The organism is Thalassospira profundimaris (genome assembly GCF_003326675.1).
In the GTDB taxonomy this organism is placed as follows: domain Bacteria; phylum Pseudomonadota; class Alphaproteobacteria; order Rhodospirillales; family Thalassospiraceae; genus Thalassospira; species Thalassospira aquimaris.
Map to the genome: position 1 here is coordinate 1 of NZ_JPWF01000021.1, position 57,418 is coordinate 57,418.

Annotated in this window: 55 protein-coding genes and 1 tRNA gene; 32 read left to right on the forward strand and 24 right to left on the reverse strand. The window is 54.7% G+C overall.

Features of this window, described 5'->3' with window-relative positions; translation table 11 throughout:
- Positions 1–80 precede the first annotated feature (80 nt).
- Genes TH19_RS20565 through TH19_RS20590 form a run of 6 tightly spaced genes read right to left on the reverse strand, consistent with a single transcriptional unit; the run spans position 81 to position 6,105 of the window.
- The gene (locus TH19_RS20565) at positions 81–599 is read right to left on the reverse strand and encodes a phosphatase domain-containing protein (protein WP_258548064.1); all 519 of its coding nucleotides are present in this window, start codon (positions 597–599) and stop codon (positions 81–83) included.
- Positions 596–1,186, reverse strand: a complete 591-nt coding sequence (locus TH19_RS20570) for a histidine phosphatase family protein (protein WP_114104240.1) — start codon at positions 1,184–1,186, stop codon at positions 596–598. Before TH19_RS20570 ends, TH19_RS20565 begins: the two co-directional genes overlap by 4 nt.
- Positions 1,187–1,230: 44 nt before the next feature.
- A complete protein-coding gene (locus TH19_RS20575; RefSeq protein ID WP_114104241.1) occupies positions 1,231–2,319 on the reverse strand; it encodes an MBL fold metallo-hydrolase in 1,089 nt (362 codons plus the stop codon).
- Complete coding sequence (locus tag TH19_RS20580; RefSeq protein WP_114104242.1) at positions 2,319–3,404, reverse strand: ABC transporter ATP-binding protein; 1,086 nt, start codon at positions 3,402–3,404, stop codon at positions 2,319–2,321. The genes TH19_RS20575 and TH19_RS20580 overlap by 1 nt, the downstream gene beginning before the upstream one ends.
- On the reverse strand, positions 3,392–5,086 hold the full coding sequence (locus TH19_RS20585; protein ID WP_258548065.1) for an ABC transporter permease: 1,695 nt from the start codon (positions 5,084–5,086) through the stop codon (positions 3,392–3,394). Before TH19_RS20585 ends, TH19_RS20580 begins: the two co-directional genes overlap by 13 nt.
- A gap of 41 nt (positions 5,087–5,127) precedes the next feature.
- Positions 5,128–6,105, reverse strand: a complete 978-nt coding sequence (locus TH19_RS20590) for an ABC transporter substrate-binding protein (protein WP_181846503.1) — start codon at positions 6,103–6,105, stop codon at positions 5,128–5,130.
- A 199-nt stretch (positions 6,106–6,304) separates the two neighbouring features.
- Here TH19_RS20590 and TH19_RS20595 point away from each other — a divergent pair, with 199 nt between their 5' ends.
- Together TH19_RS20595 and TH19_RS20600 are read left to right on the forward strand one after the other, a co-directional pair.
- Positions 6,305–7,087 (forward strand): DeoR/GlpR family DNA-binding transcription regulator, encoded by a 783-nt coding sequence (locus tag TH19_RS20595; protein ID WP_114104244.1) that lies wholly within the window; start codon positions 6,305–6,307, stop codon positions 7,085–7,087.
- A 54-nt stretch (positions 7,088–7,141) separates the two neighbouring features.
- Positions 7,142–7,561 (forward strand): hypothetical protein, encoded by a 420-nt coding sequence (locus TH19_RS20600; protein ID WP_147250804.1) that lies wholly within the window; start codon positions 7,142–7,144, stop codon positions 7,559–7,561.
- On the opposite strand, the gene TH19_RS20605 is transcribed toward TH19_RS20600, so the two are convergent.
- The gene (locus TH19_RS20605) at positions 7,550–8,323 is read right to left on the reverse strand and encodes a class II glutamine amidotransferase (protein ID WP_114104246.1); all 774 of its coding nucleotides are present in this window, start codon (positions 8,321–8,323) and stop codon (positions 7,550–7,552) included. The two genes, TH19_RS20600 and TH19_RS20605, sit on opposite strands and share 12 nt — an antisense overlap.
- A gap of 196 nt (positions 8,324–8,519) precedes the next feature.
- Between TH19_RS20605 and TH19_RS20610 the strand changes: the two genes are divergently transcribed.
- From TH19_RS20610 to TH19_RS23165, 13 genes are all read left to right on the forward strand, one after another.
- Positions 8,520–8,595: transfer RNA gene (locus tag TH19_RS20610), tRNA-Thr, on the forward strand.
- Positions 8,596–8,866: 271 nt separating this feature from the next.
- Positions 8,867–10,516, forward strand: coding sequence for a hypothetical protein (locus tag TH19_RS20615; RefSeq protein ID WP_114104247.1), 1,650 nt, complete (start codon positions 8,867–8,869; stop codon positions 10,514–10,516).
- Entirely contained in the window at positions 10,516–11,025 is a 510-nt protein-coding gene (locus tag TH19_RS20620; protein WP_114104248.1) for a hypothetical protein, read from the forward strand. The genes TH19_RS20615 and TH19_RS20620 overlap by 1 nt, the downstream gene beginning before the upstream one ends.
- 152 nt (positions 11,026–11,177) lie before the next feature.
- Positions 11,178–12,479, forward strand: a complete 1,302-nt coding sequence (locus tag TH19_RS20625) for an RNA polymerase sigma factor (RefSeq protein ID WP_114104249.1) — start codon at positions 11,178–11,180, stop codon at positions 12,477–12,479.
- A gap of 234 nt (positions 12,480–12,713) precedes the next feature.
- Positions 12,714–13,037 (forward strand): RebB family R body protein, encoded by a 324-nt coding sequence (locus TH19_RS20630; protein WP_068518667.1) that lies wholly within the window; start codon positions 12,714–12,716, stop codon positions 13,035–13,037.
- 234 nt (positions 13,038–13,271) lie between these two features.
- Positions 13,272–13,607 carry a RebB family R body protein gene (locus TH19_RS20635; RefSeq protein ID WP_114098412.1) on the forward strand — a complete coding sequence of 112 codons (336 nt, stop codon included), beginning with the start codon at positions 13,272–13,274 and terminating at the stop codon, positions 13,605–13,607.
- A 125-nt stretch (positions 13,608–13,732) separates the two neighbouring features.
- Entirely contained in the window at positions 13,733–14,038 is a 306-nt protein-coding gene (locus TH19_RS20640) for a RebB family R body protein (RefSeq protein WP_114104250.1), read from the forward strand.
- An 11-nt stretch (positions 14,039–14,049) separates the two neighbouring features.
- On the forward strand, positions 14,050–14,349 hold the full coding sequence (locus TH19_RS20645) for a RebB family R body protein (RefSeq protein WP_114104251.1): 300 nt from the start codon (positions 14,050–14,052) through the stop codon (positions 14,347–14,349).
- A gap of 5 nt (positions 14,350–14,354) precedes the next feature.
- Positions 14,355–14,561: a hypothetical protein gene (locus TH19_RS20650; RefSeq protein WP_114104252.1), complete on the forward strand. Its 207-nt coding sequence runs from the start codon at positions 14,355–14,357 to the stop codon at positions 14,559–14,561.
- The gene (locus TH19_RS20655) at positions 14,558–14,782 is read left to right on the forward strand and encodes a RebB family R body protein (RefSeq protein ID WP_114104253.1); all 225 of its coding nucleotides are present in this window, start codon (positions 14,558–14,560) and stop codon (positions 14,780–14,782) included. Before TH19_RS20650 ends, TH19_RS20655 begins: the two co-directional genes overlap by 4 nt.
- Positions 14,783–14,897: 115 nt before the next feature.
- Positions 14,898–15,221, forward strand: a complete 324-nt coding sequence (locus TH19_RS20660; RefSeq protein WP_114104254.1) for a RebB family R body protein — start codon at positions 14,898–14,900, stop codon at positions 15,219–15,221.
- A gap of 60 nt (positions 15,222–15,281) precedes the next feature.
- Complete coding sequence (locus TH19_RS20665; RefSeq protein WP_114104255.1) at positions 15,282–15,548, forward strand: RebB family R body protein; 267 nt, start codon at positions 15,282–15,284, stop codon at positions 15,546–15,548.
- 83 nt (positions 15,549–15,631) lie between these two features.
- Positions 15,632–16,180, forward strand: coding sequence for a hypothetical protein (locus TH19_RS23165; protein ID WP_258548066.1), 549 nt, complete (start codon positions 15,632–15,634; stop codon positions 16,178–16,180).
- 87 nt (positions 16,181–16,267) lie between these two features.
- On the opposite strand, the gene TH19_RS20675 is transcribed toward TH19_RS23165, so the two are convergent.
- The 3 genes from TH19_RS20675 to TH19_RS20685 form a co-directional block, all read right to left on the reverse strand.
- Positions 16,268–17,581, reverse strand: a complete 1,314-nt coding sequence (locus TH19_RS20675; protein WP_114104256.1) for an adenylate/guanylate cyclase domain-containing protein — start codon at positions 17,579–17,581, stop codon at positions 16,268–16,270.
- Positions 17,582–18,043: 462 nt separating this feature from the next.
- Complete coding sequence (locus TH19_RS20680; RefSeq protein ID WP_114104257.1) at positions 18,044–19,660, reverse strand: ATP-binding protein; 1,617 nt, start codon at positions 19,658–19,660, stop codon at positions 18,044–18,046.
- Positions 19,657–20,382: a response regulator gene (locus TH19_RS20685; RefSeq protein ID WP_114104258.1), complete on the reverse strand. Its 726-nt coding sequence runs from the start codon at positions 20,380–20,382 to the stop codon at positions 19,657–19,659. The genes TH19_RS20680 and TH19_RS20685 overlap by 4 nt, the downstream gene beginning before the upstream one ends.
- Before the next feature lie 205 nt (positions 20,383–20,587).
- On the opposite strand from TH19_RS20685, the gene TH19_RS20690 reads away from it, so the two are divergent.
- Positions 20,588–21,253 carry a hypothetical protein gene (locus TH19_RS20690; RefSeq protein WP_114104259.1) on the forward strand — a complete coding sequence of 222 codons (666 nt, stop codon included), beginning with the start codon at positions 20,588–20,590 and terminating at the stop codon, positions 21,251–21,253.
- 220 nt (positions 21,254–21,473) lie between these two features.
- Positions 21,474–21,941, forward strand: coding sequence for a GNAT family acetyltransferase (locus TH19_RS20695; protein WP_114104290.1), 468 nt, complete (start codon positions 21,474–21,476; stop codon positions 21,939–21,941).
- Positions 21,942–21,960: 19 nt separating this feature from the next.
- Here TH19_RS20695 and TH19_RS20700 read toward each other — a convergent pair whose 3' ends face one another.
- The 3 genes from TH19_RS20700 to asnB form a co-directional block, all read right to left on the reverse strand.
- A complete protein-coding gene (locus TH19_RS20700) occupies positions 21,961–23,754 on the reverse strand; it encodes a Na/Pi cotransporter family protein (RefSeq protein WP_114104260.1) in 1,794 nt (597 codons plus the stop codon).
- A 201-nt stretch (positions 23,755–23,955) separates the two neighbouring features.
- The gene (glpD, locus tag TH19_RS20705) at positions 23,956–25,500 is read right to left on the reverse strand and encodes a glycerol-3-phosphate dehydrogenase (RefSeq protein WP_114104261.1); all 1,545 of its coding nucleotides are present in this window, start codon (positions 25,498–25,500) and stop codon (positions 23,956–23,958) included.
- A 256-nt stretch (positions 25,501–25,756) separates the two neighbouring features.
- A complete protein-coding gene (gene asnB, locus TH19_RS20710) occupies positions 25,757–27,697 on the reverse strand; it encodes an asparagine synthase (glutamine-hydrolyzing) (RefSeq protein ID WP_114104262.1) in 1,941 nt (646 codons plus the stop codon).
- 301 nt (positions 27,698–27,998) lie between these two features.
- On the opposite strand from asnB, the gene TH19_RS20715 reads away from it, so the two are divergent.
- The gene (locus TH19_RS20715; RefSeq protein ID WP_114104263.1) at positions 27,999–29,702 is read left to right on the forward strand and encodes a methyl-accepting chemotaxis protein; all 1,704 of its coding nucleotides are present in this window, start codon (positions 27,999–28,001) and stop codon (positions 29,700–29,702) included.
- Positions 29,703–29,749: 47 nt separating this feature from the next.
- Here TH19_RS20715 and TH19_RS20720 read toward each other — a convergent pair whose 3' ends face one another.
- A complete protein-coding gene (locus TH19_RS20720) occupies positions 29,750–31,660 on the reverse strand; it encodes a sigma-54-dependent Fis family transcriptional regulator (protein ID WP_114104264.1) in 1,911 nt (636 codons plus the stop codon).
- A 364-nt stretch (positions 31,661–32,024) separates the two neighbouring features.
- Here TH19_RS20720 and adh point away from each other — a divergent pair, with 364 nt between their 5' ends.
- On the forward strand, positions 32,025–33,545 hold the full coding sequence (gene adh, locus TH19_RS20725) for an aldehyde dehydrogenase (RefSeq protein WP_114104265.1): 1,521 nt from the start codon (positions 32,025–32,027) through the stop codon (positions 33,543–33,545).
- A 77-nt stretch (positions 33,546–33,622) separates the two neighbouring features.
- Entirely contained in the window at positions 33,623–34,036 is a 414-nt protein-coding gene (locus TH19_RS20730) for a DUF779 domain-containing protein (protein WP_114104266.1), read from the forward strand.
- Between the two features lie 147 nt (positions 34,037–34,183).
- Here the strand turns inward: TH19_RS20730 and TH19_RS20735 are convergent, their stop codons facing one another.
- Positions 34,184–35,194: a YeiH family protein gene (locus TH19_RS20735; protein ID WP_114104267.1), complete on the reverse strand. Its 1,011-nt coding sequence runs from the start codon at positions 35,192–35,194 to the stop codon at positions 34,184–34,186.
- A 109-nt stretch (positions 35,195–35,303) separates the two neighbouring features.
- On the opposite strand from TH19_RS20735, the gene TH19_RS20740 reads away from it, so the two are divergent.
- From TH19_RS20740 to TH19_RS22960, 4 genes are all read left to right on the forward strand, one after another.
- Positions 35,304–36,197: a LysR family transcriptional regulator gene (locus TH19_RS20740; RefSeq protein ID WP_309471256.1), complete on the forward strand. Its 894-nt coding sequence runs from the start codon at positions 35,304–35,306 to the stop codon at positions 36,195–36,197.
- A 209-nt stretch (positions 36,198–36,406) separates the two neighbouring features.
- Positions 36,407–37,792 carry a cytochrome ubiquinol oxidase subunit I gene (locus tag TH19_RS20745; RefSeq protein WP_114104268.1) on the forward strand — a complete coding sequence of 462 codons (1,386 nt, stop codon included), beginning with the start codon at positions 36,407–36,409 and terminating at the stop codon, positions 37,790–37,792.
- Positions 37,793–37,794: 2 nt separating this feature from the next.
- Positions 37,795–38,787: a cytochrome d ubiquinol oxidase subunit II gene (gene cydB / locus TH19_RS20750; RefSeq protein ID WP_437128972.1), complete on the forward strand. Its 993-nt coding sequence runs from the start codon at positions 37,795–37,797 to the stop codon at positions 38,785–38,787.
- Positions 38,787–38,909 carry a DUF2474 domain-containing protein gene (locus TH19_RS22960; protein ID WP_220151780.1) on the forward strand — a complete coding sequence of 41 codons (123 nt, stop codon included), beginning with the start codon at positions 38,787–38,789 and terminating at the stop codon, positions 38,907–38,909. The genes cydB and TH19_RS22960 overlap by 1 nt, the downstream gene beginning before the upstream one ends.
- Before the next feature lie 94 nt (positions 38,910–39,003).
- Here the strand turns inward: TH19_RS22960 and TH19_RS20755 are convergent, their stop codons facing one another.
- The 3 genes from TH19_RS20755 to TH19_RS20765 form a co-directional block, all read right to left on the reverse strand.
- The gene (locus tag TH19_RS20755) at positions 39,004–40,221 is read right to left on the reverse strand and encodes an aminotransferase-like domain-containing protein (protein WP_114104270.1); all 1,218 of its coding nucleotides are present in this window, start codon (positions 40,219–40,221) and stop codon (positions 39,004–39,006) included.
- 158 nt (positions 40,222–40,379) lie between these two features.
- The gene (locus TH19_RS20760; protein WP_114104271.1) at positions 40,380–41,195 is read right to left on the reverse strand and encodes a hypothetical protein; all 816 of its coding nucleotides are present in this window, start codon (positions 41,193–41,195) and stop codon (positions 40,380–40,382) included.
- 77 nt (positions 41,196–41,272) lie between these two features.
- Complete coding sequence (locus TH19_RS20765; protein WP_220151781.1) at positions 41,273–42,490, reverse strand: MFS transporter; 1,218 nt, start codon at positions 42,488–42,490, stop codon at positions 41,273–41,275.
- Between the two features lie 400 nt (positions 42,491–42,890).
- Between TH19_RS20765 and cysD the strand changes: the two genes are divergently transcribed.
- The 7 genes from cysD to TH19_RS20800 all read left to right on the forward strand — a co-directional run bounded on the left by cysD (position 42,891) and on the right by TH19_RS20800 (position 50,342).
- Entirely contained in the window at positions 42,891–43,784 is an 894-nt protein-coding gene (cysD, locus tag TH19_RS20770) for a sulfate adenylyltransferase subunit CysD (RefSeq protein WP_258548068.1), read from the forward strand.
- Complete coding sequence (gene cysN, locus TH19_RS20775; RefSeq protein ID WP_114104274.1) at positions 43,784–45,703, forward strand: sulfate adenylyltransferase subunit CysN; 1,920 nt, start codon at positions 43,784–43,786, stop codon at positions 45,701–45,703. The genes cysD and cysN overlap by 1 nt, the downstream gene beginning before the upstream one ends.
- 229 nt (positions 45,704–45,932) lie before the next feature.
- On the forward strand, positions 45,933–46,442 hold the full coding sequence (locus tag TH19_RS20780) for a DUF4405 domain-containing protein (RefSeq protein ID WP_114104292.1): 510 nt from the start codon (positions 45,933–45,935) through the stop codon (positions 46,440–46,442).
- Positions 46,443–46,609: 167 nt separating this feature from the next.
- On the forward strand, positions 46,610–47,320 hold the full coding sequence (locus TH19_RS20785; RefSeq protein WP_114104275.1) for a GNAT family N-acetyltransferase: 711 nt from the start codon (positions 46,610–46,612) through the stop codon (positions 47,318–47,320).
- A 139-nt stretch (positions 47,321–47,459) separates the two neighbouring features.
- Positions 47,460–48,395, forward strand: coding sequence for a glucosaminidase domain-containing protein (locus tag TH19_RS20790; protein WP_114104276.1), 936 nt, complete (start codon positions 47,460–47,462; stop codon positions 48,393–48,395).
- A 103-nt stretch (positions 48,396–48,498) separates the two neighbouring features.
- Entirely contained in the window at positions 48,499–49,134 is a 636-nt protein-coding gene (locus TH19_RS20795; RefSeq protein WP_114104277.1) for a CDP-alcohol phosphatidyltransferase family protein, read from the forward strand.
- Between the two features lie 104 nt (positions 49,135–49,238).
- Positions 49,239–50,342, forward strand: coding sequence for an ABC transporter substrate-binding protein (locus TH19_RS20800; RefSeq protein WP_114104278.1), 1,104 nt, complete (start codon positions 49,239–49,241; stop codon positions 50,340–50,342).
- A gap of 87 nt (positions 50,343–50,429) precedes the next feature.
- On the opposite strand, the gene TH19_RS20805 is transcribed toward TH19_RS20800, so the two are convergent.
- The 3 genes from TH19_RS20805 to TH19_RS20815 all read right to left on the reverse strand — a co-directional run bounded on the left by TH19_RS20805 (position 50,430) and on the right by TH19_RS20815 (position 52,098).
- On the reverse strand, positions 50,430–50,777 hold the full coding sequence (locus tag TH19_RS20805) for a hypothetical protein (RefSeq protein WP_114104279.1): 348 nt from the start codon (positions 50,775–50,777) through the stop codon (positions 50,430–50,432).
- 115 nt (positions 50,778–50,892) lie between these two features.
- On the reverse strand, positions 50,893–51,168 hold the full coding sequence (locus tag TH19_RS20810; RefSeq protein ID WP_114104280.1) for a GIY-YIG nuclease family protein: 276 nt from the start codon (positions 51,166–51,168) through the stop codon (positions 50,893–50,895).
- A gap of 150 nt (positions 51,169–51,318) precedes the next feature.
- Entirely contained in the window at positions 51,319–52,098 is a 780-nt protein-coding gene (locus TH19_RS20815) for an SDR family oxidoreductase (RefSeq protein ID WP_114104281.1), read from the reverse strand.
- 317 nt (positions 52,099–52,415) lie between these two features.
- On the opposite strand from TH19_RS20815, the gene TH19_RS20820 reads away from it, so the two are divergent.
- Complete coding sequence (locus TH19_RS20820; RefSeq protein ID WP_114104282.1) at positions 52,416–54,056, forward strand: inverse autotransporter beta domain-containing protein; 1,641 nt, start codon at positions 52,416–52,418, stop codon at positions 54,054–54,056.
- 85 nt (positions 54,057–54,141) lie between these two features.
- Here TH19_RS20820 and TH19_RS20825 read toward each other — a convergent pair whose 3' ends face one another.
- The 3 genes from TH19_RS20825 to TH19_RS20835 all read right to left on the reverse strand — a co-directional run bounded on the left by TH19_RS20825 (position 54,142) and on the right by TH19_RS20835 (position 56,972).
- Positions 54,142–54,798 (reverse strand): 2-dehydro-3-deoxy-6-phosphogalactonate aldolase, encoded by a 657-nt coding sequence (locus TH19_RS20825; protein ID WP_181846504.1) that lies wholly within the window; start codon positions 54,796–54,798, stop codon positions 54,142–54,144.
- 4 nt (positions 54,799–54,802) lie between these two features.
- Positions 54,803–55,774, reverse strand: coding sequence for a 2-dehydro-3-deoxygalactonokinase (locus tag TH19_RS20830; protein ID WP_258548067.1), 972 nt, complete (start codon positions 55,772–55,774; stop codon positions 54,803–54,805).
- Between the two features lie 208 nt (positions 55,775–55,982).
- A complete protein-coding gene (locus TH19_RS20835) occupies positions 55,983–56,972 on the reverse strand; it encodes a cation diffusion facilitator family transporter (protein ID WP_114104293.1) in 990 nt (329 codons plus the stop codon).
- Positions 56,973–57,418 lie beyond the last annotated feature (446 nt).

The window sequence follows — 57,418 nt, forward strand, 5'->3', positions numbered from 1 at the left end:
CTTATGGCGAGGACTTTGTCAGCAGTCTGAGACCGGCGCGATGCCGGTCTTTTTATTTGTCCGATGATTACACCCGGCCCTTAAAAGTCACCCGGTGCGCATTGCAAACAGGTCAGGCCCATATCGCGCCATTTATCAACCACGCGCCGACGATCATCGACCACCAGCCACGGGTTAAAACCGTCTGAAATGATTTGTGCCAGAAGGTCTTCCTTGACCTCTTCGTCGGTGCGGTGATCGGCGTCTTCGGGGCGCAGATACATGCCATCAAACGGGATATTATGGGCGCGAAGCCATGCTTCGGATCGGTGTTGCCAACCTGCCGGGCGGCCAGAACAGATCACGATGGCATGACCCGATGCATGAAGAATACGCAACAGCCGTTCGATATTTTCAATCGGTTTGGCCAGGTCCATCGCATCAAAAAACGCATCCCATTGTTTTTCCACGCCGTGAACCAGATGCCCCAATTCATCGGCATCGAAATGCGCAAGTGTTCCATCCATATCAAACACCACCGCATCGCGCGCATTCGTTGCTTTGTTTGCATTATCGGCATTCGGGCGGGTTTGGGGCGCATTGGCAGCAGCGTTATTCACGCGGAGATCTCCTTGATCAGAGTTTCGGTCAGATATTCGTATTCCCATCCAGTTTGCGTCGGACGGAACAGGATCGGGGTGGCGTTGGGCACGCGCGGCCCGTCGGCTTCAAACCCGGTCATGTAAAGAATGCAGCGCGCCACACCGGAATGGGCAACAATCACGGTCAAGTCATCACTGACTTCGGCCAGTGCCTGTTGCATGGCAAATGAAACGCGCTGACACATTGCATCAAACCCCTCGCCATTGGGCGGAGTGTCAAAGCGCGGGCAAAGTTCGGAAATCGGGCGGCCTTCAAGATCACCCCAATGACGTTCACGCAAACCGTCAAGCACCTTGGCCTCGTAATCGGGCAGAACAAGGCTTGCGGTTGTCCGTGCGCGGTCTTGCGGGCTGACATAAACCGCACGCCAGCTTGCCTGTGCCATCAGGGGAGCGATGGCAATTGCCTGATCGCGACCAGTTTCATTTAATGGCGGCTCGTTCGATCCGGCAATGATCCCTGCGCGGTTGGCATCGGTTTCTCCGTGCCGGATGAAAACAAACGGCAATTTCGGAAAATCGAACTTTTCAGCAGCATAAATCATGATCAGGCATCACCCGTTTGAATGTCGAAATGGATCGCAACCCATTACAAATAGAACCGATCAGCAAGCTGTAGCCGCCCGTCGAACCCGTCGACAAGACCAAAATCCTCGGGGCAACTGGTAAACAGTGGCACCACCTGCATGGCATGGCACTGATTGGCCAGCTCGATCACGTGGCTTGCCAGCGGATGCACGTTCCAGCGCCGGAAATGTGCATGGCCTTTTTCAACCATCTTGCGGGCTTCAATCGGCATAAACCCGGTAAAGATCACATGGGCACTTGCGCCCAACCGCCCGGCATCACGCCATTTGTCAATCAGTTCGCGCGCCTTGCCAAAAGTCGCACAGGGCGCATGACACAGAAGCAATCTGGCATCCGGGTTGAAATGCTTTGCCTTGTCCTTAAGTTCGCGCAAACGGCGGATGGCATCGGCATTCACGTAATCCGCACCATGGGCATCAAGCACCTGCTTGACCTGCCCGTAACAACGATCATCCATCGACCAGTCGGTCAGACCGTGGCTTTCAAACAGCAAGGCCATTTCGGCTGCCCGCCCGCTGGGTGGCACCGGAAACAGAATTTGCCCATCGAGCTTGGTCATGGTGGTCAAAAGGCTGTCGATACGGACCTGCTGGGTCAGTTGTTCCATCCCATAGGACGCATCAAGCATCACGGTCGCGGCATCAGGTGGCGTGTCATACAGGAAGTAATCGGATTCATGGCAAAAATCACCCGAATACAGAACCCCGCCGCCCAGTTCGAAATGCAGCCACACCCCGCCAAATGAATGGCCGGTGCGCCCGGTTGTAACAGTTACGCCATCAACCTGAATTTCCCCGTGCGGCGGCAACGGAATGACATTCGCACCCTTTGGCAAGGAACGTGCGGTGACTTCGGTACAATAGATCGGCAATCCGGCCGACACGATTTCCTCGGCCGCACCGATATGATCGATATGGTCATGGGTAATGAAAACGGCGTTAACTTTATTCAGCCAGGCCGGATCAAATCCCTGATCACTTTCCGGGCCGACACCACAATCAAGCATCCAGCGCCGGTTAAAGAATTCCAGTCGCAAACAGGCCGGGCCTTTTTCACCAAGACCCGAAAGAACACGCATCCGGGCTGACATCAGGCGACCTCACCGGCAAGGCGATCAAAGACCCAGCCATCCGCGACCTTAAGCCCGATCGGATCACCGACCCGCGCCCGGCGGTTGGCGTAAACCGGCAGGGTATGATCATCATCAATCCGCACCGAGAGGCGGAACCGCCCGCCCAGATAAACGCAATCCTCAACCTTGCCGCGCAAGGGGGCCTCGTCTTCGACCCAGACATCTTCGGGACGCAGGCAAAGACCCGCCTGCCCGTTGATATGGCCGCTATTGGCCAGTTTCGGGCAAACACGTGCCGCAATCCGGGTATCGCCAAGCTTGACCGAACAAGTCCCGCCATTTTCGACCTGCACACCGGTAATCGGCAAAACCGATCCGGCCCCGACAAAGCCCGCGACCATGCGGTCCGCCGGTTCACGATACAAGGTTTCGGGGGCCGCCATCTGGCGGATATGGCCTTTGTCCATCACCGCGATCCGGTCGGCCATTGCCATGGCTTCGGCCTGATCATGGGTGACGTAAATCATCGTTGCCCCGGTGCGGCGATGGAAATCAAGAAACGCCTGCTGCATGGTTTCGCGCAGATGAACATCAAGGTTCGCCAACGGTTCATCAAGCAACACTGCACGCGGTTCCATCACCAGACACCGTGCCAGTGCCACACGTTGCCGTTGCCCGCCGGAAAGTTCGGCGGGGCTGCGATCCGCATATGGGCCAAGGGCCACGATATCAAGCGCCTCGGCAATGCGGCGATCCCGATCAGCCCGGTTCATGCCACGCACTTCAAGCGGATATCCGACATTGCGCGCAACCGACATATGCGGCCACAGTGCATAGGATTGAAACACAATGCCAAGATTGCGGTCCTCGGGACTGACCATCACGCCTTTGGCGGGATAGGCAACCACCTGTCCGCCGATTGATATTTGGCCCTCGCCCGGTTCTTCAAATCCGGCCAGCAGTCTAAGCAGCGTGGTTTTGCCACAGCCCGACGGGCCCAGCAGGGCAACGAATTCCCCATCAGAGATATCAAGCGATACCTGATCAAGGGCGCGGTAATCGCCAAAGCATTTGGTAATGCGCGAAAGATTTATGTCTGCCATGGCACAACTCCCTTGGGCAAACGACGCGATGCAAGCTGAAAACAGCTCATCAACGCGATCACAACCAGCACGACCAGTACCGCCACGGCCGAGGCCAGAACGGTGTCGCCACTGTCATCAAGATTGAAAATCAAAACACCCAGCGTCTCGTTCCCCGCCGACCACAAAAGGGCCGAAACGGTAAGCTCGTTAAACGCGGTCAGGAAAACCAGTAACGCCCCGGCTGCTGCCGATGGTGCGGCCAACGGCAACAACACATCGCGCAACCGTCGCCAAAGGCCCGCCCCACAGGCTTGGGCTGCTTCTTCAAGGGCCGGGTCAAGCTGGGTGAAGCTGTTCATCACCGGGCGCAACGCGATCACAAGGAAGCGTGCAAGATAGGCGATAAAGATAATGCCAAGCGTGCCATACAGGCTGATTTCAATCACCGGGACCTTGATGAACAGCAAGATGCACGCAATCGCCAGAACCACGCCGGGCAACGCATAGGGTACTTCGATCAAAAGATTGATCAGCTTGGTCAGTTTCGATGGTTTGCGCACCATCACATAGGCCAGCGGCAAGCACACCAGAACAAGCGTTACCGCCGCCCCCACCGACAACAGGAAACTGTTATGGAATGCGCGGATGGTTGATGGCTGCACAAACAGGACTTCGTAGAACGCCCCGAAACTGAAATTGCCGAGATTAAGCTTCACGCCAAAGGCCGGTACCAGCGACGTTGCAATCAACGCCATCAGCGGTACAACAAGAATGGCGATCAGAACCGCCCACAGGATGGTTTCAACCAACGAACGGCGTGCGCCCAAACGGATATCGAGCGGACGCCCGACCATTCCCATCAAACGGTAATCGCGATTGGCAAGCAGCCGGTGATGGATCGCAACACCGCAAATCGCAATCGCACCAATCAGCATGGCAAGAACCGATACCTCGCCCAGAACCGACGGGCCGAACCCGGCCAGTTTCTGGTAGATCAGGGTCGGCAATGTCGGGTAATTGGCCGGAATGCCCAGCATCGCCGGAATGCCAAAATTGCCAAGTGCGGTAACAAAGGCCATCGCCGTTCCGGCAATGAGACCGGGGCTGGTGAGTGGTAAAATGATCTGCCACCACAAACGCCCGCCACGCGCACCGGCAAGCCGGGCGGCTTCGATCTGTTCACGCGGGATCATGCGCAGATTGGCGCGCAGGGTCAGAAACACGATGGATGCGTGCTGGATACCAAGTAAAAGCGCGATCCCCTCGGCGGAATAAAGCGGCTGGGGCGATCCCATGGGCGGTGCCATGCCAAAGGCGTTTAAAAGCGCACTGCTTGGCCCGGTCAATTGCACCCAGCTAAGGGCGGTGATCTGTGGCGGGATCATCATCGGGATCATAAAACAAAAGACCAGTGCTGCCTTGGCACGCACATCGGTCAGCGCGACCAGAAAGGCAAATGCGCCCCCGATCACAAGCGAAATAATCGTTCCAAGCCCTGCGGTGTAAAGGCTGTTGGCGGTTGCCTGCCATGTTGCGCCCGATCCCAGAACATCCCGGAAATAATCAAGCGACGGCACGCCACCAACAAATACCCCTTCAAACGCCAGGCGGACGATTGGCAGAATGGAAATCACGAATACCGGCAACAGCAACCAGTAAAGCAACCGGCCCGAAGACCGGTTGCCTGTGGATCTGGTCATGATGCCAGGCAGAGCGCCGCGAAGGCGACCTGTTGCCTGCATTACTCAGCCCCGAAGATATCAGCGAATTTCTTTTTGTTCGCTTCGGCCTGTTCAAGGGCGATGGCCGGGTTGAAGTCCATCAGTTTGATGTCCTTGCGCGCCGGGAAACCTTCCGGCAGGGCCATGTCGTTACGGGCCGGGATATAGCCCATATCAAGAACAAGTTTCTGACCGGCATCGGACAGAACGAAATCAACGAACTTGTGCGCGGCATCAACGTTCTTGGCGTCTTTCATGATGGCGACCGGCTCGGTCACATAGGTCACACCTTCTTTCGGGAAGACGAAATCAACCGGCGAACCTTTGGCTTTGCCACGGATGGCAAGGAAATCGACAACCACGCCATATGGCTTTTCACCCGATGCAACCGCCTTGAAGACGCCGCCGTTACCACCCTGTGCACGGGCTTCGTTGGCGGCCAGTGCCTGATAGTAATCCCAACCCAGATCCTTGTTCTCGGTCAGGGTCGAAAGATGGATCAGGGCCGCACCGGAATAAAGCGGGCTTGGCATGACAAGCTGGTTCTTCGCATCAGCAGCCGACAGGTCTTTCCACGAGGTCGGTGCCTTGGCTGCGGTATTATAAACGATACCGGTGGTGATCAGCTTGGTGGAATAGTAATAGCCTTCGGCATCATAAAGCGCGTCTTCATAGGATTTGGCTTCGGCCGATTTATAAGCCTGAAGCAGACCTTCCTGTTTCATGCCTTCCAGCGTTACCGTATCGGCAATCAGAAGAACGTCCGGGCGCGGGTCGCCAGCAGCGATCTCGGCGCGCAGTTTCGCCATCAGTTTGGTGGTGCCATCACGGACCCACTCAACTTCAACATCCGGGTTGGCAGCCATAAAGGCATCAACAGTGGTCTGGGCATCCTGGTTGGGCTGGCTGGTATAGACAACAAGCTTTTCAGCAGCCTGGCCAACAACCGGCAGCATCATCGCAGCAGTCGCGACAGCAGCAAGAAGAACGTTACGCATGATCGGCATCCCTTGATCGAAAATAAGGTTTCGTTCGAAAACATTTCGATCCGGAAGCTATATGGATTTCGATAACAGTTGTGTGACAACACCAAGAATTAAATGTTTCAACAGGTAAACCGGGCTTCTCAGTTACAATCAGGCCTGTCTATACTCCGGGCACAAACGAAACCATGACTTTCGAACGAAAGAATAAGCCGTGTCTGAAACGCCTGATCCCGTCCCGCTTGACCGCCGCCGTGACCGCATTGTCGCCCTTGTGAAATCCTGTGGTTTTATGGCGGTCGAAGAATTGGCGCGCCGCTTTAATGTGTCTGTCCAGACCATCCGAACCGATCTGCGCGATCTTCAGGAACAGGGACGTGTGTTTCGCCGTCACGGATTGGCGGGGCCCGCCCCCGACCCGGATAATGCGGCCTATGAAAAACGCGAAGTCTGGAACAGGTCAGGCAAGATGGCGATTGCCGCCAAGGTCGCCGAATTGATCCCGGAGGGCTGTACGATTGCGATTGGCACCGGCACCACCGCCGAACTCGCCGCCCAGCATTTGTCATCGCATCGCAATTTGACCGTACTGACCAATAACCTGCATGTGGTCATGACCCTGCAAAACGCCCCCAATGTGACACTGCGCCTTGCCGGCGGCACGGTACGCACCCGTGATCTTGATATTATCGGGGCGGATAGCGCGGATTTCTTTGGGGGTCTTCGCGCCGATTACGGAATTGTCAGCGTCGGCGGCATGACCGATGACGGTGATCTGCTTGATTTCAACATGGATGAAGTCCGCGCAAGACGCGCACTTGTCGGCTGCTGCGATCACGCGATCCTGATGATCGACGAGAAAAAGGTTGGTCGCAAAGCCCTTTGCCGTGACGGCCACGCCAGCGATTTTCAAACGGTACTGCTAAACAGCGCCCCGGGCGATGCCCTGCAACGCGCGCTGGTCAAGGCGCGCAGTCAGATTGTTGTTGTGCAATGAATAGTCTTAGGAAAAACTGACTAAGAGTTTTACTTCCGACAGGAGAAAACAGAATTGGTTGCAGCAACATCTTTAGAAGGCACATTGGCATTCTGCCGAATGGCAATTCGTTCTGGCACCATCTTTAATGGAGGCGCATTGGTTGCACTAATTCCCGTTACTGCGAATGCGTATTTTAAAATAAGCGAATTGGCCCCGCCCGAGAGAATTATTCACACTAAAGTCATCGACGGCTTGGTTAGTGCTGCGACCGTCTTTGTCATTGGCCTTGTTATCTCTGGGTTTTCCTCATTTATCGCGTTCTTTGGAGAGTTCTATTATACAAACTTCCATCTAACGAATAACTGTGCATTTAAAGGAAAAGCACGAATGATCCTCTTTGCTGGTGCTGCTGCAGTTTTGCTTAGCCTCATCTTATTTGCTGTTGGCTCGTATACAGCCATTCATTCATTCCAAAATGCCTCAGGACTTTAATGTCGCATCTTCAGTCACAACCAGATCCCCCTCGACATGAAGGGTGTGGTTGGGGGCAACAGCCGTCCAGCTTTCGGTTTCTGTATCAAGCGGTTCAGATACGACAATCACATGATCGTCGCGTTTGCGCCAGTAAAGGGATGGCGGTTTGTCGTCGCTGGCATGGCGGATGGCGCAGACACTTTTGCCGTTTGACAGGCAGGCGGTGAAACGGAACGGGGCGGTTGCGCCGCGTACCTTCATTTCATTTTCGACGACCTCGATGGTGCGGCGGATGGCGCGATGCGGGTCTTGTTTCAGGCCAAGAGTCAGCATCAGGCAAAAGATCAGCTCGCTATCGGTTGATCCCTGACGACCTTCGTAAAACTCGTCCTCGATCATGCTTTCAAGGGATCGGCGCACCAGCGGGTAATCGCCGATCTGGCCGTTATGCATGAAAAGATAGTTGCTGTGCGCAAAGGGATGGCAATTGGTGCGGCTGGTGTGCGTCCCGGTCGAGGCCCGGACATGGGCAAAGAACAGGCCCGAACGAATATGGTGTGCCAATGCACGCAGGTTCGGGTCATTCCAGGCCGGAAGGATTTCGCGATAAAGGCCCGGTGTCGGGCGTTCATCGTACCAGCCAATGCCAAAACCATCCCCGTTGGTGGGCGTTTTGGCCTGCTCGGCATGAAGGCTTTGTTCAACCAGCGAATGGCGCGGCTCAAACACCAGCTTTTCAAGATAAACCGGATCACCAACGTAACTGAGCCAACGACACATTACCTGCCCCCAAAGCATGAATTCCAACCGCACGCATCTAAGCCGCATAATTACAGCATGGTCAATGTGATATTATGCTGATCAACCGTGATTTTAAGGTCCCGGTGTCTTGTTCGGGTTTGTTGGCAAAAAGAGCAATAAAGCACTTGCCAAGCCCGGTGATTGTCCGTATTTTCCGCGCCACAAAATGAATCGTGCTGGTGTAGCTCAGCTGGTAGAGCGGCGCATTCGTAATGCGTAGGTCGTAGGTTCAAATCCTATCACCAGCACCATTTTGTACTACAACAACCCGCCAAGGCGCAGTTTTCTGCACTTTCGGCGGGTTTTGTCTTTTCTGATCCGGGCCAAAATCCGCCACTCCCGCCCGGCACAATCCCCCGATCATTTCACATTCCCCGTTCCGGCACGTCTTTTTGCACGGAAGCGTTTACCTCTTGTGACACCAATACAACCGTTTACCGGCTGATATTTGGTCACGGGGCAACGCCTATGTCGCAACAGTTTTGTTGCAAGACTTCTGTTTTCAGACTGGGGAATGCAGGCATGACAAACAGTGACGCGCCCAAACCCGATCCGGCAAAGCCGACCGCAACCACACAAGACCAAGGCACCGTCCTGCCCGAAGATGGCCCGGCGATGGCTGAAAAAGGCCTGTCGGAACCGACCGAGCCCGGTCAAACCAGCAACAGTGAGCCACAGGATGCTCTCGATCTGATGACGGCCCTGTGTCACGAGTTCGGCTTTGTCAGCAGCACAAGCAGCACTGTGCCCGCATCCCCGGCAACCCAACCAGCACGCAGCGGCGAAACCGCGTTTGATATTATCGCACGCTACCTGTTTGAGACGTCGGGCCCAACGCGCACGGCATCACCTTCCCCCAATTTCAATGACGTCATTCCCGATGCCACCACCATCCTGGCGCAAGCAATGCGTGGCAGCCCGTCAAACTCCGAGGCCCCAACCATGAACAGCCCGTTTTTCGAAGCGTCATCCAGTAGCGACAGCACCAGTTCCGCACAATGGGGCGTCAGCATCACCAACATGGATGGCAGCACCACGGACCTTAACGGGGCGGTGATTGCCGATGACATGTTCCGCACCGCCATGCCAAAACTTCAGGGTAATTCAGCCCCATCCCCGGATGCTGGTAACAGCACCACAACGACACCGGATGCTGGCCCGGACTGGACCATTACAATGGCACAGGGACAGCCGCTTTCGCCCGGGCGGACGCGGGCACAAACCGCCATCGGCGCACAATTGGTCGCAGGCAACGTTCCCGAAAGCTTGAAGAACTGGCGTCTGCATGTTGGTCCGTCAACCGATGCGCAATCGGAACTGTCGGTATCCATGCCCGCATCAATGCCGTCGCATTTACGCGCCCTGATGTTTGATTGCACGGCAAAGGACGATGCACAGGCACAAATGTCGGAAGTGCCGGTTTATGGCGGCGGGCCCTATGCCCTGCATCTTGAACAGTCGATTGGATCGATTTCCAGCAGCAGCGTCCCCAACCTTGCCCTGATCCGGTTGATTTTTGCCGATCGCGCCCCGATCCCGGTACAGTTCGAATATACCGGCCCGCTGCCCAGCCCGGTTGTCGGCGGCAATATTCTGACCGGACCAAGCCAATTCATTCCGTTCCGGGTACAAATCACCCCGCCAAGCGAAGGCGACAAGGGTGCAAGCCTTGTAGTGCTGGTTCGCTATGATCAGGAAACAAGCTTTAACGTCACGGCCCAGCTTCTGACCGAGGCACGAACCTGCACCCCGACCGCCATTCTGACCTGCGGCGGACAAAGCGATAATACCACCTGCAAGGCCGCCAGCATGGTGGCCAATGGCAATGGTCGCCTTGAAACCAGCCTGACCGGCCTGGCAAGCAACCCGGCAGAGGCCGATTTGACAGAATATGGCTTTATCCAGCCCCACTTCCCGACTTCAGACACCGATGACGGCAACAGCGGCACAGCCAAACCAAAGCCACCCCTCCCAATATCCACTTCGCCAAGCACTGACAATTCGGACAGTTCGGACAGCGCTGACAAATCGGACAATCCCGATAGCCCGGACAGCACAGACGAAGCCGACAGTCAGACGACCAGCGCACCGAGCACGAAACCGGCTCCCCGCCAGACCAAGACTGCGGGCAATAACAGCAGCAACACCAACAATACCAAGGGAGGCACCTGATGTCGGGTCAGGCGCATAAGGACATTGCAACCGCAAGCAATCGCAAGGATGCGGTCAGAAAGGCCTTTAACCAGGAATATCTGGCAACCCAGAAGGCCATGACACAAGCCGCCGAGCGCGCCCGCGAACAGGTCCTTGATCAGCGCTATACGATCAGCAACCACACCGGACAGGTGAGATCCGGCACAACCGCCCCGCAGCCACCGATTGGCGCCGGGCAATCACCGCGACAACCATCGGGTCAACCAGCACAGGGTGCACCAAACATGTCATCCCCGGCAAATCTTCAGGGCGACCAGCAGGTCATGTTCGAAATTGCGAATGAAATCCGCAACATCATCACCCGCGAAATTGACCTTCGCATGCAGGTTCTTTCAGAAAAGGTCGAAACTGCTTTGGCCGCGGCGTTTCCGGCCACAAACGCCGAAGATACGGATGATCGAGCCACAAGTTCGCGCGGTAATGACAAAACTGCCGCCCGGTCCGGTTCCAAAAATCCAGCCCCGTAGAGGCATGCCATACCTCTAAATCGCCCAAAGCCAATTACAACCAAAAATTGCATAATAACTTTTATTCACAATTATTTACCAATCACGTCATAATAAACGAACCGAACTCTACTCAGCCTAAGGTTGCAATCCATTATTTGGAGGAGTCCATAGTGCAGAACGAAAAAAATAATCAGCAGGAAGAGGCCGGCCTGACAGAGGCCGAACGGTACTTCGTTCAGACCCTTGAGCAAACGCTTGGTCAGGCAATGGATGACGGCGAAAATGTCACGTCGATCTGGTCACGGTTGAAACCCGACCAGCGCGCACGCATCGCCGAAGATTATCTGAGCAGGCTGACTGCACCGGATGCACAGCCCTTTCCGGATCAGGGCATCAGCCCCCAATATCGACCGGACAATCACGGCAACATGCCAATGGGTGCGGATGCCAAACTTGACCCTGCATCGGTCTTTCAGAGCAGTCCACAATTCCCATCCGGATCAATCGAACCTCCTGCACCGTCATTTGCGCCGTCGGCACCATCTGCTCCTTCACACGACCGGAACCAGCGCACGCAATACGCTTCGGAGCCCCAGCCGGACGCCACAAGAAATCAGCAGGATACAGGGAATTCGGCAAGTAGCGCGCAAGCGCGTTACAGCCCCCCGCCCGGCTATCCGGCGGATTTCAATCCGCTTGCCGGTTTTCCCGGACTGGAACCATCGCGCAACGCCCCGCGCCCCGAAGATATCATTGCAGGTGCCCTTCCCGGTTTTGGCAATTCCCTTCACGCCAATCCGATGGATGTCTTGCGCGGCATTTTGCCGACAACGCCACAAACCGAGACGCGGCACCCTGGCCACCCCGCCCCGCCATCCGACGTCTGGCCCAATCCTCCGCGAACACAAGAACAGGATTTGGCATCCACACCCGAAACGGATTTGGGTCCGGCAGCACCGAATTTCTGGCCGCTCTGGATTGATCAGCAAGACAGTCTTTTGAAACAGTGCCTGAAATTGATGTCGGGCAATATGGATGATGCCCAGGACGCCCTGTCCGAGGCAATGGTCAAGGCATCCACCAAATTCGAAGATTCAATGGACGAAATTCGCAACCATCGCGCATGGCTGTCACGGATTGTCCACAACGCCTGCATTGATCTGCACCGCCAGAACCGGCGCAAAGCCGAATACCGCGAAGAAACCCACGGCAGTGCCGATATCCCCGCATCCCCGATCACAGCCCCGATCATTCCAAGCCCAGAAGAGTCATTTCTGGCCGGCGAACAGCTTGATCAGCTTGAAACCGCCCTTTTGGCGATGCAGGAAAAACTGCGCAAGCCGCTTTTGATGCGCTGCGTACAGGATCGAAGCTACGACGAAATCGCCGAGGCCCTTGGACTAAGCAATTGCGCGGTACGCAAACGTGTCCAGCTGGCGCGCGAACATCTTAGGGGCGCAGGCATTCAATAATCCCGCCTGCCCCGTCATAGAAACACAAATCCGACTTGGACCGAGCAAATGTGCCCCTTCCCCGGATCAAGCCGGGACGACATCAAAAGCATCGAAAAAACCAACGATAAAATCAAAAGACGCGTCACAACCCCATACGGCCAACGTCTTTAGACTGAAAACGGGACGGCGAAACCCCGTCAGGATCACAACAGCAAGCAGCACACAGCACAAGCACACGAAGGAGACTTTACAATGGCGATTCCGACCCCGGTCAATGGTCAGATCACTGATGCAGTCACCCAGGCTAACGTGAAAGTTCTGGGCGACGCCCCGGCAATGGCAATGGGCTCGATCTTCCAGTCCCTCGCACATTCCACCGGCATTCTTTATGAAAACGCCGTCAGCGCACAGCAGCAGATCGGCATCACCTCGCAGGCCGCCACCAACCAGGGCGTCATTCAGATCTATTCGGTCGATACGATGGCAGACTCTGTTGCGACCTCGAAGATTGCCAAAAGCGATGTTCCCGACAACATGCTTTCGCTTCTGACCGCGCTTCAGGCCGTCAAAAGCTGATTTCTGATCCCTGTTCCCCCAAACAGGTCTTCATCAAATCGGGCGGTTGCATCCCTTGGCAACCGCCCGATTTTCTTTCGGCTAACCATCCGTTCCGTCCCCAAGTTTTTCGACGCTTTGCGTCACAACAGCGGGCGGCCCCCGTCAAAAGTCTGACCGCAAGACATGCGGAAAGGGCTGGTTGGAAGGGTCCATTTCCTTCCGGCACTTCTTTAGGCAACCAGGAGATACACAATGGCTGATAACACTCCGGTCAATGGCATGATTACCGACTCAGTCACCCAGGCGAACGTAAAGGTTCTGGGGGACGCGCCGGCAATGGCCATGGGCTCGCTTTACCAGTCGCTGGCGCATTCTCATGGCATTCTCTACGAGAACGCCGTCAGCACCCAGCAACAGGTTGGCATTTCGTCCCAGGCCGCAACCAATCAGGGCGTCATTCAGGTTTATTCTGTCGACACTATGGCCGGTGCGGTCGCGACCTCCAAGCTCGCAGCAAGCGACGTCCCCGACAATATGCTTTCGCTTTTGTCGGCACTCAAAGCAACGACCGGCACATCCGTGTCGTAACTTCATTTTGGTTTCGCCGCCGAACCCGCCCGGCACGCGCAAGCTTGCCGGGCTTTTTCTTTCACAAATGCCAAGGCCCCGCGTCATAGCGATAAGTCCAAATTACGCCAGCCAAGGAGACCGACATGCCATCGAATTCATCGGCACAAGACGGCAACAGCTCCCAGCAAAATCAGTTCAATTCCAATGGCAACACCGAACCGCATCAATGCGCGGTGTCCGACCAGATCACCGACTGCGTTGCGCTGACCAATGTGGCGACATTGGGGGCTGGTCCCGGTTATGCCGCCCTGCAATCGATGCTGGGTCAGACGCAATCCCAGAACATTCTGATGGCCAACATGGTTTCTGCCCAAAAGCAGAACGCCATGATCGGCATGACCACGATGACCCAAAGTATTCTGCAACTGATCAATCGTCGTAACCATTAAGGATCACCACGATGAGCAACCCGAACGAAGTTGATGAACAAATCACCGACAGCGTGACCCAGACCAACACTTCGGTCATCGCCAATGGCCCGGCAATGGGGGCAATGCAATCCTATCTGTCGCAGGCCCAGGCACAGGGCATCCTGTTTGCCAATATGGTCAACGAACAGCAACAGCAATCCGTCGCCAGCCTTGCCACCACCATGGAATGCGCCAAGGCGACCTTGTCGGTTCAGGACCACAAGCCAAATTTTTTTACTCGTCAGCAGGCTGGCAAGCAGAACAAGAAATCGGATCCGGGGCCAACCTAGAAGGTTTGGGCGGCTTCGGTGAAGGGCTGGATGACCCGGCCGATGACGACGAGAAAGAAGAGGATGACGGTAAAAAAGAACTGCCCTGGTACAACATGCTCGATCGACGTTTCATCGGCGACGGGTCCGATTACAAGGAGCATTTCGACTACCCCGTCCCCAAGCCCGACCCGGATGACGAACAGGGTGAAGAACCAGAGGACGAAACATGAGCAACATCGTCAACCCGCAAATCACCGATGCGGTCACCCAAACCAACGTCAAGGTGCTCGGTGAAAGTCCGGCACAGGCTGTTTCCATCGCCCTGCAAGCCCATTCCCACGCGACTGGACTTGCCATGGAAAATGCCACACTGACCCAAGGCAACATGCAACAGGTCGTCAATACCGCCACGTCCAAACTGGTGGCAATGATTACCGCCCAGGCCGGTTAACACCGCCCCTGAATTGATGACAAAAACCGGGACAACCCCGGAAAATTGATCACAAATCTTTGCATTCCGCGTCTAGGAATGTGCGGTCACCCGGACCGCCTTTTCGGAGGATATCATGGCTATTCCAACCCCGGTGAACGGTCAGATTACCGATGCTGTTACTCAAAGCTCGGTCAGCATTCTTGGATCGGCCCCTGCCAATGCAATGGGATCGATCTATCAAAGTGCCGCACATTCAACATCGATCCTGTTCCAGAACGCGGTTCAGGCCCAGCAACAGGCATCGATCTGTTCGCAGGCGGCAACCAATCAGGGCGTGATGCAGCTTTATTCGGTCAATACCATGGCCGGCGCACAGGCCGCCGCCAAACTTGGCCGGTCGGACAATGCCGACACGCTATTGACGCTTTTGGTTATTTTGGCAGCAACCCGCCGCTAGGCACCTGACCCGCCCGGTCTTTCTGCGGCCTGGCAACGGTCTTAAACACGAGGGCGTGACATGGCAGACAACACCCCTGTAAATGCACAAATCACGGACGCTGTAACCCAGACCAACGTAAAGGTCCTTGGCGAGGCGCCCGCACAGGCCATGGGCCTTGTCTATCAGACGATGGCCCACTCCATCAGTCTGTCGATGCAAAACGCCATGCAAACCCAGGGCGGGCTGCAACAGATCGGCAATGCTGTAACATCAAGCGCGTGTCGCATGATCCTTGACAGCACAGGCGGCGGCATGGGCGGCAAAGGTGGCGGCACACCGTCCTAGGCATCATGCTTGCCAAAACCATGTTGATGCCTGCACCAACACCCAAATAACGGCGCACGCCCACACCCCGCAAGAGGTTCAAGATGGCAGACGACGACAACACCAAACCCGACGCAGACAGCACAGGCAATCCCCCCGCCGGGGATGACGCCAAATCAGGTGACAGCCCCCCGGACGCAGCGGCCAGCAAAAATGCCGACAGCGAAAACAGCGATAGTTCGGGCAGCGATGACAGCAATAGCGGCAATACAAGCCCCCCTGCCAGTCCGGCCGCCAATGCGCCACCGCTTAGCACCGCCCTTAACCCGCAAATCGTGCAGGCAGTCGGCACTACCAATCACGCGGTCCTTAACGGCGCCATTCCCGGGGCCAACGGTGTTGCCTATCAAAAGGTCGCACAGGCCGCGGCCTATGCCGTGCAGGATTCCACCGATTATCTGCGCAACATCATGTCGATGGCATCGGCGACCACCGGCGTTGCCATGCAACAGATGCTGGTGAAAAAGGAAGTCTCCCCCTATGCCGATATTATCAAGGCCGCGACACAGGCCGTCACCGATGCCCAGAAAACCTTTTCCAGCGTCGGACAGTCGGCAAGTTCCGTGGTCAAGGATTTCGACAGCCTGGCATAGATGTCCGACCGATATCCCGGAAAACCAAAAGGCCAATCCATCAATCGGTGGATTGGCCTTTTGGTGATTTGGTGCTGATACCGTCGGTTATCCGGCGCGCATCAATTCAATCCGGTGGCAGGCCTCGGCAAAGTCGGGGGCAAACAGCTTGACACTGACACCCGTGCCGGGAAGCTCATAAGCCCCCATTTCCTGCGTCGGGCAGGAAATAAAGCTGGCCACGGTCGAGCTGACCAGAACCCGCTTGCCAAGCTGCTTGGTCAGTTGTTCGATCCGGGCGGCTTCGTTTGCCGCCTGTCCGACCACGGTAAAATCGACACGTTCGGAAACGCCGACATTGCCGTAAATCACATCACCAACATGCATACCAAGCCCGTAATCAAAGGGCGGTTTTCCGACCTCTTCACGGGTAGCATTCAGGGTATCAATATTGATCTGGGCCTCGGCCGCGGCATAAAGGGCGGCCAGACAGGCTTCTTCAAGATTGTTTTCGTTCTCGCCAATCGGGAAGATCGCAAGGGTCGCGTCCCCGATATAGCGCAGCACCTGCCCGCCATGTTTCAGAACCGCACCGGCGGTTGCCGCGAAGAAATCATTCATTTCACCAAGGAATGCGTCATCGCCAACATGGGTTGCAACCGATGTCGAGTTGCGCATGTCCGAAAACCAGATCACCGCACGGGTCTTGGTACTGTCACCCAGTTTGATCTGACCGTTGCGCACACGCCCGCCGGCATCCGATCCAAGATAGGTTTCCAAAATGGTGCTGGTTTCTTCGTGATTGATACGCATTTTGCACGACACAGCAAAGCGCCGCTGAATACCCGACAGGATCGCCAAATCCTCGTCCGAGAAACCACTGGGACGGCGGGTAAGGTAGGTCATGAAAATGCGGTTGCTATCAAGCGTGCTGTCACGGTCCGTCACAAACGGGGTCATCAACGCATAATAGTCGGTGCCGCGATTGCGGCGGAAACTCTCCAGAACCGGGAAATCGATCACCGAGCTTGGCCCGATCAAATGCCGGCGCATAAAGCTGACATCGTTATCGAGCATCCATTTCATCGGACTTTCGTCCCAGTCGCGTCTGTCATCGTCATCGTCGCCAATCCCCATATGGGTGGATCGTTCAACCTGACCGCTTTCCTTGTTCCAGATATAGGAAACCCCTTCGTAAAGGGGATGAAGCGTTTTGAAGGCGACCATGACACGGTCAATCGGAATTCCCGATGCGACCAGACGACTGACCATGCCTGAAAGAAGTTCGCTGATGTCGGTATCATCAAGCGCACATTCCATCAGCCAGTCATTGACAGAACGCACGAAACCACGCGCTGCCTGGGCATTATTGGTGCCCGGTAGCGACGTCACGACTGCTGAGTCCTGGCCGTTATTGTTCATTGTTCGCTCCGTCCATTTTCGCGTTTATTTTTGCACCGCTCAGGGCTTGCACTTCATCTAATGACCAAGATGGTCGCGAGAGATTTGTGCGGATATAAGGAGCTTCATTGCAGCAAGGCTATCTGCCTTGCAAGATGAAGCGACGCTATAGCCCGTGCAAATATCTCCGATCCGCAGGACGTCAGAACCGCCGGCAATCTGCTGCGTCTGCCACCTTGTCCGGGAATTTCCCCGGACTTCAGCGGCATCCTAGCATCTTTTGTCCGTTCTGACGCCATCTTTGCCATTAGATAAAGTGCAAGCCCTAAATAGAACAGCAATGCCAATTCGCAATTATTAATTTGGAAACAATCTATTTCCGCGCACACAAATGACCATTGGTCATTAAAAACGCAAGGGCAAACTGTCAAAAAATCTTAACCATCTGATTTCCCAAAAAGACCTAACCGATCAGCTAGAAACTTATGCCTTGATATGCGATGTGATTGGCGGAAGGTAGATGCGCGCTAACAGCCCACCCTTGCTGGATTCTTCAAGATAAATCTCGCCGCCATGGGCACGAATGGCCGTGCGCGCGATCGCCAAACCAAGGCCGATCCCACCGGTGTCACGATTGCGTGATTCCTCGAGACGGAAGAATGGCTCGAACACCTGTTCGCGCTTGTCGACCGGAATTCCCGGTCCATCATCGGCAATTTCAATCCACAAACCTTCGTCATCGGCATCGCGAACCGTGACTTCGACATGTTCGCCAAATCGAAGGGCATTGGACACCAGATTGCCAAAGGCCCGCTTAACCGAAAGCGGACGACACGGATAAACCCGTGCGGTACCGTCACCGACAAAGGAAATCGGGCGACCGGTTTCGGCAAGATCCTCGACCGCGGACTCAACAAGGGCAGTCATGTTGATTTTGCGCGTTTCTTCATTGGCGGTTTCTTCGCGCGCGAATGCCATCGCGGCTTCGACCATCTGTTCCATTTCATCAAGTGTCTCGATGATCCGGGAACGGTTTTCTGCATCATCAACAAATTCGGCGCGCAGACGAAGCGATGTGATCGGCGTGCGCAAATCGTGCGAGATGGCGGCAAGCATCCGGGTGCGGTCTTCGACAAACCGTTTAAGACGTGCCGTCATACGGTTAAACGCCTTGGCAGCACGGCGGATTTCAATCGGGCCGGTTTCGGGCACCGGTTCGGGATAATCGCCCCGCCCCACCCGGTCAGCCGCATGGGCCAAAAGCGCCCAGGACCTTGAAATACGACGCGTAATAAAGAATGTAATGATCGCAATCACCAGTGCCGAAAGCGCAACGCGCAAGACATTGTCAAAAACAAACCAGGGCGGTGGCATCACCCCGCCAATCATTGCCTCTAACCAGACTTGCGGCTGTGCCGGGGGAATCGTGGTGGTTTTGGCCGAAGACAGGCTTTCCTCGGCCATGTCATCCATCCCCTGAAGATCAGGGCTGTCCGGCCCATTGCCAAGTGCCGGGATAATCGGCACGGCAATCTGCATGACCGGCGCACCACCGCAATCAAACCGTTCCATATACCGCAATTCCCACGGCGCCACCCGATCGCCATGTGCATGATGAACATCATTGGGGGGCGGCCGCTTTGACGGGTCGCGGTGATAGTCATCAAGAAATGCTTCTTTGGCCCTTTTCAGTGATTTGCGTTCCGACCGACAATCATCTTCGGTCAGGACTTCCACACGGGCCGGAATGCCCGATGCCAAAAGTTCGTTCAGCTTGTTTGAAAGCTTGTCGGACACAATGCCGTTTGCCGCCGCAACATCGGTGGTTTCCACGAGCCGCAGCCGTGTATAGGGCGATTGCGCGACCCGCAAAACATCCGGCCAGTTTTCCTGTGGCGTGGTGGTCAAAATACGCGAAATGGCGGCCACACGGGTCAGGGCATTGCCCCGCCGTTCAGATGCCAGCGCATCACGCCGTTCATCGGCCAGCATCACGCCCAACACGATATGGGTCAGAATGATCGCCCCCAGTAACAGGCACACAAGCTGCGCGGTCAGGCTTTGTGGCCAAAGACGCTTGATCAGGCGGCGCTTGGTCATTTTTCGACAACCTCGCAGGCAAACATATAGCCCCCACCCCAGACGGTCTTGATCAGGGTCGGGGTTTTGGCATCAAGTTCGATTTTCTTGCGCAATCGGCTGACCTGGTTATCAATGCTGCGATCAAACGGGATGGCTTCGCGCCCGCGTGTCAGATCAAGCAACTGGTCGCGGTTAAGAACCATGTTGGGATGTTCGACAAAGGCACACAGCAATCCGTATTCCCCGGCACTTAGCGGCAAGACAACGTCACTTCCGTCGCGCAATTCATGTCGCGTCCGGTCAAGGACCCAGCGATCAAAATGCACTTCCCCACCCGGAAGCGGTCCCTTGCGCCCGACCGGAAGACTTTGCGCACGACGCATCACGGCCTTGATCCGGGCCAGCAATTCACGCGGATTGAACGGCTTTGCCAGATAATCGTCCGCCCCCATTTCAAGACCAATGATCCGGTCGGTTTCCTCGCCAAGGGCCGTCAGCATCACCACCGGCACATCGTGATTTTCACGCAACCAGCGACACAGGCTAAGCCCGTCTTCGCCGGGCATCATCAGATCAAGCACGATCAGGTCCGGCGACACGTTATCTGCCATCATCTTGCGGAGCTCGCGCCCGTCGGATGCCAGTGACACACGATATTCATGCTGGCGCAAATAGCGGCCCAGAAGATCGCGAATGTCACGGTGGTCATCGACAACAAGAATGTGGGGCTGGTCGCTCATATGCGGTCCTGTATCTGAAACGGTATGTCAGTATAATTTAACGCGTTGGCATTTGGGGCAAAAACGGCAATTTGTATCAAATTGTCGCATTTCGGGCTTTTGGCAAATTTTGCGACCAATTAGCCGGTTCTTCGGGATCATTTCGCGACAATCATCCGTCATAACAGACCTCAACGAGCGATCCCCCAACGAACCGAGGTCTACGATGAAACGTAACACCAAAATCAAACTTGCTGCTGCCCTGCTTGCTTCTGGCCTGATTGCAACCCCGATTGCTGTAACCTATGCCGCACCCGGCGATGGTGGTGCCCCCGGTGCATGGACCATGCCCGGCAAAGGTCACGGCGACAAACAGGGTGGTGAATGCGCCGGTCGCGGTGAACACGGCAAAGGTGGCAAGTTTCATCATGAAGCCCGCGACCGTGCAACCCCGCTGACCCCGGCCGAAGCCCGCATCCTGATTGATGCCATGTTGCTGAAAACCGACACGGTCGATCTTAAAACCGGTGATGCCCTGATGGCCGAAGAACCGGGCAAGATTGACGTTCTTCTGGTCAATGCCGAGGGCGGTGTTGTTAAAGTTATCAAGTTTGATGCCAAAACCGGCCGCATGGACCGCGATGAACGCCGCGACCTGCGCAAACTGATGCCGCGCCCGGACAAGGCAGAACGCTTTGATCGCAAATTTACCGCTGATCAGATGAACGTACTGGCCAACGCAATGGCGATCCGCTTTGGCAATGGCGAGCTGAAACTTGGCGAACTGACCCAAACCAAACGCGGCACCTATACCGCAACACTGACCAACAAGGCCGGTGACATCGTTCGCGAAATGGAACTGAGCAGCGTAACCGGCCGCCCGATCAGCTAAGCCACATTTAAGGAATTCAGACCAACAGGGTTGGTCTGATCACCTCCCCAGTCCGGGAGATTTCATTCCCAACCGATACCCCGGACACTCCCCAGCGCCCCCAAGGTTCCCCCTTGGGGGCGTTTTATATGTCCTTTATTTGTCACGTTTTTTGGTTTGACGGGCCGATCTGTGATCATCATTGTGGGTGATTAAGAAACGCGCCCCGAAAGAAACAACGATGACAAATACGCCCCTATCTCCATCTCTTAAAGATTCCCCACGGACTGCAACGCTTGATGATATCCCGGCCCTGACCCGACTTTGGCAGGATACCGGGCTTTATCGCCCGTATAATCCGCCAGCATGGGATATTCGCTTCGCCCTTGAGGCCACGGACGCGACACTTTTCGTCTGGGAAGATAACAGCGATAACATCATCGGGTCGGTAATGGCGGGTCATGACGGCCATCGTGGCTGGATCTATTACCTTGCCGTTTCGCCCGCGTTGCAGAAATCCGGGCTTGGCCGCAAGCTGATGGATATTGGTGAAGGATGGCTGCGTGATCAGGGCGTCTGGCGCATGCAATTGATGGTGCGCTCGGAAAATCAGAAGACACAGGACTTCTATCGCCATCTTGGCTATCGCGCGCTTGATGTCACTGTGATGCAAAAAGATATCGATACGCCCCCGCAAGAGCGCATCTGATATTTGCTCCCCCATCCAATCAGGATTGCGGGGACGGCATTTCTGCTGGCGGTATGGTTTCTTCGCTGCCAGCAGCTTCGCGTTCGTCCAGATTGGCGATTGTCACATGGGCAATGCGGCGTGCACGTTCAAACAGGCGGTTCATCCGTTCCACAAGGGCAACGGTAATCCGGTAAGACCGGATATCAACATCACGCGGGCCGATGGCATCGCTGATCCGGCGCAGTGTTAGATCCAGCTTTTCGTTAAACTCTTCCTTGCGCGACAAAACCGCCAGGGCTGCTTCGCGATCCTCGGCGGAATAGGCCGTAAGCGCCTGCTTAAGGCAATCTTCGGCCATCACGAAAAGCTCGGCCATCTGGGCACGGCTTTCCTCGGACGAGATTTGCCGAAGCTCCATCAGTTCCGACACAAGCCCGACCATTTCCTCGGCCACAAGATCACTGGCTGCTTCAAGATGGTTGCTTACTGCAAGATCATTTTGCAGACGGTGGTGTTCCTTGGGCAACAGGTCGGAACGGCGGATTTTACCGGCAAACAGGGCAATCGCATCCTGAAGATCATCAACCCCGTCATCCAGTTCACTGATTTTTGTCAGCTTCTTGGTGGTCGGATTACGCATGGCTTCCTGCCCGCGGCGCACCACATCAGTCACGATATCGCCCATATGGATGACCTCGTTGCGCAAAAGCGCAATCGCGGCCGCCGGGGTATTGGTGACTTCGTGCATCAGATATTTCGGACTGGGATCAAGCGGCGGATCAATCACGGTTTCAAGTGGCACGATCTTTTCAATTAGGCGCGCAATCCATGGCACAAAGCCAATCATCAGGATGACGTTGGCGATGTTGAAAATGCTGTGGGCGTTGGCAATTTCGCGGGCGATATCCGCCCCCCCGCCATTGGAAACATTGGTAATATCAGACACAAATTCCGCAAATTGCGGAATGAAGGGCAACCACAGCAAAACACCGCCAATGTTAAACAGCACATGCCCGATGGCGGTGCGCAAGGCATCCCGCCCCTTGCCAATCGTCACCAGAAGGGCCGTGAAACATGTTCCGATATTCGCCCCGAAAATCAGGGCAATCCCGCCATCGAGACTAACCAGCCCCTGCCCGGCCAAAACAATAACAATCCCGGTGGTTGCCGCACTTGATTGCACCAGTGCGGTGAATGCCGCTGCAACAATGATTGCCAGAACAGGGTTGCGCATCTGCGCCATCAGATCGATGAAGGGCGGATAGGTGCGAAGGGGCTCCATCGCCTCGCTCATCATGCCCATACCAAAAAACAGCATCCCCATGCCAAGGATCGCCTTTCCGGCAAGGGCAAAGCGTTTGCGCCCGCCCATCATCATCATGCCAAACCCGATGGCGATGAAAAGTGGTGCAATTGCCTCAACCTTGAATGCAATGATCTGCGCGGTCAGGGTACTGCCGACATTGGCACCCATGATCACAGCAATCGACTGGGCAAAGGGCATCAAACCGGCCGACACAAACCCGACCACCAAAACGGTCGTCACACTTGATGACTGCACAAGCCCGGTGATCAAGGCACCGGAAACCGCCGCCATGAACCGGTTGCGCGTCATTTTTGACAGGATGAAGCGCAGGCGCGCACCGGCAAGGGTCTTAAGTGCACTTGCCAAATGGTCCATACCATAAAGGAAAAGCGCAAGCCCGCCGACAAGCCCCACGGCCATCCATCCGGCCTGAAGCGTCCCGCCATCCTCGGCGGCCAGTGCCGGGCTATGACCAAGCAAAACAAACAGTAGACCCAGCAACGATAAGCGCAGCACACCGGACATTCAAAACCCGCGATGATAAGTGACAGTCAGTCAGAAAAACTACTACAGCCCGCAAGAATTGTCAGGCTTTTCAGTATCGTAGCAATTGCATTATCTGAAACCTGACGGGTCAGACCCCACAATGAAAAACAGCGCACCGGTCAAACCAATACGCTGCTTTTGACTTCAAACCAAACTTATGCGGACTGCTCCAGTCCGGCATTACTGCGCGGCGATGACGTTTCCAGCTTGCTTTTCCTGTGCCAGACGGTTTTCAAGCGCGGCAATCTGTTCGGCGCTCAGACGCAGGCCAAGCTTTGACCGTCGCCAGATCAGATCGTCAATCTCGCGCACCCATTCCTGATCGACCAGGTAACGAAGTTCGGCTTCATAAAGATCATGGCCATAGCAATAACCAAGATCGGTCATTTTTGACGCTGTTCCGATAATCTGTTCAATCCGGGTGCCATAGGAACGCAGCAGGCGTTTCAGCAACCCACGATCCATCCAACCATATTCACCGGCATAATGCGCCAAAGCTTCGTCATAAGACGCGTTGGGGAAATCACCGCCCGGCAAAGGTTCTCTTGCCGTCCAGGGCACATCACGGGTGCCAAGCTGTTTGCTGATGATCTGAAGCGCATGTTCGGCAAGCTTGCGATAGGTGGTGATTTTACCGCCAAAGATATGCAATGCCGGGGCTGAACCCTCGCTGGCTTCAAGTTTCAGGGTGTAATCACGCGATACCTTGGACGCATTTTCACTTTCACCGTTCCCGGCATAAAGCGGACGCACTCCCGAATAGGTCCAGACAACGTCGTCGGAAGCCACCTGCTTTTTGAAATAACCGCTGGCAAGTTTGCAAAGATAATCGACCTCGTCCTGATCGATTTTGACCTTGGCCGGATCACCGGTGAAATCAACATCGGTGGTGCCGATCAGGGTGAAATGTTCCTGATAGGGAATGGCAAAGACAATGCGCCCGTCGCCGTTCTGGAAGATATAGCAATAATCATGGTCAAACAGCTTGGGCACAACAATGTGGCTGCCCTTGACCAGACGGATATTGGCCTTGGTTTCGGATTGAACCACACCATTTTGCGGATTGATCAGATCAGCACACCACGGCCCCGCCGCATTGATCAACATGCGCCCCGAAACCTGTTGCTCTGTTCCCGTTTCCTGATCGCGCAGGGAAACCTGCCAATGTCCGTCGACCTGTTTCGCGCCAACGCACTCGGTCCGGGTCAGGATTTCAGCACCCAGCCCCTTGGCATCAAGGGCGTTAAGAACCACCAGACGCGCATCATCAACCCAGCAATCGGAATAGACAAAGCCCTTGGTCACACCATCGCGAAGCGGCGCACCCGATACATGGTTGGCAAATGAAATGCCCTCGGACGCCGGAAGCTTTTTACGACCGCCAAGATGATCATACAGAAACAGGCCAAGCCGGATCATCCAGGCCGGGCGCAAATCCTTGCGATGCGGCAGGACGAAACGTAGCGGACGAATGATGTGCGGCGCATTGTTCAGCAACACTTCACGTTCGGTCAGTGCTTCGCGCACCAGACGGAATTCATAATGTTCCAGATACCGCAACCCGCCATGGATCAGCTTGGTGCTGGCCGATGATGTCGCACTGGCCAGATCGTTCTTTTCGCACAGCAAAACCTTAAGACCACGACCAGCCGCATCACGGGCGATCCCGGCACCATTAATGCCGCCACCAACAATGATCAGATCATAATGCTTAGTCCTAGCCATATCGGGCCTCTTTCAACGAAAGGAATCTCTGTTTGAGGAACAAAATAGTTCATTTTCGAAAATTTTCAAGTTTCGAATTATGACATTATTTCGACGCAGATATGACAATTCCGCACGAGATTTCATGAAGGACAGGAACACCAGCCCTGAATTAGAAAAGTTCATTTTTGAAACAAATAGAAAAACCCCGCCTGATATTCAGGCGGGGCGTTCATAAAGATATCGATATTTAAAAAGCTGATCAGGTCCGGGCCAATCAGGCCAGCCAGCGTTTCTGCCAGTCAGACAGCATGGAAATCGTCCAAAGCTGATGGCCCCAATTGCGTTTGCCGCTCATATGTTCCTGATGCAGCTTCTGGATTTGGGTGCGGTCCAGACCAAAATCATGATACAGCGCATCATTGGCCAGAAGATCCCCCATCCATTCACGCAGCGGCCCGCGAAGCCATTGCGCCAGCGGCACGCCAAAGCCGGTTTTGGGACGGTCAATCATTTCGCGCGGCACATATTTATAAAGGATCTGGCGCAGGGCATATTTGCCCGTAGATCCATTCATCTTAAGGCGCACCGGCAGCCGCCAGCCGAATTCGATCACCCGATGATCGATGAACGGCACGCGGACCTCGAGTGAATTGGCCATCGACGCCCGGTCAACCTTGGTCAGAACATCGTCGACCATATACATCATCGTATCCATGACCTGCATGGACGAGACATAATCAAGATTGCGGTTCCGACAGAATTTCTCGCCCGGAACCCGGAATTTCTTGCCACTTGCCCGGCTGCCCAGCAGCTTGTCACTGTCAAACAGAGACAACAAAGCATGATAACGATCCAGATCATCCTTGATCGCCAGAAGCGGCGCTGCCTTGTGGATTTTATCACCAATCGCACTGGACGAACGTTTGCCCGGCACCAAGCCGACAAGCGCATCCCACGTTTCCGGCGACAACATGGTCAAACCACGCGACACCAGCGATCCGCCAAACGGAATGGCCCCTGCCCCGCGACTGAGCTGCTTTGCCCACAAATAGCGGGTATAGCCACCAAATGTTTCATCACCGCCATCACCTGAAAGGGCAACCGTGACTTCCTTGCGCGTCAGACCGGAAATCAGATAGGTCGGAATGGCCGAGCTGTCAAAGAACGGCTCGTCATAGGTTTCCGAAAGCTTCGGCACCAGATCAAGCGCATCCTTGGGCGTGACATAAAGTTCGGTGTGATCGGTTTTCAGATGACGGGCGACTTCACCTGCAAAGGCCGCCTCGTTAAAGGCCTCGTCCTCGAACCCGACCGAATATGTTTTGACCGGACGGTCCGAAACCGACTGCATCAGGGCAACGATGGTCGATGAATCAATCCCGCCCGACAAAAACGCGCCAAGCGGCACATCGGCAACCATGCGACGCTGAACCGCATCGCGCAAAAGGTCTTCAAGCGCGTCAATCGCACTTTGATCATCGCCGCTCCAGGCATGTTTCTGCCCGTTAAGCACCGCATCCTCAACCGACCAATAGGCAGTTTCGGTTGCCTGATCATGCGACGATACTTCAAGAATATGACCGGGCTTAAGCATCTTGGCATGCGAATAGATCGAAAGCCCCGATGGCACATAACCAAACCGAAGATAGGCTTCCAACCCCGAACGATTGACTTCGCGCGAAATCGCGTTGCCCGCCAGAAGTGCCTTTACCTCGGACGCAAAACCGATATTGCCTTCATAGCGCGACCAGTAAAGTGGCTTGATGCCAAGCCGGTCACGCACAAGGGTCAGCTTCTTGGTCTGCTTGTCCCAAAGGGCAATGGCAAACATGCCAATCAGGCGTTTGACCGTATCGCGCACCCCCCAATGGGCAATGCATTCAAGGATCACTTCGGTATCAGAATGCCCGCGCCAGGCAACATTGATATTTGCCGCCGCCAGCTTTTCACGCAGTTCCGGCGCGTTATAAATCTCGCCGTTATAGACCATAACATAACGGCCATTGGCCGAATGCATTGGCTGTTTCCCGGCATCGGACAGATCAATAATCGCCAGACGGCGCTGCCCAAGGGCCAGCGCATTTTCCTGATCAACCCAGACATCGCCGCCATCCGGGCCACGATGATGCAACGACGCGTTCATCCGCGATACAGCATCGCCCAGACCGCTTGCGTTGCTCTGTTCAGACAGCCATAAACCGGCAATTCCACACATGAAATAATCCTGTAAAACCCTGCCGTTACTTAAAACAATAACGGCCCCTTCTACAATCAAAACATTTGAACAATCTCAGGAAATGATCGGCCAAAACAGTTTTTGCCGTCACCCCCTATTCCACAGGGTGAAAACGGCGAAACAGACTGTGCAATTACAATGCAGAGTTATGATATCGTCTCCGGACCTACAACCAATAATATACTGCCATCCAAACGCACGCGGTCACGTCGACATCGAAATACACCCTTTAAAAGCAAGATGACCCGGCAGAGATAGCAGATCACGGAGGAACGTCTGGATGAACGCATCAAAGAAACAGGTGTCGCTTTCACTTGGCCAGCGACAGATCATCAGCTATGTCGCGATCCTTGCGCTTATGAGTATCCTGACGACGATTTCCGTCGTCCTTGTGAGCCAGATCAACACATCCTTTACCCAGATCACTGACGTCAACGGGGTCAAGCAACGCTATGCCATCAATCTGGGTGGCAGCGTTCAGGACCGCGCCATCGCAGTCCGCGATATGGCACTGGTCGCAAGTCAGGATGATGTTGATGCCACAATCAATGTCATCAACGAACAGGCTGCCATTTACGCAGAGGCCGCCCAAGGCATGGCCGAAATCCTTTCGGCCCCGGAAACATCATCGGATCAGGAACAACAACTTTTTGCAGAAATTCAGGCAATCGAAGAACGCGCAGCACCAATCATTGAAAAGGTCATTGGCCTTCGCAAAGCGGGCGAATTTTCTTCGACAATCAACCTGATCAACGCCGAAGCAGCACCGGCCTTTGCCGACTGGCGCGCCAGTATCGATGCCCTAATCGAACATGAAGAAGCCAAAAGCCAGTTGATTTCTGTATCGGCCAGAACCGTCGCCAGCAACTTTTCCATTGTCATGATCGGCATGCTGGTACTGTCGCTTGCGATCAGTATCGTTTTGATCATCTGGAACATTCGCGCCATTGCCCCGCTTCGGGGATTGACCACCGGCATGCTTGAAATTGCCGAAGGCAAGCTTGACACGGCCATTCCGGAAATCGCCCGGCGCGATGAAGTCGGCGATATCGTAACAGCCGTCAAAGTATTCCAGAAAAACGCGATCGAGCGTCGCGAAATGCGCGCCAAGGAGGCCGAGCTTCAACGCGCCCAGGCGCAACGTTCCGAACTTATGGAAAAGCTGACCAAGAATTTTGAAAACACGACCGGCGATTTGCTTTCTGATGTGGGGCGGGCGCTTGAAAAACTGCGCAACTCCGCCTCCACGCTTGGCCGCACGGCGGAAACAAGCAAGGCGCGTGCAAGTGATGCGGCATCTGTCGTATCGGACGTCGCCCATAATGCAGAATCTGTTGCGTCTGCTGCCGAAGAACTGACCGCATCGGTATACGAGGTCAGCCAACGCATCGCCCAGTCACGCGAAACCATGTCACGTGCCCAAAACGAAGCCAACAGCACCAATGATAAAATGTCGGTACTGGAAACATCGGCTGACAAGATTGGCGAAGTCGTCAAACTGATTACCGATATTGCCGGACAGACCAACTTGCTTGCCCTGAACGCAACCATCGAAGCCGCACGTGCCGGTGATGCGGGCAAAGGTTTTGCCGTGGTCGCAAACGAAGTCAAAAACCTTGCCTCACAGACCGCGCGTGCAACCGATGAAATTTCGGAACAGATCGCCACGGTTCAATCCGAAACCCGCGAGGCCGTTGCCGCAATCCGCGAAATTGTTGAAACCATTGGCGAGATTAATGACGATACGGCGGACATTGCCGCGTCAATCAACCAGCAAAGCAACACGACAACCGAGATTTCATCGAAAATTTCAAACGTTGCGCAAAATACCCGCGATGTTGCCAGCAACATTCAGCAGGCAATGGACGCCGCCGATGAAACCGACGCTGCGTCTGGTGATGTCAGGGCCGCAACCGCAAGCATGGAAGAACGCGCGCAAAAGCTTGATCACTCCGTGAAGCAATTCTTGCGCGATATTGCCTGAACGTCATGACACTGGAAATGAACGGTCAGGACATAAGGCACCATGCCCTAGCCTGACCGTTCTATTCCCAGTCTTGCCATCCGGCGATACAGGGTATTTCGTCCGATACCCAATGCCTTGGCGGTGTTGCTGATATGCCAATGATGGTCATCAAGAAGTTGGCGCAATGCCCCTTCTTCGGCACGCTCCAACGTATCACGGGCATTGGTCGTGGTTGCCTTTGCCTCAACCCGGAAATCATCGGGCAAATGGTCACGTTCGATCACGCCGTTTTCGGCAAAGACGCTGGCATATTGCAAGACATTGATCAGTTCGCGCACATTGCCCGGCCATTGATGACGGGCAAGAAGATCGATCACATCATCACTGCATTCGACATAGTCATTTGACAATGCCGCCAATAGACGCCCGATCACATCAACAAGGTCGCTGCGTTCACGCAACGGCGGCACGGCGAGGCGTGCGCCCTTGATCCGATAGAGCAAATCTTCGCGGAATTTCCCGTCTGCCACCGCTTGGTTCAAATCGACATTGCTGGCACAGATCAGTCGGAAATCAACCGGCACTGACTTGGTACTGCCAAGTGGTTCGACCTTGCGGCTTTCAAGAACGCGCAACAGCCGCCCCTGCGCGGCAAGCGGCATATCGCCGATTTCATCAAGGAACAAGGTCCCGCCATTGGCTTCGCGAATGCGCCCGCCAAACCCATCGCGCGCCGATCCGGTAAAGGCACCGCCAGCATGTCCAAACAGTTCGTTTTCAATCAACCCTTCGGGCAGGGCCGCACAGTTGATCGCGACAAAGTTCTTGGATTTTCCGTGGGTGGCATCATGGATATGGCGCGCCAGATATTCCTTGCCGCTGCCGGTTTCGCCCGACATCAGAATATTGATATCGCGCGCATGAAGGCGCACACCGATATCGTAAATCCGGCGCAATGCCGGATCGCGATCCGAAATCTGTGCAACTGGCCTTGCAACCTTTGGCGCCCGTGTTGCAATCGGTGTCGACAGTCCGACATAACGACGGCGCATCCGTTCAGGCATGGTGACAGAACCAAACAGCACCCCGCCGCCCGCGATATTAAGCGCCATAGCCGATGGCTTATCACCTGTTTGAACTGTTTGTTCGGCGAATTTGGACAGAAGGACATCCACATCCATCTCGAACATATTACCGATATCGGTCGAATTGTTGGCCGCGGCCAGAATGCGGCGGGCGGTTGACGTTGCGCCACTGATTGACCCGTCGGGCGCAATCGAAATCATCGCATCGCGGGTCGATCCGACATGGCGCGCCTCGGGATGAAGGTGCAGAATGACATCGCCTGCCCGCTCATCAAAGAACAGGATACGTTCAAGCGCATCGGCATAGTCGGCGACCATGCCGCGCACGCGCAGGCAATCAGTGCGTTTGATATCATCACGAACGGCCGACACATCAAGCACCGAACATACCTTGCCGTCCGGGTCAAAAACCGGGGCCGCGGTACAGGTCAGGACCGAATGCTGTGCCAGGAAATGTTCGTCCTTGTGGATGGTAATTGGGCGACCTTCGACGATACAGGTGCCGATACCGTTCGTACCTTCGCGTTCCTCACTCCAGACTGCGCCGGGCAAAAGTCCGTTGGTGCGAAATGACGGCAACAGGGAATGGGCAGCGACACTGTCAAGGATCACGCCACTGTTATCAGTCAGAAACACCGCATAGCCCGATGCATCGATTTTGCGATACAGGGTTCGGACAAGGTCATGGGCATGGTGATAAAGCCGCCCGTTGCGATCACGCAATTGCCGGGTCTGGCTTTCGGGCATGACTTCGGGACGGCGCAAGGTGTCATGGGCCAGACCAAAGCGTTCTTCACAACGCTGCCAGCTTTCAAGCACCGCACGATTTTGCGCACCACCGCTAAGTTGCAGTGCTGCTTCTATCCGTCCGCCGGGAAGGTTTCCTGACATAGACGCTATCTCCCTTGTGTCGGTGTTTTGACCCGGAAATTTCCGGCGCGCGGCTTTTGCCGCATCCGATCACAGGGGCAATCGTAACATATCAAAGGGGCCCAGCACCAAACAGTTTCACAGCAAAAATGCCGCGCAATCCAAACTGTTCCATTTATGGAACAAAATGCGCCACATGTGTCGCACTGTTCCGGGCTTCCCGCGCGCCACACCAGAAACAGCCTTACTTCCAGCCTGTTGGTTTCCCCCGATTTTCTTGCCGCGAACCCGGTCTTTGGCAAAGTGGCACGACCTTTGCGGATAAGGCGGCGTCACAATCAAAAAGCGGGCGAAAAAATCGCCTGTCGATCTCGGAGGAACCAAAATGATCTACAAGAATCCAAATGACGCCGGCAGCCCGGTCAGCTTCAAGGGCCGTTATGAGAACTTCATTGGCGGCGAATGGGTCGCCCCTGCCAAAGGCCAGTATTTCGAAAATATCTCGCCGGTGAATGGCAAACCGTTCTGCGAGGTCGCCCGTTCTTCAAGCGACGATATCGAAAAGGCTCTTGATGCCGCCCACGCCGCTTTCCCGGCATGGGGCAAAACATCGGTGACCGAACGCGCCAACATGCTCAACAAGATTGCCGACCGTATGGAAGCCAATCTTGAAATGCTTGCAGTCGCCGAAACCTGGGACAATGGCAAGGCCGTGCGTGAAACGCTGGCCGCTGACATCCCGCTTGCAATTGACCATTTCCGTTATTTCGCCGGTGCCATCCGCGCACAGGAAGGATCGCTTGGCGAGATTGACGACAACACGGTCGCCTATCACTTCCACGAACCGCTTGGTGTGGTTGGCCAGATTATTCCATGGAACTTCCCGATCCTGATGGCGGTCTGGAAACTGGCCCCGGCATTGGCAGCGGGCAACTGCGTTGTCCTGAAACCGGCTGAACAGACCCCGGCATCAATCTGCGTTCTTTTGGAACTGATTTCCGATCTGATCCCGGCGGGCGTGGTGAACGTCGTTCAGGGCTTTGGCGTTGAAGCGGGCAAACCGCTTGCGCAAAGCAACCGCATTGCCAAGGTTGCCTTTACCGGTGAAACCACCACGGGCCGCCTGATCATGCAATATGCATCGGAAAACATCATTCCGGTGACCTTGGAGCTGGGTGGAAAATCGCCAAACATCTTCTTTGAAGACGTCATGGCCGCCGATGATGATTTCCGTCAGAAAGCCGCCGAAGGCATGGCAATGTTTGCCCTTAACCAGGGTGAAGTTTGCACCTGCCCGTCGCGCGCCATCATTCAGGAAAGCATCTATGACAAGTTCATGGATAACGTGCTTTCACGTGTTGCCAATATCAAACAGGGCAACCCGCTTGATACCACCACCATGATCGGCGCACAGGCCTCTTCAGAGCAGATGGAAAAGATCATGTCCTACCTTGATATCGGCAAGCAGGAAGGCGCGCAGGTTCTTTGTGGTGGCGACAAGGCCGATCTTGGCGGTGATCTTGCCGGTGGTTTCTATATCCAGCCAACCATCTTCAAGGGCCATAACCGGATGCGGATTTTCCAGGAGGAAATCTTTGGCCCGGTGGTATCTGCCACCACGTTCAAGGACGAAGCCGAAGCCCTTCACATCGCCAATGATACACTTTACGGCCTTGGGGCCGGTGTCTGGACACGCGATGCAAACCGCTCCTACCGCTTTGGCCGGGAAATCAAGGCCGGTCGTGTCTGGACCAACTGCTATCACCTCTATCCGGCCCATGCGGCCTTTGGCGGGTACAAGCAGTCCGGCATCGGCCGTGAAAACCACAAGATGATGCTGAACCATTATCAGCAGACCAAGAACCTTCTGGTTTCGTATGATCCGAAACCGATGGGCTTCTTCTGATCGCGATGTGATCACGACCGGGTGCATGACCTCCCACATGTGCCCGGTCATCTTATCGCGCAAGGAAGGAGGTCATCATGACCGGATCGGAAACCATTCCGGACAGGGTTACCGCAACCGATGCGGCAATCGAACTGATCAGGAAACTGAAATCCATTCATGGCCCGGTGATGTTTCATCAGTCGGGCGGTTGTTGTGACGGCAGTGCGCCGATGTGTTTCCCGGACGGGGAATTCAAAACCGGTGATCAGGATGTGTTGCTGGGCGAGATTGAAGGCAGTCCGTTTTTCATCGGGCGGGCACAATTCGAATATTGGCAACATACCCAACTGATCATTGATGTCGTCAACGGGCGTGGCGGGATGTTCTCGCTCGAGGGGCCCGAAGGCAAAAGGTTCCTGACACGGTCGCGTATCTTTAGCGACGATGAATGGGCCATCCTGAAAAAAGCCGAGGAGGAAAAGCCGATCATCCCCGCGTCCCGGATTTGACGTTTACCCGTGGCGTTTCGTTCCCGGCATCATCCCCCATGATGTCATCTCCCCGAAACGCCAGAAGATGCTGTCGGTTATGCAAACCTTTCCGTGGCTTCTTCTTCCTTGCCCGCTGCCTCCCCCATTCCAGGCGGCGGGCTTTTTTTATGCCTGACCCAGAATAACCAGAACCAGACCGCTTAACATACAAAGCACAATCAGCGACATCAGGGCAGCAACAACAACCCGGCCCCCGACATGCATGACATTGCGGATATCCACACTTAACCCCAATGCCGCCATCGCAAGAATGGTCAGGAACGAAGACACGGTTTTCATTCCGCCCAGGGCAAATTCCGGCAACAATCCGAACGACTGGGCCGCCATCATGACGATAAAACCGATGATGAACCACGGCACCACCTGCGCAATTGGCAGCTTGGTTTCACGCGCCCGCCCGCCAATCAGGGCAAGGGCAAAGATCACCGGCCCCAGCATCAACACCCGGATCAGCTTGACCAGTGTGCCGACCTGAACGGCAAGCGCGCCTGCCGGTGCGGTTGCGGCCAAAACCTGCGGGACGGCATAAACCGTCAGGCCTGAAAAAATACCATATTGGGTGGCGGATAATCCAAGCCCTGCATGCAGCATCGGCAGGATGAAAACAAACAGCACCCCCAGCACCGCGGTAAAGGAAATCGATGCCGCCACGTCATCAGACCGCGCGTCAATCACCGGTGCGGTCGCAGCAATGGCCGAGTTACCACAAATCGAATTGCCACATGCCACCAGCATCGAAAGATGTTCGGTCAAGCCAAGGGCACGCCCGATATGATAGCTGACAAAAAGACTGACGCAGACAACGGCAATGATCGCGGCAATCAACCCGCCACCAGCCGATCCGATGGCCTGCGCACTGATCGATCCGCCCAGCAGCACGATGGCAATTTCGAGCACCGTCTTGCCGCAAAACCGCACACCGGCAAAAAACCGCGGTGCCAGACCGAACACAGACCGCACCACCACGCCGATCAGAATGGCAAAGACCAGACTTTCAACCCAGCCACGCCCAAGCAGAACACGTTCGGCATGTTCGACAAGCTTGGCGGCAAGCGCGACCGCAAGGGTCACGGCAAGTCCGGGCAGGATCGGTTTGATGCGGGTTTTAAAAAACATGATTTTCCTGTGTTTTGATCACGTTCGGAAAATCTCACACCCAACCATTTACTTCCATCGAATAAAAATTCATATTTCATTCGATCAAATCGAATGATTGGACTTTGCCATGATGACGCTTGAACAGTTGCAAATCTTTGTCGCCGTTGCCGAACGCGAACATCTGACCCGCGCGGCCGAGGCAATTGGACTGACGCCGTCTGCGGTCAGTTCGGCAATCAAGAACCTGGAAGGGTTTTATGGCGTGGCCCTGTTTAATCGGGTCGGGCGGCGGATCGAACTGACCCAAACCGGGCGTCTGTTTCTTGACGAAGCCAAATCAACATTGGCACGCGCCCGTGCCGCCGAACTGACACTGGCCGAACTTGGCGGCATGCAACGCGGCGATTTGAACGTCTATGCCAGTCAGACGATTGCCAGTTACTGGCTACCCCCGTTCCTGATGAAATTTCATGATCAGTATCCCGGCATTGAAATCCACCTGACGATTGGCAACACCAAAACCGTATCGGATGCCGTGCGCGGTGGGGCCGCGGATATCGGATTTATCGAAGGCGACATTGACGAACCCGCCCTTGCCAAGCGCGAAGTGGCCGAGGACGCGCTGGTGGTCGTGGTCGGCCCCAAACATCCCTGGGCCGATGGCAGGCCCCTGACCGCGCAGGCCCTTGTCACCCAGACCAACTGGATCCTGCGCGAAGCCGGGTCCGGCACCAGATCGGAATTTGAAAGCGCGCTGCGTGATCTCGATGTTGATCCGGCTCGCCTTAAAACCGCCCTCGTCTTGCCCAGCAACGAGGCGGTGATCACCGCGGTGGAAACCGGCACCGCCGCCACCGCCGTATCCCAATTCGCCGTCAGTTCCCTGATCGCACAGGGACGACTGGCCCGTGCGAGCTTTCCGATCCCGCCGCGTAAATTCATGGTGCTGAGGCACAAGGAACGCCAGCAAACTCAAAGTTCTCTGGCACTGGAAAAACTCTGTCTCAATCCGGTTGGATAATCGTTCCTGCATTTCTTTTGGAAATTTTCCAAATGTAAATTGCGAATGCGCAATGCAGCATTTCTCGCGAACTTCTATCGATTTCCTTACACAGACCGCCCCCTAATCGGCTGTTTACAGCCCATCAGGTCAATCAATGAACGGTTTCGCAACGCAGTGAAACACGGGGTCGGGCAGGAAGGCTTTGCCGGATAGAAGGACCAACGCCAATGCTTGATGCAGAAATATTGGCACGCATACAGTTTGCTTTTACCGTTTCATTCCACATCATTTTCCCGTCATTCACCATCGGGCTTGCAAGCTTTTTGTTCGTGCTTGAAGCGATGTGGTTGCGCACCCGTGACGACACCTATCTTACACTTTACAAATTCTGGCTGAAAATCTTTGCGCTGGCTTTTGGTATGGGCGTCGTGTCCGGGATTGTGATGTCCTATCAGTTTGGTACGAACTGGGGACCGTTTTCGGAATTTACCGGCGGCGTGATCGGCCCGCTGATGGCCTATGAAGTTCTAAGCGCCTTCTTCCTTGAGGCGGGCTTCCTTGGCATCATGCTGTTTGGATTAAACCGTGTCGGGCCAAAGCTTCATTTCCTTGCCACCACCATGGTTGCGGTTGGCACGCTGTTTTCGGCCTTCTGGATTTTGTCGGCCAATAGCTGGATGCAGACGCCGGATGGCTATGTGATTGAAAATGGTCGCGCGGTTGTCACAAGCTGGATCGATGCGATTTTCAATCCAAGCTTCCCCTATCGTCTGGTCCATATGGTTCTGGCCGCCTATCTGACCACCGCCTTTGTTGTGGGTGCGGTCGGGGCGCTGCATTTGCTGCGTGATCGGGAAAACCGGGCGGCGCGCATCATGTTTTCCATGGCAATGTGGATGGCGGCCATTGTCGCACCGATCCAGATCATGGCGGGCGACATGCACGGACTTAACACCCTTGAACATCAACCGGCCAAGGTCGCCGCGATGGAAGGCCATTTTGAAACCCGCGAAGGCGCACCGCTGATCCTGTTTGGCCTGCCCGATATGAAGGCCGAGGAAACCCGTTATGCGGTTGAAATCCCCAAGCTGGGCTCGATGATCCTGACCCATGACTGGGATGGCAAGATCACGGGGCTTAATGATTTCGCACCGGAAGATCGCCCGAATGCCACCATCGTTTTCTGGACGTTCCGCATCATGGTTGGCGTCGGGGTTTTGATGGCGTTGCTTGGTATCGCAAGCCTGATCGCCCGGTTCCGGCACAAGCTTTATGACTGCAAGCATTTGCATCGCTTTGCACTGATCATGGGACCAAGTGGCTTTGTCGCCATTCTGGCGGGCTGGTTCACCACCGAAGTCGGGCGGCAGCCATGGGTGGTTTATGGATTGATGCGCACATCCGAAGCCGGATCACCCGTAACCGCCACCGCAATTGCCGGATCACTGATCGCCTTTGTTGTCGTCTATTCCATCGTGTTCGGGGTTGGCACGGCCTATATCCTCCGCGCCATGAACCATGATCCGCGGAACGCCCATGTGCCGACTGGTGAATTCCTTCGCGCCGGGGGCCGTCAACTGGCCGCCCACAACAATCCGCAGGCAGGAGAATGATCATGGATTATCAACTGATCTGGGTTCTTTTGATCGCGGTTGCGGTTTTCGCCTATGTCACGCTCGATGGTTTTGATCTTGGGATCGGTATTCTGTTTCCGTTCATCAAGAACCCGGTCAAACGCGGCCGCATGATGAATACGGTCGCCCCGATCTGGGATGGTAATGAAACCTGGCTGGTGCTGGGTGGCGGCGGGCTTTATGCCGCTTTCCCCAAGGCCTATTCATTGCTGATGACCGCCTTTTACATTCCGGTTTTCGTCATGCTGCTTGCCCTTGTTTTCCGGGGTGTGGCGTTTGAATTCCGGTTCAAAAGCAAGAACCACCAGAAACATTGGGACATCGCCTTTTCCGCCGGATCAATCATCGCAAGCGCCATGCAGGGCGCAATGCTGGGTGGTTTTATCGAAGGCATTGCCGTTGAAAATGGCCGCTTTGTTGGCGGGGCGTTTGACTGGCTCAGTCCGTTTTCATTCTTCTGCGCCACGGCGGTTGTTGTCGGCTATGCCCTGCTTGGCACCGGCTGGCTGATCATGAAGATGGAAGGCGATTTTCAGGGCAATCTGCGCCGCCTTGCCAAACCGGCCGTGATCTGGATGGCGGCAAACCTTGCCGTGGTGTCGCTGATGACAACCTATGTCAATCCGGCCTATGCCGAACGCTGGTTTAACATGCCCAATATGGCCATGATGGCACCGATCCCGCTGATCACCGCAGGGCTTTTATTCTGGTTGTGGCGAGCGGTTTCGCATCGGGAAAAGACGGTTTTTGGCATCACGCTTGGCATCTTTTTCCTGTGCTATCTGGGCTTCGGGATCACGCTTTATCCCAATATTGTCCCGCCCATGATCACCTTCCGCGACGCGACCGCACCGGAAAACAGCCTTGCCTTCATGCTGGTCGGGGCAGTGATCCTGTTGCCGGTGATTTTCGCCTACACCGCCTATGCCTATTGGGTATTTCGCGGCAAGGTCAGTGACGAGGGATATCATTGATGCCCAAAATCACATCGGAAAAGACCAGACGTCTGCTTTGGTTTGTCGGGCTTTATGTTGGCGGCATCATCGTGATCGGCACAGCGGCCCTGTTGCTTAAGGCCATGCTGGGTCAGGCCTGAACTGCACAAGCCTTATCTTGGTTGCCTGCCACCTTCACCGCCAGGCAGGCAATCCCCCGGCAGCAATCCCCCAATTGCTGCCGGGCTTTTTTGTTTACTGGTTATCCTTGCGCCGGATCAGCTCAGCAAGGCGTTCAATCCCTGCACGAATGCGTTCCGGCTTTTCGGTGGCAAAGCTGAACCTTGCGGTATTCTGCCCCGACTGGTCACAGAAAAAGGCCTGACCGGGGACAAAGGCCACCCTGGCATCTTCCATCGCCTCGACCAGAAGCGCACGGCTGTCGATATGTTCGGGCAATGTTAACCAGACAAACATACCGCCCTTTGGCCGCGAGAAACTGACATCGCGCGGCATGAATTCTTCGAGCGCACCCAGCATCGCATCGCGTTTGGCACGATAGGCATCACGCAAGGTTTCCAGATGGGCCGGGAAAAGTTTGCGTGCAGCACGCAGGGCAATTTCCTGATTGATGGTTGAAACATGCAGATCCCCTGCCTGCTTCATCAGAACCAGTTGGCGGATCACCGGACGCGGTGCTGTGACCCAGCCTATGCGCAAGGCCGGGGCCAGTGTTTTGGAAAATGTCCCCAACTGAATGACCGTGCCCGCATCCGGGTTGCTGCCGATTTCATCAAGCGCCAAAAGCGATGGCAGGCTTTCGCCCTCGTAGGACAGCTTGCAATAGGCGGCATCTTCGAGAATGACCGCACCATATTTGCGCGCCGTTTCAAGAACTGCCATACGGCGATCAAGACTATAAGACCGCCCGGTCGGGTTCTGGAAATCAGGTGCCAGATAGGCAATGCGTGCGCCGTTGGCAAAGGCCGCATCAAGTTCGGCAACGACCGGGCCGTCTTCGTCCATATTGATGCCGACATAACTTGGCCGACGCATCGAAAAGGCCTGCATCGCACCAAGATAGCTTGGCTTTTCCATCACGATTTCGCGGCCCGGCTCCAGCAACAGGCGCGCAATCATATCAAGGCCCTGCTGGGCTCCGCAGGTGATCAGAATATTGTCGATGTCGCGGGTCGCCCCGGCTTTGGCAAGATCATCGGCAATCCATTGCCGCAACCCCGGCAGACCTTCGCTGATCGAATATTGCAGGCTGCGACGCCCCGCGGTCTCGTCCCGGGTCAGGCCATCAAACATATCGTGGAAATCAGCAAGCGGGAAAAGATCCGGGTCCGGCACACCACCGGCGAACGAGGTAATTTCCGGGCGTTCGGCAACCTTCAGCAAATCACGGATTTCAGACGCACGCAAAGCACGGGCATCGGGGACTATCATCTCGTTCCATTGGATCGTCATGGCTTCCTCATTAGGTCAGTCTTCTTGACGTTATTTGGCAAGGAACACTGACCTAAATCAAGTTTATTTTTTATATCGATACAATTTTGAAATAAAATTACCAAAAACAGCAAAGCACAGCCGATAGTTTGTCCACACACAAACATCAGATTCCGGCGTTATTTCAACGAGATGACAAAGGAACGAACAAAAATCACTGAAAGAAGCACCGTGACGAAACAGGCAATCATGCCGCCAACAATCGCCGGAATAACCAGCACCGCGGCATCGGCGGGAATCCCGATGACATGAAAAACCGCCACCATTTGCCCGATCACCGGCACGATCAGGGCCGAGATCACCGGCAATAAAAGCAAAACGGCAACCAGGCGCCAGATGACAAACAGGAAAGTCACACGGCCCCGCCACCATGTCGCACGCACTGAACTGCCTGCACCTGAAAGAACCGCTGCGAACCAGCTTGCACCAAGGGCAATCGCACCGAGCAGGCCAATAAGGATCAGGCCCCCGATCAAAAGCCGCCCCGGATGCGACGCTTCGTTACGGCCTCCAAGCAAGGCACGCAAAATGTCAGGGACAAGGAATTGCTGATAGGCCAGGATTGCCGCAATGATCAGTACCGCCACCCCCAACATCCCGGCAGCACAGTGAAGAACAGCTTTGCGGTTCGCTGCCCTGATTGTTCCCCACCCATCCCGACCGACCAGACATGACAGATGGGCCGAAATGCCAACTAGGATCAGCGCAAACGCATCGATCAAGGCACGCAGCACAAACCAGCAAGCCCCCGCAAATGACAAAACCCCATCCGAACCCAGCAAGTCCGGATGGGGTACAATCACGTCAAACACATCAAACAGAACCAGCCAGATAATTGCCACCGCGACGACAAAGCGATTTTTCCAAAACACATCACAGGCATCCTGAATGATCCAGGATTTGAAACTTCTGCCTGATGCCTTGTTGTGTGACATCGCGCCTCGACTGTTTGATGAAACAGATCGATATATGGCGACGCATCACCCGGAAGTTCAATCCACAAGGTCAGGCCTTATGGCTTGGCAATTATCGGCTTTGCCTGAAAGCGCGGTAACGACATCAAAAGCCCACCAAACAGCATCACACCGCTTAGGATCAGGATCAGCCAGCCGGTTTCTTCAAGACTGCCAGTCAGACCGACCAGAAGCCCCGCAAGCGGCTGTGTCATATTGTTAAACAGGATGATCACGCCGGTGGTTTTACCGTAATCCTTTGCCGGAATGATCTTTTGCCGGATGGTGCGGATATAGATGTTAAACATCCCGTCAAAGCCCAACACCACGGCAAAGCCGATCATATAAAGCCAGTAATCCGGACTGATCGCGGTCAAAACTCCGCCAATAAACACACCGGAGAACGATATCAAACCGATCCTGCCAACCGATAACCGACTTGCCCCCGCTGCCATCAGAACAAGAATGGTAAAGACCGCCCCCACCGTTTGCAGCAGGGCATAATGTTCCTCGCTTTGGCCGTGAAGGCCGGTGACCATGGCCGCAGACGTCGCAAGCGTGATGCCAAAGACAAGGTTCACACTGGCGGTTAATGTAATGACGCGCTTAAGACCGGGCAAAAACACCAGATGCCCAAGAGCCGTTTTAAACGGACGGGTCCATGGACCTGGTGCCGCATCGGTTGCCACGATGGCGGTCTTGTTCCCCCGCCGCCAGATCAGCATGGCGATCTCCGCGATCACGAACAGGATGCCCGACGCCACAACCACCGCTTGCCAGTTACTCAGCGCAAACAGACTGGCCGCCAGAAGCGGGCCGGTCACGACACTGGTCTGGTCGACACTTTGCGAAATCGACTGGACTTTTTCAAAACGGGTATTGGCAAAGATTTGCGGCAACATCACTTCGCGGGCCATGAAGCCCTGTGTGGTCAGCAACCCGCAAAGCGCAGAAATCCCGACCACCCAGCCTAGCCCGTCAAACAGTGCAAAACCGATCAGGCCCAGCGCACAGATCAGGGCACGCCCGACCTGACTGATCTGCATCAGACGCAGTGGCGAATACCGATCTGACAACACACCGCATACCGGGAAAAACAGAATACGCGGCAAGGTTTCCGCGGCATAGGCAAGCCCGGAAAGCGAAACACTTCCCGTCGTCTGATAGACCACAAGCGGCACGACAAACAAAAGAAACTGATCCGCAAGCCTTGCGGCAAACATGGAGGTGAAAAACAGACCCGATGTCTGTCGGAAACGAAACCAGAGACTGAACACTGTGACCTCGAAAAAGCACGCTATCACCGCCGCAAGGACGGGCGGGGCCACATTGCCTTTTCTTGGCACTTTTCGGTACTGGCAAGATCGCACAACTCTTGCGCAAAACTGCGCAAGGGCACCGCGCAACAGCAGACAACTTAGCCAGAATTAACTTCCCTCTCCCGCTATTAGCACAAGTCTTCCTGGTCATTTCTTTTTCTGACTTGCCTGATTCGCCACAACCGATTAAACACAATTGGGTTGTTGAATAATATTCGACTACAAAATTTTGTGTAAAAATAGAAATCACACTTGCGTTGCGGAGCATTCCATATTACCCATCAAAGCTAAGTGAAATACATTTATAAACACAAAATTTTGTGTTGATATACCGTCAGGAAAGAGAATGCAGCCTAATCTGACCCATCTCCGCCAGCTTGAGGCAGAGAGTATCCATATCATCCGCGAGGTTGCGGCATCGTTTGAACGGCCGGTGATGCTTTATTCCATCGGCAAGGATTCATCGGTTTTGCTGCATCTCGCCCGCAAGGCGTTTTATCCGGCACCGCCGCCCTTCCCGCTTATACATGTCGACACCACCTGGAAATTCCGCGAGATGATCGAATTTCGCGACCGGATGGCGGCAGAATACGGCTTTGACCTGATTGTTCATATCAATCAGGACGGTGTCGAACGCGGCATTGGCCCGTTCACCCACGGGTCAAGCCTGCATACCGATGTCATGAAAACGGAATCGCTGAAACAGGCGCTGAACAAATACAAGTTCGATGCAGCCTTTGGCGGTGCACGCCGTGACGAGGAAAAGGCACGTGCCAAGGAACGTGTATTTTCCTTCCGTACCGAAACCCACCGCTGGGACCCGAAAAACCAGCGCCCGGAATTGTGGGATATCTATAACGCCCGGATCAATAAGGGTGAAAGCATCCGTGCTTTCCCGATCTCCAACTGGACCGAACTTGATATCTGGCAATACATCTATCTTGAACAGATTCCGATTGTGCCGCTCTATTATTCGGCGAAACGTCCGGTGGTCGAACGCGATGGCATGCTGATCATGGTTGATGACGACCGTATGCCGCTTAATCCGGGTGAAAAGCCGGAAATGAAATCGGTGCGTTTCAGAACGCTGGGCTGCTATCCCCTGACCGGTGCCGTTGAGTCTGAGGCAGCCACCCTGCCCGACATTATCCAGGAAATGCTTCTGACCCGTTCAAGCGAACGTCAGGGCCGTATGATTGACCATGACCAGGCCGGGTCGATGGAGAAGAAGAAGCAGGAAGGTTACTTCTGATGGCGCATAAATCTGACCTTATTGCTGATGATATTCTCGGCTACCTCAAAGCCCAGGAAGAAAAAAGCCTTCTGCTTTTCATCACCTGCGGCAGCGTGGATGACGGCAAGTCGACCCTGATCGGTCGTTTGCTTTGGGATTCCAAACTGATTTTCGAAGACCAATTGGCGGCACTGGAATCTGACAGCCGCAAGGTTGGCACCCAGGGCGGCGAGATTGACTTTGCTCTGCTGCTTGATGGTCTTCAGGCCGAACGCGAACAGGGCATCACCATTGATGTCGCCTATCGCTTCTTCTCGACTGACAAGCGCAAATTCATTGTCGCCGATACCCCGGGCCACGAACAATATACGCGGAACATGGCAACCGGGGCATCGACCGCCGATGTTGCCGTGATCCTGATCGATGCCCGCAAAGGCATCCTGACCCAGACCCGTCGCCACAGCTTCATCACGTCGCTTTTGGGCATCAAGCACATAGTTCTGGCCGTCAACAAGATGGACCTGATCGATTATGATCAGTCCAAATTTGACGAAATCGTTGCTGCCTATCAGGAATTTGCCGCCCAGCTAAATTACAGCTCGATCACGGCGATCCCGCTGTCGGCACTGCGTGGCGATAACATGATCGAAGCCAGTGCCAACACGCCCTGGTATTCCGGCCCGACGCTTCTTGCCCATCTTGAAACCGTTCAGGTCGAACAGGATGCAATCAACAAGCCGTTCCGCCTTCCGGTGCAGTGGGTCAACCGTCCGAACCTTGATTTCCGCGGCTTTTCCGGCACCGTTTCATCGGGTCGGGTCAAACCGGGTGACGAAATTGTCGTGACCGCATCGGGACAGACCAGCAAGGTCAAGGATATCGTTACCTTTGATGGTAACCTTGACGAAGCCATCGCCGGTCAGGCGATCACTCTGACGCTTGAAGACGAGATCGATATTTCGCGTGGCGATGTTCTGGCCCCGGTTGACGCCAAGCCCGATTTCGCCGACCAGTTCGAAGCACGCATCATCTGGATGCATGAAGACCATCTTCTGCCCGGTCGCCCCTATATCATCAAGATGGGCGGACAGGTCACCAACGCGCAGATCAGCGACCTGAAATACAAGGTCAATGTCAACACGCTTGAACATGTGGCGGGCAAGACGCTTGAACTCAACGAAGTCGGGATTGCCAATATCTCGACCGACAAGGCACTTGCCTTTGACCCCTATGACGACAACCGCCATTCCGGTCGCTTCATCATCATTGACCGCTTCACCAACGCAACCGTTGGTGCAGGCATGGTCAACCATTCCCTTCGCCGTGCGACCAACATCAAGTGGCAGGAAATGGACATCAACAAAGGGGCACGAGCCTATCAGAAGGGCCAGAAATCGGTCGTTCTGTGGTTCACTGGCCTGTCGGGTGCGGGTAAATCGACCGTTGCCAATCTGGTGGAGAAAAAGCTCCATGCCCTTGGCAAGCACACCTACACCCTTGATGGTGACAATGTCCGTCATGGTCTGAACAAGGATCTTGGCTTTACCGATGCCGATCGGGTGGAAAACATTCGTCGTGTTGGCGAAACTGCCAAACTGTTTGTTGATGCCGGAGTGATCACGCTGGTGTCCTTCATCTCGCCATTCCGTAGCGAGCGTCAGCTTGCCCGCAGCCTTGTTGAAAAAGACGAGTTCATCGAAGTCTTTATCGACACCCCGCTGGAAGTTTGTGAACAGCGTGACGTCAAGGGCCTTTACAAGAAAGCACGCGCCGGCGAAATCGCCAATTTCACCGGGATTTCGAGCCCTTATGAGCGACCGGAGAATGCAGAGATCGTAGTCAACACCACCGATCAAAGCGCAGAAGAAGCCGCTGAACAGATTGTTGCAAAACTCGAAGAGTTCGGCGTTCTCGGTGCCTGGTACCCGGACATCTGATCCTTCAGCAGATCAACCACAAGAAAACCCGGCAATTTCGACTGCCGGGTTTTCTTGTGCAACCAACATTCCAAGACCACAGAACACCTTGAATAATTTATTTTATTTCAAATAGTTAAAAAGAATTTCACCCTCATAAATTCTGGTGAAATGTGATTGCAGATGCGCATCAAACATGCGAATTTGTACGCGGTTGGGAATGACGCATGTGTATTCAGAAGAGGACATCATGAACGCATTCGCTAATCGTTATTCAACACCATTTTTAACCGGACTGTTTCTGGTTTCCCTGATCTCGGGTATCGCCCTTTTCTTCCATTGGTCATCAGGAACGTTCCATGCCATGCATGAATGGCTCAGCATGGTTCTGATCCTTCCGTTTGCATTCCATATCTGGAAAAACTGGCGGGCCTTGATCGGCTATATCAAGCGCAAACAACTGATCTGGCCGCTTGTGATTTCCTTGATCGCGGCTGCCATTTTTGTTGTTCCTAGCATTATCGGCAACGGTGCGGGCAGTGGTGGCAATCCGGCCTTTCGTGCCATTTCCACCTTGTCACAAGCCCCGATCACACACCTTGCGCCGGTCCTGGCAACGACACCCGAAGATGTCATCAAGTCCTTGCAGGACAAAGGACTGTCCGTCATATCCGAAAATCAGACTTTGGAAGAAATTTCCCGGAACAATGGCGCCGATGCACGTGATCTTGTCATTTCACTTCTGCCATCCGGAAAATAAAAACATCTGAAGTTCATGAAAGGCAACAGGCGATCCTGCAAGCCGGATCGTCTGTTGCGCCGTCCACTTCACGTCATTGGTCCCACCAGATTTAGCAAACTGGCACTGGATCACCGGACCAATTTTGCGCATCCTCAGATCAGAAAACAGATAAACAAGGATCCTTCATGACCTCGCCCCATAATGACGACTTCGGCAAACCGGTTGGCCATCCGGTAGAAAACTGGACAGGTTGCGCACTCCCGCCCAGAAACGACATGGTGGGGCAGCACGTGATTGTCAGTCCGCTTGATGTTGACCGCGACGCGCAGCAACTTTTTGACGCCAACAGTGCGGCCACAGACGGTTCGCGCTTCACCTATTTGTCGACCCACGCCTTTGACGATTTTGCCGCTTATCGCGCATGGCTTGAGGGTATGGCGGCCAACAGCGACCCGATGCTGCATACCATTATCGACAAGGCCACCAACAAGGCCGTTGGCGTTGCCGCCTTCATGCGGATAGACAAGGCCAACGGTGTTGTTGAAATCGGCAATATCAACTATGCCCCTGCCCTTTCAAAAACCATCGGCGGGACCGAGGCGATGTTTCTGATGATGAACCGCGCCTTTGATGAACTCGGCTATCGCCGCTACGAATGGAAATGCGACGATCAGAACGCCCCGTCTCGCGCCGCCGCCGCCCGATATGGCTTCACCTACGAGGGAATCTTCCGCAATCACATGGTCTATAAGGGCCGGAACCGAAATACGGCCTGGTTTTCCATAACAGTGGAAGAATGGCCCGCAGTTCGGGCCGGGTTTGAAGCCTGGCTGTCCCCCGATAACTTTGATGCAAACGGCAATCAACGCCAGCGTCTTGAAGACTTGCGGGGCTGACTAACATCAGCCCAGTTTTGGTGATGCCGGTGCCCAGTGTCGCATGCCAAGTGTCGCACCGGCATCCTGATTTTGATCAGATCCGAAACGTGATACAGTCCCCTGACAAAATGTCCGATTACGTCAGGGGCGGTACATCATGGCCATCATCCGTTCGATACCCTTCATCATCTGTGCGACAGCAATCACAATCGGTTCGTTCGCAGGCCTGATTGCATCCGCGAAGGCGGATATCACCCTTCCTGTCCCGAGCGCCAAAGACATCATCACGGTCGAGCTGCACAGCTATGATCAATTGGCCAATTTCTTTGATGACCTTGGCTATACACCGAAATCATGGGATGCAGGCGAACGTGTTATTCCGCGCTTGTTCCTGCAAACCATCCCAAGCCTGTGGCGCGACGAGATTGCCGATCAACTGACCGTCACCGCCAAAAAGCGGACATTCTTCCGAACCCTTGGCCCCCTGATCCTGCTGGCCAATGAAGAAATAGCGTTTCAGCAAAAGGCATTGCAGGACGCGATCACCAGTAATGACACAGCCATCATCACGGAACTGGCCAGCCAGTATCGGGTCACGACCCCAGCCGATGATCCCGCAACCATTGCCGAGTTAAAAATGCGAATTGGACCAGTTCCGGCATCGCTTGCCATGGCGCAGATGGCGATTGAAAGTGGCTGGGGAACATCACGTTTTGCAGCACAGGGAAATGCCCTGTTCGGGCAGTGGACCTATGGCGGTAACGGCATCACCCCGGAACAGCAAAGAACCCATCTGGGCGACTACAAGATCGCCGCCTTTGAAACGCCGTTCAGGTCGGTACGGGCCTACATGATCAATCTTAATACCGGTTCCGCCTATCAGGAATTCCGCGACATGCGTGCCGCGATGATTAAACGCAACGAACCCCTTTCAGGTAGCGACCTTGCCGAAACACTCACCCGCTATTCCGAACGTGGCGGCGTTTATATCAAGGAAATTCAGGCGGTCATTCGTCAGAACAAACTGGCCCATGCCGATGATGCAGTTCTGGAAGAAAGTCCATATTATCACCTGATCCCGCAGGGTGAATGACAGTGTTCCACAAATTGCCAAGCATCTGACAAACTGGTGATTTTGTTTTGTTCGGTCTTGGCCCTATAGTCGGCCGACGAATGAAAAACCGGATGATATTTCAATGTTTGACGCCCGTCTGCGCCCGCTGATTGACAAACCGCTTAATGCGGTTGCCAGAACACTTTCCGGTACCGGTATTACGCCAAACATGATCACCGGGTTCGGCTTTTTTCTGGGGCTGATCGCGGCGGCCTGTCTTGCCTTTCAACTGGATTATGCGGCCCTTGGTCTGATCCTGGCATCAAGGATCATGGATGGTCTTGATGGTGCAGTCGCCCGAAACGCCGCACCCCGTTCGCGCCATCCCGGTGCGAAAAGCCAGGAAAGCGATCTTGGCGGTTACTACGATATTGTCGCCGACTTCCTGTTTTATTCGGGCATCATACTGGCCTTTGCCATTGGGCGCCCGGAACATGCGCTTATGGCGGCATTCCTGATTTTCTGTTTTGTCGGCACCGGATCAAGCTTTTTGGCCTATGCCATCATTGCCGCCAAACAGAACCGCAACCATGACCAGCAAGGCAAGAAAAGTTTTTACTTCCTGACCGGCATCACCGAAGGCAGCGAAACCATTTTCGTCCTGTGCCTGATCTGTCTGTTTCCGCACTGGTTCCCGCAAATCGCGGTGATCTTTGGTGCCCTGTGTCTGATCACGACATTTGGGCGGATTTTGCAGGCACGTCGCGACTTTGGATAGGCACCATCAATCCAGCTTCTTGAAACGCCAGATTAGCAAAACCATATCCAAGCCACTCAAAAACGTGCCCTTTCCGGCAGGCTCGCCAACCAGACAGGATCAAAATGCGGCCCATTGCTTTCATCCTTGCCTTGATTTTCGGGTCCTTCATCCTTGTTGCCTGCGATCAGTCCGGCCCGATTAAAATAGGCTTTATTGCGGAATTGGAAGGCCCGGGATCAGATACAGGGATGGATTCCCTGAATGCCCTTAAGCTTGCGGCCCAACAGATTAATGCCCAAGGCGGCATTGATGGCCGCATGATTGAAATCATCCCGCGAGATGATCAAAAATCTCCGGAAGTCGCACAAAAACTGGTCCAGGAATTTGCCGAACTGGGTGTGGATGCGATTGTTGGCCCGATCATAAGCTCAATCGGGATGGCGATGCTTCCCGTGATCAATGAACTTGGCATCGTCACCGTCTCGCCAACTGTTTCTGCCACCGATTTTGCCGGTTTTCGCGATTATCTGTTTCGTATCAATACGACCACACGCGAAAATGCGCGTGCCTATGCAAGGCGCAGTATTACGGAGGGCAGAAACCGGGTGGCCCTTGCCCTGGATGGCCAAAACGAAGCCTTTGCCGATAGCTGGTATCGCGAATTCCTTTTGGAATTTGATGAACGTGGCGGCCGTGTTGTTTCCAAGGTCTGGATCAACACCAAGGATGTCACCCATGCAATCGCGGCATCCCAGCTTCTGGATGGATCACCTGACGGAATTGTCCTGATCAGCAACGGTGTTGATAGCGCCAGTCTGGCAAAGGAAATCCGCGAACGAAATCAGGACGTTTCACTTTCGGCTGCCGAATGGGCCGGCACGAATGCCCTGATCGAACAGGGTGGCGATGCGGTTGAAGGCATGGAACTGGTACAGGCCTATGATCGCTATGATCCCAATCCCCGCTATCAGGCCTTCATTGCCGATTACATCCAAATGTTTGACCATCCGCCGGGATATAGCGCGGTCCTGACCCATGATGCCGCAACCATGCTGTTTACGGCCCTTAAGACCAAACACCCTGATCAAACCTTGTCAAACGCACTGGTCACCTTGCCACCGCAACCCGGTTTGCATCAGGAATTGATGTTTGATCAATATGGCGACGGGAACCGGGACATCTATTTCGTCGCGATCCAGAACGGCAGGTTCATTCGCGTTCAATAATCTTGTGATCACCAGAATCAAAAAGCCCTGCGCTTGCAGGGCTTTCGTCATTCAAGGCTGCGTGGATCACATGATCAACAGACCAGTCTAGTGATCGCTTTCCTCAAGGAAATGATCGCCAAGGCCGGTATCATATTCCATGCCTTCCTTGGTCAGAACGATGCTTGCCGGATAACCTTCCTTGACCAGACCTTTGCGGATCAGGGCAACCCAGACTGCCGGGTTGGCAAAACCGCTGGCATCGCGGGCCGCAACGGTGAATTTGCCAACATGGACATGATCACCATGGGCATGGGGTACGCGCAGAAGGGTTGCCTCGCCGCTGGCTTCATCGATCTGGCCCGAATTTGGATCCTTGGCGATAACCTGTGCCAGCACAAGGGTACGAAGCTGCAAATTATTGAGTTTCAGCGGATTTTTGCGAACAAATGCCATAACCGGTCTCCCGCGGTTTTGATGTTAAATTTGCAAGGACATATCTGTTACTTGGCGCAATGATGCAAGCCCTGTTTTGGTCAACGGCCTTGCAGCAATTGCATTGCTTGGCCATTCAACCGCCTGCCAGTTGCCTGCGCAATTTGCGATCACGCTTAAGGTGCCATTCCCGGCTCATGGCTTGTCCGAATGTGCGGAACCGTTCGACATAAACCAGTTCCCATTGCCGACCCCGGGTGGTTTTTGCACCTTTGCCGCTGTTATGCGTCGCAAGGCGCGCGTCGACATCGGTTGACCATCCCACATAGGTCCGTGGCAACTTTACCCGCGCATTTGCCGCCGGATCAAAGTCCCGTTCTCGCAGCACATAGACAAAGGTGAATGACGCCATTTTCGAAATGCCGAGCCTTGCGACTTGGAGATTATCGCGCTTTATGCTGTGGCGAAAACGACCGACATCGGGAACCGGAGCCCAGCATACTTGAATACATGGGCACCGGAAGCGCCGAAATCAGTCGTTTGCAACCCGGCATGAAGCGAATTAAAGGGTGGAGTTAAACGCCCCGCCATCGAGCAGGATATTCTGACCGACCATGAATTTCGCATGTTCGCTGCACATGAAGGCACAGGTCGCACCGAAATCAAGCGGATCACCAAAACGTCCGGTCGGAAGACCAGCCTGGGTTTTGGTGCGCGCATCATCAAGGCTGATGCCCTCGGCCTTGGACTTGTTGGTCATCAGGGCATTGATACGATCCGTATCATGCTGGCCCGGAAGCAGGTTGTTCATGATCACGCCGTCCTTGGCGACCTGACGCGACGTACCCGCCACAAAGCCGGTCAGACCGGCGCGCGCGCCGTTCGAAAGACCAAGATGCGGGATCGGCGATTTGACTGAACCCGACGTGATATTAACGATACGGCCCCATTTGCGTGAAATCATGCCCGGCAGAACCGCTGTCGCCAACAGGATCGGCGTCAGCATGTTCGACTGAACCGCAGCTTCCCATTCGGCCTGTCCCCAATCGGACCAGATACCCGGGGGCGGACCACCGGCATTGTTGACAAGGATGTCGGGCGCATCAACAGCGGCCAGAACCTTGTTGCGGCCTTCCTCGGTGGTGATGTCACAGGCAACCGTGTTGACATTCACACCAAATGTGTCACGGATATATTCCGCCGTTTCATTCAACGGCCCTTCGGAACGCGCATTGAGGACAAGATCAACACCGGCCTCGGCCAGTTTGATCGCACATCCACGGCCAAGTCCCTTGGACGAGGCACAGACAATCGCCTTGCGGCCCTTAATTCCCAGATCCATCGGATCCTCCCATTCTGGTATTCAAATAATGGCAGGAATTTAGACCGGGTTCGACCATCGGGTCAAACCCCGTTCCCACCCAATTAGAATGATCATTCAAAATCGTTCGAACTATCCCCCAAAATCCCGTAACCACGATGCTCGTCCGCGATTGGAATCGATCTAGAAAAACAACCATTCCTGTACACGATTTTGTTGAACATTACCCAGAGTTGATGTAAAGGAAAATTTGAACGCATAAAAAATAGCGTAAAACCAATCAATAAGATGGCGTAACAACCGGGTGCGTTCACCGGGACAGTCGGGCAGAACGTACAATGAAATCTGGTTATCTTCGCGGACTTTGGGCCGCGTCGCTGGCATTGATGGTGGTTGATGGCATCAGCAATGCAGCATTCGCACAAGATCAGGACGGTCCCAAATGGGGGCCTCATATCGATTTTGAAGGTAAGGCAGGCACAAAGCGCAACCTTGGCGAAGCCGACATGTTTCTTCCTGTCCTGCAAGATGATGTCAGCATGCTGTTTGCAAATTTGCGGGCCCGCATGGATGATGATGACAGCCGCGAGGGCAATTTCGGACTTGGCGTCCGTCACATGCTTGGCAATGGCTGGAACCTTGGCGGAATCGCGTATTTTGACCGGCGCAAAAGCCCGCTCGGCAATATGTTCAACCAGGTAACTTTCGGCGCCGAAGCCCTTTCGATGGATTGGGACCTGCGTGCCAACGCCTATATCCCGGTCGGGCGCACATCTTATGATGTTGATTCCCTGAGCACCGCAACTGTTTCCGGCTCAACAATTACATTTCGCGGCGGCGAGGAACGATCCCTTGACGGTTTTGATGCCGAACTTGGCTGGCGCTTGCCGTTCTTTGACGAAGATGCCGGGCAACAATTGCGCGTTTATGGCGGCGGATACCGTTTTGCTGATGACAAGGCTGGCATGATTGCCGGACCACGCGGGCGAATTGACCTGACTTTTGATGAAGTTCCGTTCCTTTGGGAAGGTTCGCGCTTTAACCTTGGTGCTGAAATCCAGCATGACGACCCGCGCGGCACCCAAAGCTTTGCCGTGTTCCGGCTTCGTATCCCGCTTCAGGTATTTGCAGGTCGCAGTTCATCGCGCCCAACCTTGACCCCGATGGAACGGCGCATGGCCGACCCGGTCATCCGTGACGTTGATGTGGTCAGCCAGTCTGGCACATTCGGCCCGGCCGAGACCGCCACAACGACGTCAGGTAATGCAATCACGGTCCTGGACAGCACATCAATCACAACTGCAAACCTTGGAACTGCGGTTGCCAATGCAGGCGCAAACTCCACCGTCATCCTGCAAGGCAGCTATACGGGGATGAACAACAGCAAAATCACGCTTCAATCGGGTCAAACATTGATGGCAGGCGGCACAATGGTTGTAAAATCCCCGTCCGGGCGCACGGCGACCATAACAATGGGATCGGCCTCTATCTCGGGCACCGGCCAAGTCGCAAGTTCGGTGGCCAGCCTGATCCAGATGGGCAATAACAGCACACTCGACGGCATAACCCTTAGCAACACCGCGAACGGCGGAAACGGCGTCGCAACCATTCTGGTCAGTGGTGTATCGAACGTCACCATCAAAAACAGCACGTTAACCGCTTCCACGACCGGCAACTCCTCGACACCGATCTTTATAGAATCTGGCGCCAGCAACGTCACAATTACCGGCAATACATTAAGTGCGATTGGCGGCGGGTCTCAACGCGCGGCTGGCGGTGCCATGATGAACGTCGCAAGCAATGTGACATTCTCGAATAACTCGGTCACTGCATCCAACAGTACCGACCTTGTTTCACTGTTTGTAAGGGACGTCACAAACCTGTCCGGTTCCGGCAACACCAGAAATTCCGGGAACTGTGTGACATCGGGCACCAATACCGGTTCGGTAAGCTTTACCGACAGCACCACCTGCCCGTAAGAAACAAGAATGCCGACAACCAAATAAAATGCGCCCGGTGCGATATCCTCGCACCGGGCGCAAACATTTTCAGTCGGCCTTTGTCTTAGCCAAACACTGCGTCATGGGCACGCACATAGGCAACCGCCGCATCCGAAACCGCGGCAACACTCATGCCGGGTTTGTAGATACCCGAACCTAGCCCGAACCCGTCACAGCCCGCCTTGGCATAGGTGGCAAAATCATCCGGACCAACGCCACCAACCGCATAAACCGGCATGCTGGCGGGCAGAACCGCACGCATGGCCTTGATGCCATCTGCCCCAATGATGCTGGCCGGAAAGATTTTAAGGCCGTCAGCCCCGGCCTTGATCGCGGCAAAGCATTCGGTCGGAGTCAGCACCCCCGGCCAGGACCCCATGCCCAGTTCTTTGGTCTTGGCGATCACCTCGATATCGCAATTGGGCGAGACGATGAATTCACCCGATGCCGCTTTGACATTGGCGACATCCTCCGTGGTCAGCACAGTACCCGCCCCGATCAGGGCGCTATCACCAACCGCTTCTTTCATCGCTGTGATGCTTTTAAGCGGTTCGGGGGAATTCAGGGGAACTTCGATCATGGTGATCCCCGCCGCCACAAGGGCACGCGCCATATCGGCGGCCTCGACCGGCTTCACACCACGCAGGATCGCAATCAGGCGACGGTGTTTCGAACCACTCACCGCATCCGTAATTTGCTCTGCAACATATGATGGCGCCATGATCTCAATTCCTTTGTGATGCGTTTGTTAGTACCTGCCGGGCTTGTGTCAGTCCGGCGAGGGTAATTGATGTTCCGTCCATCGGGGTGGCTTTATGTCCATGTACGGCAAGAGCTTCCTGATAAAGCGATGCCAGCTTGCCCGCACCGATCAGGGCAATTTCCTCGTCCATCTGCAACAGCCCCAGCACATCGGCAATCTCCGCCCCGATCACGGTTCCGGACAAAACGGCGACACCGGACGGCACTGCCTGCCCTTCGCGGGCGACCAATGCCCCGGCCCGCACGGTAAACAGGCTATGCAAAAAGCCGCTCGGCTGCGCCTTGGCAGCGCGGATGGCATCGGCAAAGGCCGCGTCATCCCAATCGTCCCCGACCGAATGACGCAGGATCGAGTTCTGTGACAAAAGCGCAAAGACCTCGCCACTCATATACGTACGAAAACCGGTGATTTTTCCATCGGCGACCCGCGCCCATTTCGAATGGGTGCCGGGCAAACATACCCAACCGGCAAAATCCGGGTTCTGTTTCATAAAGCCGACAAGCTGGGTTTCCTCGCCGCGCATGACATCGGCATCCTCGCGCTGACACAGGCCGGGCAGGATCGAAACTGTAATGCGAGGATCCCTCACATTTGGATTTACCGCCCCGTGGGCAAGATCGGACGAGCTTGCCGGCACATCGCAATAGGGGGCTTCGCGCCACCCCTGCTTGGCCCCGGCCATCCCGCAGATGACAACCGGGACATCACGCGCATCGGGTGCAAGCCAGCCATCAATCAATCCGACCAGAACACCTTCAAATGACAGCTTGTCGTCACCTGCAATAGCATTCATCCCCAAAGGACTTTGCGCCTCTGCCAGAATGTCAGCGCTATCACCCATCGCCCAGACACGCAGGTTCGATGTGCCCCAGTCAACCGCGATCCAGCTTGGGATGCCTGCGGGGGATGAAGAATGATGTGATGAAGCCGTCAACGCCCTGCCCTTTGTGCTTGCCTGCAAGGCCTCCGTTTCGGGTGCCATTGCCGCTTGTTTTATTCCTCATACTATTGGCCGGATGAATGGTCAATCCATCCCGAAGGAAATCGCAGAACAGCTTTTGCAAAGACACCACATCATATGCGCAAACGTATGTGCGCAGCACAAATACCCCAAACGTCCGAACATCCCAAAGCCCCCACCGTCACACCGGCGTTTCCGCCCTATTTGGGGCCAGTAACCGCTGATGTGATCGCCAGTTCTGGGCCTCAATAAACACCTTGGACACTTCGGGAATGGCGGCACGGATATCAGTTTCAAGCCGCGATACCGCGGCCTCAACCTGGGGCGAGCCGATCTGATCATCGAAATCGACACTGACGCAGACAATCACATTTTGCGGTCCGTGATGGAGTGTAATGATTTCATTCACCCCGAGAATTCCCGGAATGGCGGCAACCATCCTGGCGATCTTTTCGCGGCTTTGCGCATTGGCGCTTTCACCAATCAACAGCCCCTTGCATTCGACCGCCAGGAAAAAGGCCGTCACCGCCAGAATAAGCCCGATCATCACTGATGCCAGCCCGTCAAGAACCGGCATATCAAACAGATAAGCCGCCGCAATCCCGACAAAGGCCACCAGCAGCCCGCACAATGCGGCTGAATCCTCAAACAGGATGACAAACACCGTCGGGTCCTTGCTGCTATGCACGGCCTTGATGATTGTCTTATCGGGGTTCTGGGCGCGAAAGGTTTTATAGGCCGTGCGAAAAGCCGCCCCTTCAAGCACCATCGCAATGATCAGGATTGAAAACACGACGTGATATGTCCGGATATCAAATCCGCCAAACGATGCCACCACATGAATATCAAGCGCATGCGGATGAAGGATTTTATCCACCCCTTCCCAGATTGAAACACCCGCCCCCAATCCGAAAATCATCACCGCAACCAGAAACGACCAGAAATAGGTCTCCTTCCCATAGCCAAGCGGATGCCGCACATCGGGCTCCTGATGCGACAGCTTCAACCCCAAAAGCAACAATCCCTGATTGCCCGTATCCACCAGCGAATGGATGCCTTCCGACATCATCGCTGCAGAACCGGTAATCGCCGCCCCGGCAAACTTCGCCACAGCAATCAGCAGATTGGCCGCCGCGGCCATGTAAATGGCCCCCTTCGAGGAATGAGACATATGTTCGATATCCAATCTGAAATTCTGTGATGCGCACACCGGCGCAGGGCACCGGGAAAAAGCCCCTCGGCCAAATAACTTAAGACCAGTCTAGTCGCTTTTATCTGATGATCACAACCGGCAGCGCCGATTTAAAGGCGCCATCAATCATCGAAAAAAACTATCAAACATAATTTAATTTACTATTTCCCCTATCTCACTGTGAATTGTTAGGCTGTTCAAAGCGATGGGGAAACCCGTTGTTTCGGAATTTGTGACGATAGCGTTGCGATCTCTGAGTTGAACATTATCTGGAACATGAAAGCTTAACGTAGAAATACTGGCGCAATCATAAGGGTTTTGTTTAAATCAACGCATCAGGGATACCAACCTAAGGTCGATACAAGACAGTCGATCGGGACTTGCTGTTTTGTCATCCGGTCTTGGTGAACGCGAGACGAGTCAAA

What these genes read in the sequence shown, in the direction of transcription:
- cydB (WP_437128972.1), top strand. Translation starts at nt 37,795, where the DNA reads ATGGATTATCAACTGATCTGGGTTCTTTTGATCGCGGTTGCGGTTTTC.
- TH19_RS20785 (WP_114104275.1), top strand. Translation starts at nt 46,610, where the DNA reads ATGACCTCGCCCCATAATGACGACTTCGGCAAACCGGTTGGCCATCCG.
- TH19_RS20820 (WP_114104282.1), top strand. Translation starts at nt 52,416, where the DNA reads ATGAAATCTGGTTATCTTCGCGGACTTTGGGCCGCGTCGCTGGCATTG.
- TH19_RS20795 (WP_114104277.1), top strand. Translation starts at nt 48,499, where the DNA reads ATGTTTGACGCCCGTCTGCGCCCGCTGATTGACAAACCGCTTAATGCG.
- TH19_RS20700 (WP_114104260.1), bottom strand. Translation starts at nt 23,754, where the DNA reads ATGTCCGGTGTGCTGCGCTTATCGTTGCTGGGTCTACTGTTTGTTTTG.
- TH19_RS20660 (WP_114104254.1), top strand. Translation starts at nt 14,898, where the DNA reads ATGGCTATTCCAACCCCGGTGAACGGTCAGATTACCGATGCTGTTACT.
- TH19_RS22960 (WP_220151780.1), top strand. Translation starts at nt 38,787, where the DNA reads ATGCCCAAAATCACATCGGAAAAGACCAGACGTCTGCTTTGGTTTGTC.
- TH19_RS20815 (WP_114104281.1), bottom strand. Translation starts at nt 52,098, where the DNA reads ATGGATCTGGGAATTAAGGGCCGCAAGGCGATTGTCTGTGCCTCGTCC.
- TH19_RS20680 (WP_114104257.1), bottom strand. Translation starts at nt 19,660, where the DNA reads ATGACCAAGCGCCGCCTGATCAAGCGTCTTTGGCCACAAAGCCTGACC.
- TH19_RS20580 (WP_114104242.1), bottom strand. Translation starts at nt 3,404, where the DNA reads ATGGCAGACATAAATCTTTCGCGCATTACCAAATGCTTTGGCGATTAC.
- TH19_RS20735 (WP_114104267.1), bottom strand. Translation starts at nt 35,194, where the DNA reads ATGTTTTTTAAAACCCGCATCAAACCGATCCTGCCCGGACTTGCCGTG.
- cysN (WP_114104274.1), top strand. Translation starts at nt 43,784, where the DNA reads ATGGCGCATAAATCTGACCTTATTGCTGATGATATTCTCGGCTACCTC.
- TH19_RS20755 (WP_114104270.1), bottom strand. Translation starts at nt 40,221, where the DNA reads ATGACGATCCAATGGAACGAGATGATAGTCCCCGATGCCCGTGCTTTG.
- TH19_RS20690 (WP_114104259.1), top strand. Translation starts at nt 20,588, where the DNA reads ATGAAACGTAACACCAAAATCAAACTTGCTGCTGCCCTGCTTGCTTCT.
- TH19_RS20635 (WP_114098412.1), top strand. Translation starts at nt 13,272, where the DNA reads ATGGCTGATAACACTCCGGTCAATGGCATGATTACCGACTCAGTCACC.
- TH19_RS20640 (WP_114104250.1), top strand. Translation starts at nt 13,733, where the DNA reads ATGCCATCGAATTCATCGGCACAAGACGGCAACAGCTCCCAGCAAAAT.
- TH19_RS20620 (WP_114104248.1), top strand. Translation starts at nt 10,516, where the DNA reads ATGTCGGGTCAGGCGCATAAGGACATTGCAACCGCAAGCAATCGCAAG.
- TH19_RS20745 (WP_114104268.1), top strand. Translation starts at nt 36,407, where the DNA reads ATGCTTGATGCAGAAATATTGGCACGCATACAGTTTGCTTTTACCGTT.
- TH19_RS20825 (WP_181846504.1), bottom strand. Translation starts at nt 54,798, where the DNA reads ATGGCGCCATCATATGTTGCAGAGCAAATTACGGATGCGGTGAGTGGT.
- TH19_RS20585 (WP_258548065.1), bottom strand. Translation starts at nt 5,086, where the DNA reads ATGACCAGATCCACAGGCAACCGGTCTTCGGGCCGGTTGCTTTACTGG.
- TH19_RS20695 (WP_114104290.1), top strand. Translation starts at nt 21,474, where the DNA reads ATGACAAATACGCCCCTATCTCCATCTCTTAAAGATTCCCCACGGACT.
- TH19_RS20685 (WP_114104258.1), bottom strand. Translation starts at nt 20,382, where the DNA reads ATGAGCGACCAGCCCCACATTCTTGTTGTCGATGACCACCGTGACATT.
- TH19_RS20570 (WP_114104240.1), bottom strand. Translation starts at nt 1,186, where the DNA reads ATGATTTATGCTGCTGAAAAGTTCGATTTTCCGAAATTGCCGTTTGTT.
- TH19_RS20835 (WP_114104293.1), bottom strand. Translation starts at nt 56,972, where the DNA reads ATGTCTCATTCCTCGAAGGGGGCCATTTACATGGCCGCGGCGGCCAAT.
- TH19_RS20805 (WP_114104279.1), bottom strand. Translation starts at nt 50,777, where the DNA reads ATGGCATTTGTTCGCAAAAATCCGCTGAAACTCAATAATTTGCAGCTT.
- TH19_RS20720 (WP_114104264.1), bottom strand. Translation starts at nt 31,660, where the DNA reads ATGTCAGGAAACCTTCCCGGCGGACGGATAGAAGCAGCACTGCAACTT.
- TH19_RS20730 (WP_114104266.1), top strand. Translation starts at nt 33,623, where the DNA reads ATGACCGGATCGGAAACCATTCCGGACAGGGTTACCGCAACCGATGCG.
- TH19_RS20605 (WP_114104246.1), bottom strand. Translation starts at nt 8,323, where the DNA reads ATGTGTCGTTGGCTCAGTTACGTTGGTGATCCGGTTTATCTTGAAAAG.
- asnB (WP_114104262.1), bottom strand. Translation starts at nt 27,697, where the DNA reads ATGTGTGGAATTGCCGGTTTATGGCTGTCTGAACAGAGCAACGCAAGC.
- TH19_RS20790 (WP_114104276.1), top strand. Translation starts at nt 47,460, where the DNA reads ATGGCCATCATCCGTTCGATACCCTTCATCATCTGTGCGACAGCAATC.
- TH19_RS20715 (WP_114104263.1), top strand. Translation starts at nt 27,999, where the DNA reads ATGAACGCATCAAAGAAACAGGTGTCGCTTTCACTTGGCCAGCGACAG.
- TH19_RS20780 (WP_114104292.1), top strand. Translation starts at nt 45,933, where the DNA reads ATGAACGCATTCGCTAATCGTTATTCAACACCATTTTTAACCGGACTG.
- TH19_RS20810 (WP_114104280.1), bottom strand. Translation starts at nt 51,168, where the DNA reads ATGGCGTCATTCACCTTTGTCTATGTGCTGCGAGAACGGGACTTTGAT.
- TH19_RS20665 (WP_114104255.1), top strand. Translation starts at nt 15,282, where the DNA reads ATGGCAGACAACACCCCTGTAAATGCACAAATCACGGACGCTGTAACC.
- glpD (WP_114104261.1), bottom strand. Translation starts at nt 25,500, where the DNA reads ATGGCTAGGACTAAGCATTATGATCTGATCATTGTTGGTGGCGGCATT.
- TH19_RS20590 (WP_181846503.1), bottom strand. Translation starts at nt 6,105, where the DNA reads ATGCGTAACGTTCTTCTTGCTGCTGTCGCGACTGCTGCGATGATGCTG.
- TH19_RS20760 (WP_114104271.1), bottom strand. Translation starts at nt 41,195, where the DNA reads ATGTCACACAACAAGGCATCAGGCAGAAGTTTCAAATCCTGGATCATT.
- TH19_RS23165 (WP_258548066.1), top strand. Translation starts at nt 15,632, where the DNA reads ATGGCAGACGACGACAACACCAAACCCGACGCAGACAGCACAGGCAAT.
- TH19_RS20675 (WP_114104256.1), bottom strand. Translation starts at nt 17,581, where the DNA reads ATGAACAATAACGGCCAGGACTCAGCAGTCGTGACGTCGCTACCGGGC.
- TH19_RS20800 (WP_114104278.1), top strand. Translation starts at nt 49,239, where the DNA reads ATGCGGCCCATTGCTTTCATCCTTGCCTTGATTTTCGGGTCCTTCATC.
- TH19_RS20575 (WP_114104241.1), bottom strand. Translation starts at nt 2,319, where the DNA reads ATGTCAGCCCGGATGCGTGTTCTTTCGGGTCTTGGTGAAAAAGGCCCG.
- TH19_RS20645 (WP_114104251.1), top strand. Translation starts at nt 14,050, where the DNA reads ATGAGCAACCCGAACGAAGTTGATGAACAAATCACCGACAGCGTGACC.
- TH19_RS20615 (WP_114104247.1), top strand. Translation starts at nt 8,867, where the DNA reads ATGACAAACAGTGACGCGCCCAAACCCGATCCGGCAAAGCCGACCGCA.
- TH19_RS20740 (WP_309471256.1), top strand. Translation starts at nt 35,304, where the DNA reads ATGATGACGCTTGAACAGTTGCAAATCTTTGTCGCCGTTGCCGAACGC.
- adh (WP_114104265.1), top strand. Translation starts at nt 32,025, where the DNA reads ATGATCTACAAGAATCCAAATGACGCCGGCAGCCCGGTCAGCTTCAAG.
- TH19_RS20655 (WP_114104253.1), top strand. Translation starts at nt 14,558, where the DNA reads ATGAGCAACATCGTCAACCCGCAAATCACCGATGCGGTCACCCAAACC.
- TH19_RS20630 (WP_068518667.1), top strand. Translation starts at nt 12,714, where the DNA reads ATGGCGATTCCGACCCCGGTCAATGGTCAGATCACTGATGCAGTCACC.